Here is a 57,671-nt window from a genome sequence, read left to right as displayed (position 1 = left end):
ATCGATTAAGGAAGTGCATGATCCGGCTTTTAGCGAACCGGCCGCCGCTTCTTTTTCGGAACTCGCCCGCTTGAGCGGCAATAAACTGATCTATTCGGAGAACGTTGACGGTATTATGCCATCGATTGAAGTCATCCTGACGCCGAAGAAACACAAAAAACTCGATGTGGTGTTCGTCATCGATGCAACCGAAAGTATGAAAGATGATATACAAAAAGTCAGAGAGCTGCTTGCAGCTTCGTTGAAAAAAGTCCTACCCAAATATGATTCATACCGGATAGGACTTGTCCTTTATAAAGACTACTATGATGATTTTTTGACTAAAACTGCAACCGATTTTACCTCGGATATCGATCGTTTTTCCGCTGCTCTCAAGAGTTTTAGCGTATTCGGCGGACGTGATCTCCCTGAAGCGGTTTACGAAGGTATCGACGCAGGACTAGACCTTGAATGGCGTACCGATACGGACACCGACCGCAAACTGATCCTCATCGGTGATGCACCTCCCCATCCCCGCCCTCAAGGCTCAATTACGAAAGAGGGCGTTATCGAAGCGGCAAAAGCAAAGGATGTAAAACTGTTCCCGATTATACTGCCGCATAATAAAACCTACTAGACCTTTTGAAATAGACGGCATACCTGCGTTGTCACATCGTCAAAACTATACATCCGTGTATAGTTTTGACTGTGAGTTTCGGCGGTGCCGAAACATCGCTACTGTTTACGACGAGCGGCATCCGTGCCGCTTCTGCAATAAATGCTCGACGTATCAGAACCGCCATGGACGGCGGTGGTTCTACGCAGCAGCGTGTTTGCGCAGCAAACACGTAGGTAAAAAATGTACAGGACGTACATTTTTTACCGTGCCTGCGGGTGTTTTTTGTACGCTCCTAGCATTTTCAGAACGGACACGGATGTCCGTGGTTTTATACAGGAGCGAGATTTGTGTTATGCACAAATCTCGTCGTTAAGCAGTTGTACACGGATGTACAACTGCTTAACAGTCTATTTCAAAAGGCTTACGGAAACTATGTTGCTACTCCGTTAAAAACGCCGCTTCGTATTCGCCGTTAGTAATAGTGCTGATAGGTAAACTCTCATAGCGGATATCGTATACGTCATTCATATCTGTAGAATGAGTAATATGGTCATATTTTTCATATAAAAAACCGATCCGGTGATCCTGCTGTATCACCATTGTCGAATACCCGCTCTCTCCGGTAAATACTTGATATTTTTTCCACTTGGTACCGTCTGCCAATGCCGAAAGACCGATGTTCTCTTCTATTACGCGCCAGTAGATGCCTACATCCATACGGATGTTCGGTTCACCACTCTTAGGGTGCGGTTTTGAGGATAAGGGAATAGACTGCAATGCAAGATATACCGACGTTTTTGTATCGGCTTTACGGGCTTGTATAATACATATTTCACCGTTCGTACCGCGTTCCGTTCCGAGCTGTGCTTTTTGTCCGCTTTCCCAATGCCCGCTTGCAGTTACCTCATTTGTATAAGTGAAGATATTAAAAAGACGTCCGTTTTTTGTGCGGCTTGAAAGCAATACTCTACCGTCAGGAAGCTCTTCAACCTTGGCTTCATCACCGTTCGATATCGGCGACACAGCCGTATCGCCGAGAACCTGCCATGTTTCACCGAAATCGTCGGAGTACAACACGGCATTTCCGAAGAGAGCTTTTGATGTCTTTTTAACTAACAGTGCTGTATAAATACGATAATAATTATCTTTTTTTATCCTGCGAGACTGCATAATCTTCCCCGAACCGAAAAAAAGCGTTCCCCAACTACCGTTTAAACCGTAAATGGAAGTCGTAATTTCCTCAGGCGGTGTAAACGTTTTACCTCCATCTGAGGAACGGAGCCTGACGACTTTAAGCCGTGTATTTGCATTTTCTGCCTTATAATGTCCGTAGCGGGTATCCCCGTGGGCACAAATAATCAGTACATTATCCGACTCTCTATCCGCCACGATAGCGGCATCTCCATAACCGTATTGCACGGGATTATCCGGTGCATTTGTAATTTTTGTACTGCTGCTATCCCATGTCAAGCCGTTATCGGTAGAGCGTTTAATTATTACATCCACGCGATGGATATGGGAGGCTTGCCCCCATTCCCCATTAGGCCCGAACTTACCGATATCGGCAGTATGATTGTATCGTAAATCCGTAACGGCAATCAGCGTCCCGTCTTTTGTCTGTGCCAATGCCGGAATTCGAAAATAGTTTGTCGATCCTTCAGTTTTCTTACTTTCCCATAAATCCTGTTTTGAAAAAGTTTTAGGAGTCCATTTTGCATAAAGCGTTATATCTGCCGTAACGGTATCGGAGGCCGTACTCCATTGAGCATTGCAATTTTTATCTTTATACCAGCCGGAAAAATTCCATGTCCGGTGCGTAGGATTCGGTATATCAGTTGCAGGGATAGTATGATTTTTAATAACAGTTATCGGAGTGAGGGGTGATGTAAGATTGCGCGTGTTAAACGTTACCGTATACAACGGTTCAATTGGAGTAAGCGGCGAAGCATTACGCCACTTTGCATATAGCGTAATATCTTTGGTAACCGTATCGGTGGCATAGTTCCACGGCTGCGTACAAGAAGTGTCTTTAAACCAGCCGTCAAAGCTTTTATTTAAAGGGATGGCCGTAGGTGCCGGTGTCTGCGCTGCGGTCAGTTTACTTTCTTCCGCAACCGTAAGCATCGCCGGAGCAGTACCAATACCTTGCGTATTAAACGTTACCGTGTATAGCGGCGTCGAAGGTTCAATCGGTGTAAGCGGCAAAGCATTACGCCACTTTGCATAGAGCGTAATATCTTTGGTAACCGTATCGGCGGCATGGTTCCACGGCTGCGTACAAGAAGTGTCTTTAAACCAGCCGTCAAAGCTTTTATTTGTGGGGATAGCCGTAGGCGAAGGTATTTGCGCTGCGGTGAGCTTACTTCCTTCCGCAACCGTAAACGCTGCCGGCACCATACCGATACCCTGCGTATTAAACGTTACCGTATACGTCCTCAGAGAAGGATTGCGACAGCCGGCAATTATAAACACACCGGCAAGAATCAAAACAAGGGAAAAAAATCTTTTCACACGCGGCTCCTTTAAAATCGCTCTTTCTAACACTATCAATATGATTAAAAGTAAAATGCAGCCTACATACAAGGAATAAGATTATAAGAAGTTACAGAATTACATTATCTTGCATAGAATGAAAAATATGCGTACACTCCCTTAATATGGAGAGTTTACAAACCGAAGCGCTGCAGCGGGTTGCTGCGTTTAAAAAACAAATGGCTGTATCCGTTATCGGGCAGGAACGGCTCATTGATGATATTCTTGTTGCCTATATTGCAGGCGGACATGTGTTGCTGGAGGGTGCCCCCGGTCTTGCCAAAACCTTAACGGTACGGACTTTCGCGGAGCTTTCTCAATTAAGTTTTAAACGCATCCAGTTCACGCCCGACTTGTTGCCTGCCGATCTCACCGGAACACTGATCTTTGATTCCACCGCACATTGCTTTTCGGTACGCAGGGGGCCGCTTTTTGCACAGGTGGTTTTGGCAGATGAAATAAACCGCGCACCGGCAAAGGTTCAATCCGCATTGCTCGAAGCGATGGCGGAAGGACAGGTTACCATCGGAGAAACGAGCTATCCGCTCCCCACACCGTTTTTCGTACTTGCAACCCAGAATCCGATTGAACAGGAAGGCACCTACCCCCTTCCCGAAGCGGAGCTCGACCGCTTCCTGTTTAAACTTTTTGTCCCCTACCCTAAACCGGCGGATGAACTCGTCATCATGCTGAAAAGCGAGAACATCACCGCTTCGGTAAAAAAAATGCAAGCGCCCGAAACCGAAGCAATTCTTTCCGTCGATATGCTCCATACCATCCGTAGAGGCGCCGAAGCAGTCCGCTGCACCGAAGGTTTACACGAATACATTATTTCACTGGTTACGGCAACCCGTCCCATTATCGAAAAACGGGAAGAGTTGCCCCGCGGCAGTTATCTTAGCTATATCACCGTCGGAGCCTCTCCCCGTGCGAGCATCGCCCTTTATCGGTGTTCAAAAATACGGGCATTTTTGAACGGACGTGACTATGTCCTGCCCGAAGACATAAAAACTCTCGCCTACCCTATTCTGCGCCACCGCTTAAAACTTTCGTATGAAGCGAGCGCGGAAAATATCAGTGCAGATGAAATTATCGCCGAGCTGCTCGAACTTATTCCGCAGCCGTAACATATTGGAGGAACTATGAATAAAGAACTTGACGCCGTAGCGCTTTCGATACGGAGCCTTTCAATCGATGCAATCGAAAAAGCTAATTCCGGCCATCCCGGGCTTCCGCTCGGAGCCGCCGAACTCGCAGCGATGCTGTATGCAAAAATTTTACGGCATAATCCGAAAAATCCCCAATGGGTAGACCGCGACCGGTTCATCTTGTCGGCGGGGCATGGGTCTATGCTCCTGTATGCCGCGCTGCATCTTGCCGGTTACGATCTTTCGCTTGACGATATCCGCTCGTTCCGCCAGATCGGTTCCCGCTGCGCCGGGCATCCCGAATACGGACTCACCCCTGGCGTCGAAGCCACCACCGGGCCGCTCGGTCAGGGTATTTCTACCGCAGTCGGTATGGCGATTGCCGAAGCGATGCTTGCAGCACGGTTCAACACCGAAGAGTACCGCATTGTCGATCACTACACCTATGCGCTGGTGGGAGAAGGCTGTTTAATGGAAGGCGTTTCTTCCGAAGCATCGAGCCTCGCCGGTACGCTGAAACTCGGTAAGCTCATTGTATACTATGATAAAAACAATATTACGATAGACGGCTCCACCGATATCGCCTTTACCGAAGATGTTACAAAGCGGTACGAGGCTTACGGCTGGCAGGTGCTGCACGGTTCGATGTATTCCTACAGCGATATAGAAAAACTCACTGCGGAGGCAAAAAAAGATCCCCGCCCCTCGCTTATCATACTCGATTCGGTGATCGGAAAGGGAGCGCCCGCCGTTGAGGGAACCGCCGCCGCACACGGAGCGCCGCTCGGTCAAGAGAAGCTGGCGCAGGCAAAGAAGACGTTGGGGCTTGATCCTGCAAAACAGTTCTTTGTCGTCCCCGAAGCCTACCGTTATTTTGAAGAGCGGCAAAAGGAATGTGCTCAAGCGGAAGCGGACTGGAATAGTCGCTTTGCCGCATGGAGCGCCGCCTACCCCGAACGGCGCAAAGAATGGGATCGCAGCTTTGTACAAGGCGGTATCGACCAAGCCGTACTGGACGGCGTTGCCGATCCTGTCTTTAAAAAAGATGAAATGATTGCGACGCGGGCTGCTTCCAAAACCGCACTGAACGCTTTTGCAAAAGCATTCCCGAATCTCGTCGGCGGTTCGGCAGACTTGCAGGGGCCGAATGCGGTCGCCTTGCAGAATGCCCAATCGTTTACTGCCGCAACACCGCAGGGACGGTATATCCACTTCGGCATCAGAGAATTCGCGATGGCAACGATTACCAACGGTATTCAGCTGCACGGCGGTTTCCGCGCCTTCTGCGCAACCTTTGCCGTGTTCTCCGACTATCTGCGTCCGGCGCTCCGGCTTGCAGCGCTGATGCGCATCCCTTCTATTTTTGTATTGACCCACGACTCCATCTTTGTCGGCGAAGACGGCCCGACCCATCAGCCGGTGGAAACACTCGCAAGCCTCCGCGCCATTCCTAATCTACTGGTACTCCGCCCTGCCGATGCGGAAGAAACCGCCGTCGCATGGAGAATTGCGCTTGAGCAGAAAGACCGGCCGGTCTGTTTAATACTGAGCCGCCAGAATCTGCCCATACTGGAAAAAGCCGAACCTCAGTGGAAAGCTCTGATGAAAGCCGCCGGCAGCTATATCGTAAAAAATACGGACGGTACGCCCGATGTAACGATATTTGCGACCGGTTCCGAAGTCAGCCTTGCCTGCGAAGCCGCTCAGCTTGCCGCCCCGAAAAAAGTACGGGTAGTCTCCGTTCCGTCGAAAGAGCTTCTGGAAGCACAAACATCTTCATATAAAGAGCAGTTGGTGGGAAGCAGTGCCGTCCGTGTAATGGTTGCAGAAGCCGGAGTTAAACAGGGCTGGGAAGGCTGGGTACAGTCGCCGGAGAAAGATATTTTCTCGATAGAACGTTTCGGCGAGTCGGGTCCCGCAAAAAAAGTTGCGGAGCATCTCGGATTTACCGCCCAAGCGCTTGCCGCCCGTATCAAAGAATAGAAACAAAGGATTACTAAGGCTGCCCGCTTTATGCAGCCTTAGTAACCGTCGAATTTGCACAAATACAAAACAGAAGATTCCGAGTAAACCGGAAGTAATCCGAATATTTATCTATTAAACTAACATAAACTAAATAGGAGAAAATCTATGAAAACAATTTTGAAAACAGGTATTTTGCTTGCAGCAGCAGTGGTAATGATTGCCGCTTGTACGACAGCGCCGTCTTCAACACAAAAAACGGGAGCCGTAACCATTACTGTTCCCGAAGGCTCAACACTATCGGTTAGAATAAGAACGCAAGACGGCTCGGCGGTAAGGGTACAGGGCGCCGATAAAACAGAGATTCAGGGAACGGATGAGGTTCGTGAACTCAACGAAGACAAACCGATGCAGCTGCTGAAAGCTACGGGAACAACGATCGTATTTACCGGAGATATCCGCGAACTGGATATTAAAGATAACGGCACCGTAGAAAACATCGATGTTTCCCGCTGTCCCAATATGGAAATACTGTACTGCGCGGGTAATAACATTACACAGCTGCAATTATCCGCAAATAAGAACTTAAAACGGCTGCAATGTTATAATAACCGTTTAAGCGGATTGGACATTTCACAACAGACACAGCTTGAGCTTTTGTGGTGCGGTATCAATCAGTTATCGGTATTGGACGTATCAGGTTGTAAAAAACTCACACAGCTGCGGTGCTATATGAACGCCATCGAAACGGAAGCCATGGACGCTTTGCTGAAAAGCCTTCCCGCTGCAACAGAAAACAGCGCCGCAGTCCGCGAAGCACGCATTTTAGCGGTGGGAGATAAAATCAAAAACGGCAAGCCCTCTGCCGCCGCATTACAGCAAGCGAAGGCAAATGGATGGGCTATTCTCGATAGCGGAAATGCTCCGATAGAACCGTAAGCGCACGCAAGGCAGCTCGACATGGATACGCCGATTGATACAGCTATCTCATTTTAGCTAACGAACACATACCAAGGCTGCTCACCCTATGCAGTCTTGGTAAACTTTTTAAGGAGAGACACAATGAAACATATAAAAAAACTTATAGTGTTTTTAATCTTGAGTACATGCTTTGCCCCCGTTTTTTCCCAAACCATTCAAAACGGAGTACTTGATCTCCGCAATAAAAACTTCAATGACACTCAAAGTATCGTGATAAGCGGAAAGATGGGATTCTATAATCGCCAGTTACTTTCTTCACCAGAAGATGTGCGTAACCCTACGGTATTTATCGAATGTCCGAAAGAATGGAGTTCAACTGTTTTATCTGACGGAACAAAGATGTCTGCTTTCGGATACGGTACTTATACTCTACAGATTTTATTACCGGATCGGCATCCTGAATTGGCAATACAATTTTCTTCTCCGATTTCCGCATGGAGTTTTTATGTAAATGGAGAATTGCAAGCCCATTCAGGAAAAGTAGGAGCTTCACGAGAAACATCTGTCCGTGGCGAAGGAAACATTCTCTATTATATTCCAAAAGATATAACCGAAGTATGCCTTGCCATTCAAGTTTCAAACTTTTTTCATTCACGCGGAGGTATTTACCAAACAATTAAGTTTGCAACAAAGACAAAAGCCGAACGTGCCAATTTTGCATTCCTTTTTATTGAGATTTTTGTTTTTGGGTTTGGTGTCGCAATTATTCTGTATCACCTTGCGCTTTATCTATTTCAACCTGATAATAAAAGTATCCTATGGTTCGTATTTTTCAGTATTCTCGTCGTTCTCCGCAACATGGTAAAGGGACCTGTCTTTAGAATCCTTTTTCCTTCTTTATCTTGGAACATCGATACTAAAATCGACTATCTTACCTTTGCATTACTCAGTTTTTCCGTAGTCGGTTATTTTGCAGCGCTCTATCCTAAAGACACCCATAAAATTATCAATCGTATTATTATGATTGAGGCACTGGCATACACAGCTTTTATTTGTGTAACGCCGTCTTATATCTACGGGAAACTCATACAAGTTCATCAATTAGTGATTGTTATGATTATCGTTTATGTCATTTATTTGATCATCAAACTGCTCATCCGTAAACGGGAAGGTGCAATATTTATTGTTATCGGTATTATCATTTTGACGATTTTCACGTTAAACGATTTGTTTTACAGTATGATGCTTGTACCAACAGGGAATTTACTGCCGTTTGGTTTTTCCGCATTTTTATTAGCGCAGGCATTCGGTTTTGCATGGAAAACACATATTTATAATCGTCAAAGCGAGGAGATAAAAATACAGCTGTCGGATTCCGACAAACAGAAAACGCTTTTATTTAATGAAATCCGACATACCAGCGATAAACTACAACAGCAAGAAACGGTTTTGTCACAAAACATGGACGGAGCGGAACAGTCGATGCAGGCATTATCGATTCAAGTACAAACGTTAAAATCTGAAATGTCCGAACAAAGTAATCAGCTCCGCAGTACGCAAAATGCAACCGACAGCTTTAATGCTTTTTTGAATACTATGCGCCAAGGAATTGAACGGCAATCCGATGCGGCAGAAGAAACGGTAACGCAGATTAAACAGTTAAACGATGCTACTAACGGACTAACGGAAAAATTCAACGAAATAAATCATAACTTTTCGTACATCCGTGAAGCAAGCGATGCCGGTAAACATCATTTAATAACGGTTACAGATATTATCAATGCGATTTACGAAAGCTCGGAAAGCCTGCTGGAAACAAACCAAATTATTACCGCTATCGCAGAGCAAACAAATTTATTGGCAATGAATGCGGCGATAGAATCTGCCCATGCCGGAGAAGCGGGAAAAGGATTTGCGGTCGTTGCCGATGAGATACGGAAACTTGCAGAAAACTCCGCGTATGAAGCTGATAATACCGGTAAGATTTTAAAGCACATCAATAAAAGCATTAAAGACTCTGCGGAAGCTTCGGAAGTATTGCGAAAAAGCTTTGACAATATCAATACGCAGGTCAATAACTTCCAAACGATATTAGGAGATATTTCATCCTTCTTAAAAGACGTCGATGTACAAGCCAAAAAAATGAATAACGCTATGCAATCGCTCGCTGATCAATCCATTGATGTTCAAGAGGAACAAACCGAAGTTTCCGAACTCAGAAATAAAATCAATGAAAGCTTTACCAGCTTATTGCAAGCAACCGAAAAAGTACATACGGAAATCGAGGCTATGTTCACAAATATTAAAAGCTTAAATGATGCAGTTGAGACAACACGCGGAGTAGAAGCCGAAACGAGCGAATCGATCGGTACGCTCAATGCACTGATTACGCACACTGATCATCTGCAAAATATAAAAACCAATGAATAAATAGCTGAAACGAATAAAGGCATCTCTTAAAACTATATCTGAGTTTCTAGAGATGCCCATGTTCTACCACGTAAACGTCCCTTAAAATTGAACAACTGAACAAAGTGTCAATTTTGGAAGTTGTTCAATTAGTGCGCGATAGCGCACATATAATCTACGATGTTTGCCGAATGGCAAACTCGCAGTGTTTTTCAGCCGCGCTATTTCAGCGGCTGAAAATAAACGTCCCCTTAAAATGCAACAGTTGAGAGAATATCAATTCTCGAAGACTGTTGCATTCGTGCGCGGAACGCGCATACGTCAATCATCGAGTTTGCGGTTAGCAAACTCGCAGTGTTTTTCAGCCGCGCCATTTTAGTGGCTGAAAATAAACGTGCCTTTCAGCCATATAGCGCTTATTTTGTGTAAGGCTGCAAAGTCGCCCTTGCCGTCGTAGCCTTTGGTGTACACATCCCCGCCGAGTGCAAAATTGATATTATCGGTGAGGGCATAGCTAACCGAATAGGTGCTGGATGTACTACCGTAGTTTATATCGATAACGCCGCTTGCCGAAAGTTTCAGCGTATCGCGCAAGAATGTTTTACTTACACTGAGGCTGACAAAGCCCTTGTGCATCGGCCGCTCTATATCGTTTTTATGATTGAGGATGAGATCTTCAAAATACTGAGCGCTCAGCGTCCACGAACTCTTAATCCAGTCAATGCCGGCAAGCATCAGCAGCTGGTGTTTTTTCATCGCTTGATTAAACTGGACGTGCATTGTTCGATCTGTAAATGTAATCCCTTTTATCAAATTTGCTTGTTTTGGTTCAAATTTACGGTCACCTACCCACGCCGTTTCCAAACGTATTGTTACATCCCCTGCAGGAATCGCAGCATCAAAGCCTGCCATCCAGATACGGTTATAGCAAGCGTCAAGAATCAGCTCCGCTTTTTCCTTTGCAGGGATAAACTTATTCAAAATAGGATGAAAAGGCAGAGAAGGATTAGTTAATTGCCCTTCCCATTCACCCCGTTTCATAAACTCAGGCGTCTTATCCCAACCGTAGAAGCCGGAAACCGAAAAATCGATACCGGGTAAAAAGAAGGAGAACCGGGCGGCGGCTTCCGTGTCGGTAAACATCTTGGGCTTTGCGCTTTCCTTTTTTGTGTAATGAACGGGAATGGAACCGAACGGCGTATTAAAAGTATCCGGTGTGCCGATGTAGTACAGCCCGTCTTTGGCGCCCGGCTCAAACCCGAAGCGCGGCAGCTTGTTCGGTGTAAAAAACGGTACGGCGACCGCTTCAAACGTAAAAAGATCGTGGAAAAAACGCAGGCGGATGCTGTCCGACGGGAGCCGCGCTTCATCTCCGCTAAAGGAGATAAACTCCGAGCTGTCCCGTGCGCTTAATACATCGGTGAGCTTAAACCCATCCGCCTGCCCCCACGCAATAACCTGCCGTCCGACACTGATATCCCATATCTCACCCGAATAGCGGTAATACGCTTCGTTCAACCGGAAGCCAGTGCGTGCGGGGTTGCGGTAATTGTATTCAGCTGCGGCGGACATAACCGCATAAGAAGAGCCGGCAGAGACCTCGCCTTTTATCTGTGCGATAGAACGGGATGCTCCGTATTCGAGATTTTTTTTAACATCATTCCAGCGGACTCCGTGCAGCGTTTCAATTTTGCCGCTTACCGTAAAGATCGGTTTTGCGCCGTCATCTTCCGAATCGGTAGAAAATTCGTCATCTCCTAAATCATCATTTACTTGAGATGCAGCTTCACTACCGGAGGACGCATCAGCTGCTTGAGCTGTTTCTACCTTTCCGTCTACGCCCGCAGCATCCTGCGCACTACAGGGAAGCGTCAATACAAAAAACAGTAAACAAATAATAGCCCTTGACAAAAATAATTGTCCATACTTCTGTATTGTTTTCATATTGTCTCCTTACTTTTCGATAGCAGTATCCTATTAATTTACCGGTTGTCCGTATTCCCGCTTCATAGCTTCCGCAGAAATAACCCACTGTTTACCATATTTGCAGGCATCGATTCCGTTGACAAGCTTACCATAAGCAATCGCCTTTCTCAGTGTACTTTCATGTAAGCCTTAGAAGGAAAACAAAAATTGTATGAGCATTACAATACCTGTTTGAACTAAAGAAAAAAGCGGAACCGTTATAAACGGCCACAATAAAAAATGTTCCGGTATTCCGATAACCTTCATCCAATTTTTTGTTTGATAGATTGGGTGATCTTCCGTTCCCGGAATGACAATTAGCTTCGTCCACTTTTGGAATAAAAGACAATCCAACAAGAAAAAATCACCGAAATTCACAATAATCCAATGAATATATGCAGTCCAAAACAATGCCTTAAACGTATGAATTCCGCCATGCAATACGCTTATTACTCCATAAAGCCAGCACGCTCCCATTACTATCACCGTAAATATTTTATTTACCCGTTTTTCTTTCTTATTCATTGGCTCAGGAGCAGCTTTTTGAATTCCCTTAGGATATGAATCCATCAAATATCTCGGGTTTGCTATTACAAGAGCCGCCGCCGAACCGTTAAATATGGCAGCCATCGCTATGCCGTCCAATACTGCCCTGATTATATCCATTGCCAACCCCTTTTTGCTCCCTCTCCGTCAGCCTTTTGAAATAGCCTGTTGAACAGTGTACATCCTTGTACGCTGTTCAACGACGAGTTTGCACGGCAAACACACTACTGCTTATAACCACCGCCATCCTCGCCCAAAAACGTACATCCGTGTACATTTTTGAGCTGCAAGTTTGCAAGCAAACTTGTTACTGCATAGAACCAGCGGCGTCCGTGCCGCTTCTGATACATTGAACATTTTCAGTAGCAGCATATAAAAAATAACCCTTTCCGTAAGCCTTTTGAAAATAGACGGTGTAGATCCGAGGCGCGAGAAAAAATTAACCGCAGGCACGGTAAAAAATGTACATCCCTGTACATTTTTTACCTACGTGTTTGCAAGGCAAACACGTTACTGATTAGAACCACCGCCATCCGTGGCGGTACTGATACGTTGAGGATTTTCAGTAGCGACACACGGTACATAGCTTTTCCGTCAGCCTTTTGAAATAGGCGGTGCAGATGCTAGGAGCGTACAAAAAACACCCGCAGGCGTACTTTTTGTACGTCGAGGACTGTTTTTTGTTAAGCGACAACGCAGATGCCCCGCATATTTCAAAAGGATTACCTGATTTTGCCTTCTTCTAATGAATTCACCCTAAAATACGAGTCCGAAATGTTTTTGTTGAACTCGTGCTTGAGCGTTTCGATAACGGTGCTATGCTTTTTTTGCAGGTTGTTCATTTCCATTTTGCCCGCAGTCCAAAAACCGTCTTTTTTCTCGATGCCGCTTACCGTAAGCACTTTCAACAGCGAACCTTGCTCATCGTAAAATTCCGCCTTTACCTGCACCAGTGATTCCTTATCAATCCACGAAATATATTTTGAATACATCGATTTTTGTACCGGAACCGATTCAACTTTCCAGCAGTTTTTTCCGTCCACCGTTTCTTCTGCAAGCAGTGTGTATGTGTAATCATCGATCTTGTGCCCGCTTATATCATCGTAGGTAAAATCGGTGCCCATAAAATAGTCCTGACTTGAAGATCCGGAAATGCGTTTCGCCTTTTTAAGCGCAGGCATATAGAGCCAGCGGTCATCGTTTTTCGACGCATCATCATACGAGAAAGAAAGATATCCGACGCCTTTCACATCAGCGGGCAGCATAAACACCATCACCGTTTTTTTCTCGCTGCCGTAATCCTTCGAATATGCTATAACTTGGCGTACCCGCTTTTTACCGCCGGAATTGATGAGCGTCATCCGCATCGTAAATGAATCGGTTGCAGCTTTTTCGCGTTTATCAACCTTTTGCATAATCTCTTTACCCGTCAACTCTTGTGTAAAGGCAAGACTCACCGCCACTGCTGCAAACACAATCAGCGCAATTACGTGTTTTATCATTTTCATACATGCTCCTCTTTTAATTGGTAATTTGTAATGCGTAATTGGTAATTACTGCTGCACGTAAATCGCTTTAATTACCAATTATCAATTACGCACTACCCATTAGTTTCCTCTTTCCCAAATGGTTTACTTATGTAAATCAGTACTGGGGTCATAAAATAGTCTGCGGCGAGCGCAGACAAAAGACCGACCGCAGCCAATACACCGAGACGCAAAATCGCATCAATCTTACACGTAAGATACACTAAAAATGTTGCAGACAAAATAATCGTTGTCATCGCAAGTGTCTTTCCGATCGAGTAAAAGGTTCCGAATAATGCGTCCGTATATGATTTATCTTTTTCAAAAAGATACTTTGCGTGGTTGGTAAAGTGGATAGTGTCATCAACCGCAATACCCAGAATCATCGGCATAATTGCCATCGTCATAAGATCCAGTGAAATATCGAGATAACCCATAATTGCACCGATGACAAGAACGGGGAAGATGTTCGGGATAAGTCCGATCAATCCCATTTTCACACTGCTGAATACAAGCATCATCAAAATTGCAATTGCAACAAGCGATGTCAAAAATGAGTACAGCTCACCGAATACGATTTTATTGTTCAATTCCGCAAATTGCACGGCTCTTCCGATTAAATGACAGTCCGTCTGCGGAAATAGTTCCGCACATGTTTGCTCGATAGTTTTCAGATTTGCCGCAAGCTCGTTCGCATCATACGAGGCAACATCAATCGACATACGAAGCGTACGGAACTCTTCGTCAACCCAACGCGATGTTTGCCCGCCTGAAATTTCGTACAAGAACAGCAGCTGCGCGAGCAAATCTTCATCATCGGGAATCGTGTAAAACGCAGGATCATCGGAGTGCATCGTTTGATTCATCTCTTTGACAATATCCAAAATCGAGAATATCTTCGGCACTCCGTTATTCAATTTTGTTAATCTGAACGTCCCGATGAGTGTGCTCAGCTCATCAAGTTTTTTAAGCACATCGGGATTTTTGACTGCATCATCTTCATCAAAGGTGAGCATAATGTTGTAGTTAAAATAGGAGCCGAGCTGCGACTGCGTAATTTCATAAAGACGTTTAATATACGGAATACGCAATCCCATAAATTTAAAGCTGTCCATATTGACATCTATTCTGAACAAGGCCGGAATACACGCCGCAGTGATGAGCGTAAATGCAACGATGATCGCTTTGCGTCTTTTGATAACGGAATGTCCGAACCGTTCAAACCATTTATCCAATTTTTGCGCACGTACAGCTCTTTTTGTATGAGCATTTGCCGAATCTTTACCGGCTTCAATATCTTTTCCGAAGCTCATCAGAATGGGAATGAGAACGCTGACATAGACATACACGGCAAACACCATCGCGGCGCTTGCGGCCCCCATCCAGCGCATCGGCTTAAGGTCAGTCGTTAAAAACGACAGCACCGAAACAACGGTAGTAACGACAGTAAAAAAGAGCGGCCAACCGGTATTTTCAATCGAAGCGATAACAGCCTCTTTCCGTTTGCCGAGTTCATAAAAGCTTGTTTTAAATGAATTGACGAGGTGAATTGAGTAACCGACCGAAAGAGCCATCGCAAGCACAATCGGAACCGACATCATCTCCGACTTTCCCGAAATATGCAAAAAGCCCATAATACCGAGTACCGTGGTAATGCCGAAGAAAGTCGCGAACAATGGCACAATCGTTCCTCGGAGCGACCGAGTAAATACAATGAGCAGAATAATCATACAGAGAAAGCTCAACCCGACGCTTTTTGTGGTCTCCTGTCCCATCACAACTTTTTCTTCCGTTTCGGTATAGGGAAGCCCCGCAGGTTTTATGGTATAGGCAGTGCTGTGATATTTAGGGTCGGTAACAATGTCGATTGCCGCTTCTCCGATAACGTACATCGGAGCCTTTGTCGAAGTTTTACTCCAGACTTCTTCAGGCGGTGTCGCCTTGAGCGACAGTACCAGCCATGTTTCCGTCGCATCCTGTGTTACGAGCTTATTCACAATCGACTTACGCGAAAGGATAAAGTCTTTGGCAGCTTTTAATGCGGCAGGATCGGAAGGAATACCGTCCCTAAACGGATTGGTGATTTCTATACCTTCGTCCGTACCGACGGTAATATCCGTATCGGTAATCGAAGTGATGGAATCCGAATATGGTACTTTTTCCAAAAGTTCGGCGCCGATTTCTTTAATTGCTTGGAGCACCTCCGGCTTAAATACATCGTCTGATTCAAATAGCAGCACGATCGAATCGTTACTGCCGAACAATTCCTTAAACCGCGCATCATTTTTTTTTGTGCTTTCTTTTACGGTTAAAAACTCGTCTTCATCAGCCGAGCCGACCTTAAAACTTTTTACGCCTATAAGCCCCGCAACCGTTACAGTCGCAAGCAGAACCAAACAGAGCCAGCGGTATTTTAATTGAAATTCCGCAATTTTTTTAAAAAAGAAATGTATCCCTTCAAGTTTCATCTAAGAAGCCTCTTATTGATAACTAAAATAGTAAACAATGTTTACTATTTTAGTATAGAATTCTTCTAAAAATTGTCAATAGGTTCGATTGTATTCCTCGCGTGAATGATGCAGTTGCATTCTTTCTATGTGAAATTTTACCTAAAATTTCACATAATTTATTTTAGCAGAAGAGCGATTGCGTCAGAAGTGTAAATCAAATATCGCAGAATCAAGAGGTTGTGAGCCCATTTTAACCGCGAAGAGGTTCAATTCTGGTTGAGCAACCTCTGATTCTGCTGGGGGGCTAAAAAGGCAGCTGGTGTGATTGTCCTGATTGTGTTTCCGGCTGCATAATTTTATTCCAGCAGAAATACATGACATCGGTTAATATATCGATAAATCCTTGAGCTTTTTCATAAGAATATTCATGGGTTATAATCTCAAAAAACGGCGTTAAGGCAGTGCTGTAAATCAAATGAAGCTGGTCGTCGCTTAAAGGACGGATATTGATTCCATGTTTTTTTAAATCGTCGATGAATTTTTTACATGCTGCAACATCCGCCATTACAAATTCATGGCGGATATTTTCGTATTTTGTTCCTGTAGCACGATTAAACAACAGCTTAAATTCGTCAAAGCGGCTATAAACAAGATTATATAAATTCCATATCGATGTGCGTATAACCTCTTTTATCGCCGTGTTATTTTCTGCCTTGAATAGATCAATCACGATTTCGGAAAAATCGGTACCGATACTTAATGTTTGCGCAATAAGCGGCTGCACCAGTGCTTCAAAGATTGCAGCCTTTGACGGAAAGTGTTTATACAAAGCGCCGGCGGTTATTCCCGTCATTGATGCGATGGATCGCATAGACGCTTTCTCAAAACCTTTTCGCAAAAATTCCATTTTTGCATTTTTGAGAATTTCAGTATAAGTATTGCGCCTTTTTTTCGATTCTTTCATTACTGATAGTATAGATTGCCGTTTGCAAATTGTTAAGAGGGCAACTTCATTAACCTCAATTCTCAGTCAGCGTTTTATGCTGCAACAACTGCATCGTCCGGCGGTTAAGCCATGAAAGGGAACCGTCATAATTCACACTGACAATGTATGTATCCGTCATCAGCGCTTTACGAGAAAGAGCATAATCCCGCGGAAGTTGCCGAATTACTCTCCGCTTTTTATCGTAATAACTCAGCTGATTTTTTCCGAGGTTGGTAAGCACTGCGTATCCGTCATCGTAGAGCGAGGCTTGTAAGTTTTCATCTCCATAAGACAGCGCCGCGGTAAAACTACTGCGGGCAGGATGTGTTGTATCGATTTTCATCGTCATTAAATCAGTTTGCGTGGTCTTTTCCGTTTTTAACCGGAAGCAGGAAAACGTATTCTTTACTTTATTATTTGCCTGTGCGGAAAAGGCAATATCTCCTTCCATATTAAGCGGGATGGTTTCGCCTGTCCTTATATCGATAAGAAGGAGCGGCTGACGGATAATACCTCCTGTACTTTTGGTGATAAGCACGAATGTGTCATCAACCTGTACTGCATCTTGTAATCCGGCTGCTTGATACGTAAATAACTGCTTTCCGCTTTTACCGTCCAATAGAACAAGACCGCTAAACGCCCGTACCGCGGCAATAGTATCTTTATAAACCGAAACCGAATTGAGCCGTTCCCGCGGACGGTAAAGAATAGTCGGTGTTTGTCCTTCCTCTGCATAATACAGCGGTGCATTTTTTTCCGCAGACCAAAATAAAAAGCCGTTCCCGTATACAGTACACCGTTCGCCTGAAACGGAGTGGATAACGGGTTCCGGCTCATCCGTCGGAGAAGCGGCGGCATACAGCGTCGAACCGCTCAACATATAGATTTTAGAATCTTTCGTACATATATCACTAACTTGAATTGAAGTATCGATGTTCAACTCCGTTAGCGAAATTGTCGCATCACTATTTTGCTTTAAACGGTATAGTCTACCGTCATCGGTTCCAATTACAACCGTTGCATCGACATGCCTTGCTGCCGTGATAACTGCGGGATGCGGAAGAGTAAAAGCGGGGGATTTTTTATCGCCTTGACACAAATGCCATGTTCGCCGCGCGTCCCCTTTTTCAATCCATACCGGCAGGCTATCCGTAATCTTCCCTGCAAACAGCGCCGAACGAGCAGGATAATTTTCCAATACCTCACCAGAAGCAGCCTTTACCACCACAACATTTCCGCTTTTATACCCGATAATCTGGGTATAATTCTTAATAAGCTCAGGATTTTCCAACCGATCTTCTGTTTCGTACTGTGTCAGAATGGATTTTTTCGCAATATCGGCATACACAAGCCTGCCGGTTTCTCCGTATGTTACGATGCTTTTTTCGCTCGGGCCGGTCGCGGCAAGCAGCACAATTCCCGGCGGACGCGGATACACTTTTTTAATCTTTCCGCTTGCATCAAGGATAGTAATGCCTTCCGTCGATGCGGTTCCGATAAAGAGATATGTCCCCTGTGCCGACCACGATAGTGAAAGAACAGAGCTGGTAAAGCGTTTTGCGTACAGCTGTTTTTTTGTTTGCCAATCCCAGAGGGAAATAGTATGAATGCTGAAACCGTCCGTTTCATAGACGGCGACAAACGTTTTTTTAGGATGGACGGCAATGCGCTTAATCGGCATAGTCGATACCTGCCACGTTTCGGGCTTCATCGTTCTATATGAAAAACGGGTAATAAAGCCGTCTTTCCCTGCAGCAAAAAAAGAATGCGTAATGGAAGAGTCGGCGATAGCGGTAACCCCGCCTTCAAATTGATGAGAAATACGTGCCCGTTCCAGACTGTTTTTTACAGAAGGGTCTTGTCCCCCTACACCATTTTTTTGCATCGCCGTATCGGCAAGATTTTCATCAAGCTCAGATTCTGTCGCAGATTCTGCATTGGCATCGGTATTCTCCGATACCCCCTTGCCATTCTGCTCTCCGGCAGCACTTTCTCCCGTTCCTTTCGGAACAGAATCTTCCATGCGAGGTGGTTCATCGGAAGCAGATACAACTCCGGTTTTGTCTGATTTCTCCGGTATTTTTTTCGATGTATCCTGTGCAGTAGTACATGATTGCTCTCCGGCATCGGTAGGGTTATCGGATTTGGATTGCTGTTGTGCACCCGAATCGTCATTGTTATCCAATGTATCCGTTTGCAAGTATTCATCAGTAGCAGTTTGTTCGATTGCCGGTACCGCCGGTTTGGTTGACGCAGCTGTTGAGCCGGTGTGACCGGTGGTCTGTGCCTGTATACTTGTAAACGCACATAAAAATAAAAACAAAAGTAGGATGCATCTAAACCGCCGGCTCATGGTCGTCTCCTTCGGCATGAATATTCTTATAGGAAAGATAGGCACCGAGCCATAAGGCTTGAAAGACTTCTTTTTGTTTTTTCGCTTTGCGATCCGCTTCAATCGAACGATAAAGATTCAGCGGGATACGCATCACTGCAACTTCTTTTTCCCGTAATCCATGCACATGAAATTCAATTGCGTCATCATTGAGTTTTTCAAATAGGATTTGAATTTGCTTACCCTTAATATTCTTTCCGTTATCCAGCAAAAAGAATTTTACCGCTTCCACAATTTCCGGGTCTAAGCCGGAATCAAGGACGGCAATCCGATCTGCAAGTTCAGGATAACCGATAACAGGTATTTGTCCTTTCTTCAGAAACTCAGTCTTTAACTTTTTATTATTTTCCGCATCAATTCGGACAGCGCCTGCGCAAAAGGCGAGGCATTCCATACGCTTTTTTTCGGGTACAAACAGCAGTGTTGTCTTTTTCGATTTCCACACAAATTCCGTTTCAAGCTCGATATTGACTTTTGAATGGCAGGAAGGACATATAAAAGACAAAAAAGACCCTTTTTTTATATCTTCTTTGATTGCAGGGCGAGCATCAAGATCGATTGTTTTTTCATATTCCACATCAAACGAACAGTCACATTTACAGGTAATTTTTTGCATAATTTCTCCTAAAAAAACGCTGAACTTGCTTCACAAGCGAATAGTTCTAAAGGGTATCTCTAAAAACTCGGTTAGATTTTTAGAAGATACCTCATCAGCATAGCTGATAACGAGTTTCTGTTTAAGTCTTTATATTGTAATGACTTAAACAGAAACATCGCAAATTAAATCTAAGGAAAACCTCTAAAAACTTCAGTTTTTAGAGGTTCCCTAAAGCTTTCTCACTTCATAATATATAAGATATCCGCCCATAATGCAAAGAAAAAAAGCACGGCGATAAAGGCGACTCCTACAAACTGTAGGTAATATAACACACGAGGAGGTATTTGCCGACGGACAATACATTCGATAAAGGCGGTAAAGATCAATCCGCCGTCCAAAATAGGAATGGGCAAAAGATTCATTAAAAAGAGAGAGACACATATTATCGCAACAATTTCTGCGATATTCACAAAGCCCGCCCGTACATTCTCACTAAAGCCGTCTGCTGCAAGACCGCCAATCATCGAACTGATTCGTACCGGCCCTGCAACCGCTTCGGTCATACTTACGCCTTTAAACAAAAGACCGAGGCTTTTCAGCGTAACAACCGTCAGTTCTCCGGTTTGCACCATCCCTTGGCGCAAACTGGCAATAAAACCGGTTCCTTCTTCATTTACAGTGATATATTCCCAATTCAAACCGAGATCGACGCTGCCATTTTCCGTGCGGACAAGGTTTACCGGCAGCTCAATCCGCTCACCGGCACGGATAAGCTCAAAGAGTGCGGTCTTTTGCGTATAGTCGCGGAAAAAGTATATCAGCGCCATCTGGTTATCGAGCGCCGTGCCGTCAATACCGATAATACGATCACCTATTTTTATTCCCGCTAAATCGGCAGCGGAATCTTTCCGCACAGAGGCAATTTCGAGCGGCACATAACGGTAAATACCGACCTGCCCCGCACCGGTCTTTTTATTCAAATCAGGGCGTATCGTCATGCTGAGCTGCTCGCTGCCTCGTTCAATAATCATTGTAAGCGATTCTTCCGGGTGTAGCGCGATAATCTGCTGAATATCGGCAAAGTTCGCTATTTTTTCGCCATTGATTTGGAGAATACGATCGCCTATCTGTAAACCGGCTGTCCGCGCAGGCGATTGGTCGCTCGGATCGAGGCAGTACACCGGCACGATGCGGTTATCAGTGGTATAGTATGTCCTGCCAAGCCCGCTTATCATAGCAAGCGCAACGGCGGCAAGCAAGAGGTTGGCAAATGGCCCCGCAAATGCTATCAGTATCCGCTTAAAGGGATGTGCGGCAAACAAGCTCCCCTCTTCCTTGGGGACACTCGACAGTTTTTTCTCATAAGCTTCTCTAAATGCGTGTTCGCCCTTCATGCCACAGTAACCGCCAAGGGGAATCGCCGACAGCCGGTAGTCGGTTGTACCAAACTTTTTATGCAGCAGTACCGGCCCCCAGCCAATGGAAAAGCTTTCTACCGACACTCCGCAGAGCTTAGCGGCAATGAAGTGCCCCAGCTCATGGATAAATACGACAATGCCGAGTACCGGCAACCCGATCAAAAATTTTATCATCTATATAGTCCTTCGCAGGGTAACCGCATCAGGTTATTTTTTTTACACCCCGCAAAATAAATAGGGTTGTTCAACCTTCCCTTTTGAAAATATGCATACCGCCTACTTCGTTGCTACACAAAAATAAATGCTCAACGTACAACAAGTACGCTTGCGCTTTATTTTTGTTCGCGCCTTGTATCCGGTACCACTATTTTCAAAAGGCTAACGAAAAAGTTTGTTTTACCAGACATAAACTCACTTCTTCTGCGATTCTTATTTATTTATCTGATTCGTTTTCCCTTCTCTTCTAAAATAAACTGTATCAAGGAGTCTGCGCGGCGGCGGGCGGATTCGTCAATGCGCATAACATCCGTTATATCCTTCGGCGCGGCGCTCCAATCTTCCTGCATCACCTGTGCGGTAATCTCCGCTAAATGCACAAACAGGATTTGATTGCGCAAAAACGCCGCAACCGCCTGTTCATTGGCGGCGTTGAATGCGATCGGGTACCCGGCCTTTTTACGGGCGGCGGTAAAGCCGAGCAATAACATCGGGAAATCTTCCATCCGCGGCGGCTCGAAGTGCAGGTCTAAAGGGTTGGTAAAATCGAGCGGCGCAAGATAGGGCGGCGGCTCTTCAGGATAACTGAGCGCAGCAAAAATAGGGTTTCGCATATCGGGCGGAGAAAGCTGCGCATAAACTTCACCGCCGGTAAGCTGCACCATTGAATGTACGACACTCGACGGATGCACCGCAACGGTAATACGGTCGGCATCCATATCAAAAAGATGTACCGCTTCGATTACTTCCAAAGCCTTATTGGCAAGGGATGCGGAATCGATCGTAATTTTAGCGCCCATCGTCCACGTTGGGTGTTTAAGCGCGTCCTGTAAGGTGGCCTCTTGAATACGTTCCTTTGTCCACGTCCTAAAGGGACCGCCTGAAGCGGTAATGATCAGGCGTTCAATAGCCTCCCGTCCATGAGCCTGTATTAAGCTGTAAATGGCTGAATGCTCGGAATCGACCGGAATAATCATAGAATGATACTTTTCGGCTTCTTTCTGTAAAAGAAGCCCCGCCATCACAATGCTTTCCTTATTTGCAAGCGCGAGTATTCGATGAGTCCGAACCGCAATGAGGGATGCCGGTAATCCAGCGGCACCCGCAATACCGTTCACGACAATATCGGCGGGAGTTTCCATGAGAAATCTTTCAAGGCTGCGATGCTTTGCATCATATCCTGCGGCTGCGGCGGAATCCGTTACCGCAAAATCATTGAAATGGAACTCGGCACGTAAGGCATCTAACACATCGGTCTTCGTGTGGACGGAAACACCGACAAGTTCAAAACGGTCTGAAAACCGGCGTATAATATCGATAGTATTTTGTCCGATCGTTCCGCTCGCCCCGAGCACGATTATCTTTTTCATTATTCCACTCTCTATAATGAAGCCTCTAAAAACACATGGTTAACTTTCTGAAATACTCGAGTTTTCGAGACACTCGACGAGTATTATATTCCAATGAAAAATCGATAGCAAAGATAAAATACAGGAGCGGCAAGTAGAATAGAATCAATACTATCGAGAATACCGCCACGTCCAAGTATGAGTGCTCCTGAATCTTTTACTTCAGCGGAACGTTTAAAAATAGATTCGATAAGATCTCCGATGATGGCTGCCAAACCGGTACAAAAACCCGTTACTAAAGAGCCGCTTAAGCTCTTTCCAAAGTCGGCAGGAAACAATTTAAAAGCAAAAAAGCCGACAACAGTTGCAGCGGTAAGTCCACCGACAAATCCTACAATGCTTTTATTCGGACTCGCCGGTACAAAACCGCGGTTTCCTTTCCCGAACAACACACCGAAAAGCCATGCAAGTGAATCACACGAAAAAACCATCAGTAAAAATATTACGATAATATTCGAAGCGGATGGCCAGCGAGTCATAGCGGAAAGAAATACGATCAAAAACCCCGGGTAAAAAATGATAAATACTGCAGAACAAACACGTTGGATACTTTTTTCAAAAGGTTTTGAAAACGAATAAAAGGCTTCAACAAAGAATATAAAATAGAGCGCACCGATACCGATCAAGACCATCCCGATACGAGAAAAAAGTCCACACATAAACAGATATGCAGCCACTGGGATAATCATACCGGCAAATAAGACAACTGGTGTAGAATAGACGGCAATTTTTCGGGAAAACATGGTGCGAATTTCTATAATTGAAAAAGCAGTAACAGCAAATATTTCGAGATGCAATACCAAAAAATGTTGATACGGTAAAAAATATACCGAACTGATTACAAGAGGCAAGCCAACGACAAACATTATTATCCGTTCAACAATCTTTTTCATACGATCCTTCCGAAGCGCCGTGTGCGTTTACCGTAAGCGTCTAATGCTTCTATCAGATGAGCAGGCGTAAAATCCGGCCACAAGACATCCGTACCGTAAAATTCAGCATACGCGGTTTGCCATAATAAGAAATTGCTTAACCGCTTTTCTCCACCGGTACGGATAACAAGATCAACGGGCGGAGTTCCTGCCGTATCGAGCAACTGCTCAAAGGTATCTTCTGTAAGCATTTCAAGCTGTCCATCGTTCAGCTTTTTTATTGCACGGATAATTTCATCCTTCCCGCCATAGTTAATGGCAAGCTGCATAGTTGTACCCGTGTAGTGTTCCGTTTTTTTCATTATATCGGCAATATCCGTTTGAATTGCACGCGGCAATGCCGCCGCGTTACCGATATGCCTCACTTTAATATTATTGGCAGCATAAAAGGCGAACTCCGCACGGAGATGTTGTTGAATGAGTCCCATCAAAAAACCGACTTCTTCCTCCGTGCGTTTCCAATTTTCCGTCGAAAACACATACAGAGTAATATACGGTATATGTAAATCGGCAACAGCCTTCACAATCCGTTTAGCTGCTTCCAATCCTTCTCGATGTCCTTTTGTACGAGCTAACCCCCGTTGCTGAGCCCATCGCCCGTTGCCGTCCATAATGACGGCAATATGCTGCACTGTCATTAACCTTCCATAATCTCTTTTTCTTTTTCAGCAAGGAGCTTATTGATATCGTTGATATGAGCATCCGTTGCTTTTTGGAACTTTTCTTCGGCTGTTTTCAACGCATCCTCGCTCAACAAACCTTCTTTTTGCTGTTTCTTTGCATCATCAATTCCATCGCGCCGAATATTGCGGATTGCAACGCGGCACTGTTCGGCAAAGTTTTTCGCTTGTTTTGCCAGCTCCTTCCGGCGTTCCTCGGTAAGCGGCGGAATTGCGATACGGATAAGTTTACCGTCATTAGCAGGATTGAGTGAAAGCTCCGATTTAAGGATGGCTTTTTCGATTTCTCCTAACAGCGACTTATCCCACGGCTGAATAACCACTAAGCGGGCTTCCGGAATAGAAATAGTCGCCACTTGATTGAGCGGCGTCGGCTGCCCATAGCTATCAACCCGTATTTTATCAAACAAAGAAGCAGAAGCGCGACCTGTCCGAAGTCCGTTAAAATCATCCTTCAACGCCGCAATCGACTTCTTCATTTTTTCTTCATAGACACTATGAATATCGCTCATATCCGCCCTCTATTGACCCAGCTGCCACAGTACAAGCTTTGAAAGACTGATATTCGCACCGAGCTGCTTTCCTACTTCTTTCATTTTTGCCGCTACGGACAGTTTATCATCCTTAACAAAGGCTTGTTCGAGAAAGCAGATTTCAGCTAAATGCTTATTGAGCTTTCCTTTTACGATTCCTTCTTTTACATTGTCAGGCTTCTGCAATTCGGCAACCTGTCCACGGAATACTTCAAGCTGTTCGTCGATATACGCCGCATCGACATCTTCTTTCTTTACATAGAGCGGAGTAAATGCCGCTGCATGCAAACAGCAGTCATAAGCAAATTCCTGAAACGCTTTGTCGGCAAATACATCAGACTTATCGGATTTCAATACGACGATAACGCCGGTTTTTTTGTCGGAATGGACGTAATGCGAAATGTATTCATCGCTGCCCGCTTGTACGGCAGTTAAGCGCCGCAAACCCATATTCTCGCGTACACGAGTCGCAAGGTCGAGTACCATATCGCTCAGTTCTTGTTGAACATCAGTATAGCCTTTTGCAAGGGCAGTTTCTGCAATCTTATCACCCACTGCGATAAAATCAGCATTTTTCGCGACAAAGTCGGTTTCGCAGGTTAATTCCGCCATTACTGCTTTAGAATCGGCAGTTTTAACGACGATGATACCTTCGCTGGTCGCACGGCTCGCACGCTTTTCAACAGCCGCAAGGCCTTTTTCTTTTAAGAATTTTTCCGCTTCTTTTGCATCGCCGTTGCATTCCTGCAGGGCTTTTTTACATTCCATCATACCGGCGCCGGTTTTTTCACGCAACGCCTTTACGTCAGATGCTTTTATTTCCATAATAAATTTCTCCTTAAATTAAATAATTAAATTAGGTGAGGGAGACAAAAGTATATGGCAGCCGCAAAAGCTTTTCCATCTTTTAGCAGCTGACCGTACTTTTTAACGATCGCCGTACAGCTCATCCTCATCGATTAAAGAGCTGCTGCTGTCATCCGCATCCTCATTTGTCTCTTGCTTTTCGGAGGGAGTATAGTTGGAATAATCCGTAATTTCCTCATCTTCACGGTCTTGATATGGGTCGATATTGGAATCGCTGAATCCCTCGTCGCCGTCCTGAAGATTTTCGATAATCTTGAGTCCGCTTTCGTTATCAGCTTCGATAACGGCATTTGCAATAATTTGAGTGAACAAAGAAATCGAGCGAATAGCATCGTCGTTACCCGGAATCGGATAGTCAATCCCTTCAGGGTTACAGTTTGTATCAACTACTGCAACAATCGGAATTCCCATACGGCGGGCTTCGCTGATTGCGATAGTTTCTTTCCGTGTATCGATGATAAAGATGATACCCGGCAGGTCTTTCATCTCTTTGATACCGCCAAGGTTCTTTTCGAGCTTAGCTTTTTCTTTCTGCAGCACTGCGACTTCTTTTTTGGTAAGGCTGTCAAAGGTGCCGTCATTTTCCATTTTTTCGATTTTCTTGAGACGAGCGAGGCTTTTCTTAATGGTAGAAAAGTTTGTCAACATTCCGCCGAGCCAGCGGTTGTTAACATAGAACATTCCGCAGCGTTCAGCTTCTTTTGCAATGGTTTGCTGTACTTGTTTTTTAGTTCCGACAAATAAGACCGATTTTCCTGCTGCGGTTGTCTTCCGTACCGCCTCATAAGCTTCGCGGATTGCAGTGATAGTTTTCTGCAAATCGATAATGTGGATACCGTTCCGTTCCGCAAAAATGTATTTCTTCATCCGCGGATCCCAGCGTTTTACCTGATGTCCGAAGTGAACACCGGATTCAAGCAGGTTTTTCATGGTTACTACTGCCATGGTTACTCCTTCACGAGCTTTTCAAAGCCCATCCTTCTCTATTTCTCTAAAAATGCACTCCGGATGTTTCTAAAAACATAGTAAGATTTTAGAGGATCCTCTCTGCATTTTAGGATATTTACACAGCTATATTTTTCAAGTAAAATTATAGCCGTGTTCTGTCAAAATATCATATAACTCATAAATAGGCAAGCCTACAATTCCGCTGTATGACCCCTCTATTTTTGTAATAAAACAAGCCGCAGTTCCCTGTATGCGATAGCCTCCGGCAGCGCCCTGCCATTCTCCGGTACTTAGATACCAGTCAATTTCAGCTTCCGACAACGCCTTAAAAAACACTGCCGAACTGCTGATTCGAGTTGAAATATGTTGTAATTTTTCGTCGTAGCAACAAATTGCCGTTATAACCTTATGCGCCGTATTGGAATACGATTGCAGCATCTTGCGGGCATCATCAATATCGGCAGGCTTTCCCATCGGTGTACCATTAGAAAAAATGAGCGTATCGGCGGCGATAATCCACGGTGTATTGATTTTCAGCGGAGAGCGAAGTACCGCATCTGCTTTTCGCAATGCAATCTGCTCTACCGCTTTTTCAGGAGGAAGATCGGAGGCGACAACTTCATCGACCTCCGACGGAATGCTGATGAACGGTATATTCAAACGTTTTAAAATATCCTGCCGCTGAGGCGACTTGGATGCAAGAATAATGGGTTCCATTCATTACAGTATACGAGAGGAACACCAAAAAAGCAAGCAGAATAGGAAACCCACGTATCGAAAAGAAATCCAAATCAAGTGCACAAACACAATGCGGCAAATATATTGCCCAAGGGATCTCTACAGCTTAAAAGCGATCCCTAACCGCGCGGTAACATTGTTTGCCAAAAGCCCGGATGTCATCTTTTTAATATCCTTAACACCATTCTGTAAGTAAAAAAGGGCGCCGGCCTTTGTATAATATTGCTGGTTAGACACCTGTATGAACGAAAGATTATCCGTAACGCCCGCAAAAATACCTACATGCGGCAGAAAGTAAAAGCTTACCCCGACATTAAGGCCGAGCCCCAATAAAGCAATGAGACGCTCTTCTTGCCATTCAGCCAAAGCTAATGCTGTTGCCGGAATATCTCTCGTTGTTCTGATGATATCAAATCCTATACCGCCACCAACAAATAAATTGACAGGAGACTCTTTAAAGAAAGTCGCCCCATAGCCAAGCTGCCCGTTAAAAATAAACGAGTTGTTATTTAATGTTCCCCCAAAATCTTTTATATCATCGATACTAATTTTACGGGGAAGCCCCACATTCAGTGTAAGATACGCACCGCTTATTCTGAAATCCACTCCTAAGGTATACATATTATAGCCGTCGTGAAAGAACTTATTATAGTCTTTAAATAGTTTTTTCACTGTTTCTGATGCCTTGGCGATCGTATCTTTATCATATTTTGTCCATACGTTAAAATTCATAAATCCGACAGGACTCACTTGTGCCGAAAAATCGACTCCATCAGAAAACACGAGCGGTGCCATAAGCGTTAAACCGATAAACATACATAAAATCTTCTTTTTCATAATACAATCCTCCTTAGAGTTTCATGATCACTACAATGTGGTAGCCTCTTACCTCCAATTTGTTTAGATATGAGAGACACCCCATGCCTACTACTTTAATTCACGCTGCACACGTTGTACAACATAATCAATAACTCCCTCAAGCGGCATATTCATCGACTCTTCATCCGAGCGGAACTTAAATTCAATGTTGGGCAGTTTCTTATCGCTGATAACAAGTCGAATAGGCAAGCCGATTAAATCCATATCCTTGAACTTAACACCCGGACGTTCTACCCTGTCATCCAGCAATACCTCAACCCCGCGAGCCGTGAGTTCATCGTGCAGCCGGTCAGCAGTAGCCTTCATAGCTCCTTCATATTGTATCGGTACAATACCGACATGATATGGAGCAACGCTCATCGGCCAGATAATTCCGTTATCGTCGTGATGCTCTTCGATAATTGATGCCAGAGCACGGTCGATACCGATACCGTAGCAACCCATTAAAGGATACTGCTGTTGACCGCTCTCGTCAAGGTAAGTCATATTCATACTCTTGGTGTATTTTGTACCGAGTTTGAAGATGTGTCCAAGCTCATTGCCTTTTTTGCTGTAAAACGGAGTTTTGCACAAGGGGCAAAGATCGCCCGCCTTTACGATACGGACATCGCACACCATAATGGGAGTAAAATCCCGTTTCGGTTCGACATGAATATAGTGCATATCTTTTTCCAACGCACCTGCAACGGCATCATGCATCAGCATAACACTTTCGTCAGCTAATACGGGCGCTTTTGTTAAACCGACAGGACCGGCAAACCCAACTACGGTACCCGTAATATCTTCCACATCCGCATTGGAGGCAAGTTCAACTTCTGCAGCTTTGAGTACCGCCGTCAACTTTGCTTCGTTTACTTCTAAATCGCCGCGGATACACACTGCGACAAATTCGGAATCGATGACCTCGGAATCCTTTACTTGATAAATTAAAGTTTTGATGAATGCTTTCGGCGAAGTGTGTAGGAAAGCAACTAATTCCTCTATTGTACGAGCATCGGGCGTCGGCAGCTTCGTACATTTTTCCGCTGTTTCGGGAAGTTCGGTGTAAGGATCGGGTGCACAGGCGGCTTTTTCTTCGTTTGCAGAATAGCGGCACTGCGGACAAAGGATGAGTGTGTCGTCCCCGATGGCAGATTCAATCATGAATTCTTCGGATCCGCTGCCTCCCATAGAACCGGAATCTGCCCGAACCCGTATAATACTTAAACCGAAGCGACGGAATATCTTTTCGTATGCTTCACCGAATGCACGGTAGGTTTTATCAAGACAGTCGGCATTTGTATGGAAAGAATAGGCATCTTTCATCGTAAACTCACGGGCACGCATTAATCCGTAACGGGGACGAATTTCATCACGGTACTTTGTATTGATATGATACACCGAAAGCGGATAATCCTTGTACGAACCGAGCTCATACCGCATAAGGGCGGTAAACGATTCTTCATTTGTCGGACTGACAACGAGGTCTTGACCGAGGCGATTCTTCATCCTTAAAAGCCCGTCTCCCATCGTGTACCAACGCTTAGATTCTTGCCAAATTTCTCCCGGAGCGACAACCGACGCCTTACACTCCAAACATCCGGTAGCATCGATTTCCTCTCGTACGATATTTTCAACCTTTCTGAACACCCGTAAACCGAGCGGCAGATAATTAAACAGCCCGTTCCCCAATCTGCGGATCATTCCGGCGCGTAATAATAATTGATGACTGATAACAACTGCTTCTGCAGGTGTTTCCCGTAATGTGGGAATAAACGTTTGAGATCTTTTCACACTATGCCTCACTCAGGGTAATCGCACCAGACTCTTTTTACAACCCCGCAGAATAATGGAGACCATTCTACTAGAACTGCCAAGGATGGCATCGCTAAAAAATGTACATCCGTGTACATTTTTTAGCTTCGAGTTTTTCTAATGAAAAAACTCGATACTGTTTGTAGCCACTGACTTCCTGTCAGTACAACGATGTTTTGTGCATACACAAAACTCGCCTTCAACTGTTGTACACGGATGTACAACAGTTGAAGATGGCTCAAATGGTCGCCCAGCCTATATTATTCTGCGATTTTTATGTATATGCCTGATGTGATTACCCTTCTTCTAAAATAAACTGTGCGAAATTTTAGAAAAATTTCGCACAATAAGGAATGCAACCGCTTGAAATATCTCCGATACGGTTGCCCTGATACCTCACTGTCTTAAACTAAACCGAAAGCATATAGAATTTTTTTTTTTATGTAAAGAGAGTATCTATCTGCTGTCAAACGTATCCTCAGAAGTATTACCCTCGATATGCAGGAAAACTCTGTTAGGCATACAGGCATTCCAATCTCCTGTTTTTTTGAGCGCTGCGGCATTCACACAGGTCTTATTGGGACACGGAGAATCGGAAATAAAAGCAGTATTATTTTCTATCCGGATGGTCGTATTACCGATTGCGCCGGGTACAACTACCGTACGCGTTTCGGTAAGTGGATATATCCATTTGCCGCTCGGAGTTTCAATCACCAGCCGCTGTGCGCGATTCTCTCCGGTATAGAGGAAAAACCCCGCCCATAAAGAAAGAGTGATAATGGAAGCAAAAATAAAATAATCAAGAACACGCAAGCGGCGAAAAATAGGAATCATACGCTGTACTCTTTTTTTGTTTTTCGAGTTAAAAGCGCCCGTTGTATCTTACCGTTAATACCCTCTGCGAAAAAAGCTTGCAGCAAATCTTTGTTATCCATTGTTTTTTGATACCCAAACGCAATCTGTTTTTTAGGGTCTGAAAAATCACGGGAAGACCGAGTACTTGTCAAATTGATAAACGCAGTAGGGTACTCATTCGGCTGCAACGCAATATGAGCAGTAGTACAGGCAAGTGTCCTCATCAGTACCGCAACCGAAGTGTCCAATTCTGAGGCGGCAACCGGTTCAAAGGCGCCAAAGGTAAGCGCAAGAATATTTTTATACCCCTGCTCGCGGGCAATCCAAACAGGAGTATTGTCCATCACACAAGCATCTATCAGCATTTCATTCTGCCGTTTAACAGGAGTAAAAAGTCCGGGATAAGAAGAGCTTGCCCTCATTGCATCCGCTAACAGTCCTGAATTGAAGACAACTTCTTTTCCGCTACAAAGGTCAAAGGCATTGCAAAAAAAAGGAATGGTACAGTCATCAAAAGATTTGCAGCCGGAAAGTTCCATAAAAAATTTGTGCGCTTTTTCTCCTGAATCAGCCCCCGTTCCGGAAAGCATACGGGTAATCAACGTACCATAGTGAATAATCTGGTTAAGTGCATGTTTTAAAAGCGGGATATGCACACCGCTGCCGCCGACATATCGGTTAATATCGAAGGATTCTTCAAAAACGGCTTCCATTTCCCGTACCGATTTTCCGCTTGCGTATAAACCACCGATAATCGACCCCATCGAACAGCCGACAATACAGTCCGGCTTGGGGAGATTCAATTCTTCAAGTGCCTTAAAAAAGCCGATATAAGCAAGCCCTGCGGCTCCGCCTCCTGATAACACAAGTGCCCATTTCATAGTAACTGATAGTATACAAAAAAACACAGTATACGCCTATAGTGCGTTTATCCTGAGATGACAGCATGCTTGAAGAAAGTTATAAATTATAGTATCTTTGAAGTACGTTCGGCGTTATCAATTTTAGCGGAGGATAGATATGGCGATTACTGACGCGCAGTTTCAACTGGTTACCTTTCAGCTCGGCGAAGAGCTTTACGGTGTCGATATAATGGATGTAAAAGAGATTGTAAAGATTCAAGATGTTCGGCAGATTCCGAATGCACCGTATTACGTCGAAGGTTTTTTCCATTTGCGAAATGAAATTATACCGATTATCAGTTTGCATAAGCGGTTCCATCTCAAAAAAGCGGATTTGGACGGTGACGATGAATATTTGGGAGGATTTATCATCCTCAAAATCGGAAAATATAAAATCGGTATTGTAATTGACCGCATCGCACGTGTTGTTATGGTACGGCAAGAGGATGTTCAGCCGCCGCCTCAGATGATTACCGGTATCGGCACCGAATATATCAACGGGGTTATCCGCCAAGACTCAGGGTATCTCATCCTTTTGGATATCCGTAGATTGTTTAATCCGAAAGAATTACAGAAACTCACTTCTTTCTAGCATGTCGATACCTGTTTATAGCTCTACCATCCGCCGCTCGGAAATGGATGCCGTACTCACCTGCATGGTTGAAGAAAAAATCGGCCCGGGCGAGATGAATCAAAAACTCATTAAATTGGTACGCGAACTCTACGGAGCCGAAGGTGCTATTGCGCTACGCAGTCCGGCGATGGCCTTGGTCTATGCGCTGAAGATGTTCGACCTCCCTGAAAAAGCGGGGATATTATTATCGGCGCTCGCCCCTTCGTGGCAGTATACTGAAGTAGTGCGCAATGGATTGACACCGATTGTTTTGGATGTTGATCCGTTAACCGGCTTGGTTACGCTCGAAGCGGTTGAGGAAGGGATTAAGCAAGGCGGCAGAGTGCTGGTACTACACGAAACACTCGGCAATGTACCCGATATGGATGCGTTTGCCGCTCTTTCAATTCCGATTATCGAAGATATTTCCCAAAGCGCCGGCGCCCTGTACGGAGAAAAACGGGTTGGAACGTTCGGTTCGTTTGCAATACTGGGACTTGAAGAGAGGGATATTTTAACGGGCGGCGGCGGCGGTATCTTGATTGCCGTAGAACGGCGTAATGCCTCCGTACTAAAAAATATGGCGGAAACTATTCCGATAACCGATTTTTTGCCGGATATCAATGCATCCCTCGCCTTTGTGCAGCTTAAAAATATGGAAAAAAATCTCCTGCTTCGTGACGAAATGCGGGAGTTGTATCTCCGTGCGCTTTTACAGACAAGGCATAAGCCGCTCGTATTCTCCGAAAGGGTAAAAAATCCTGTTTATTCCTTTCCGGTGATACTGGAAAGCGGCTTTAAAGATGTAAAACAGTACGTTAACCGTAAAGATATCGAAATAGAGCTCGCCTTTACCAATTCCATTGCGGACTTTTTAAAAGAAGAAAATAAAAGCATCAATGCGGCGTCGCTTTTACTGCGAACTGTGCTCTTTCCGCTCTATCCTCGGCTTGGCATCAATAATGCGGCAAAAATTGCAAAAGTATTGGGGACACTGCCGTAACGGATACGTATGCAAAAGAACGCCATTATCATCTTAACAACCTACAAACCGCACGCAGCGGAGATATCCAAGGAGCTGCCGGAGTTTTTGCAAGAAAACGGGATTCAAACTGACATTTATGAATATGACGGATTGTCTCCTGCCAAGCCGATACGGAAACGGTATGATTTTGCTGTCAGCCTTGGGGGGGACGGTACGGTGCTGTTTGCAGCGCGGTACTGTGCGCCTAAAAAAATACCGGTATTTCCTATTAACCTCGGTGAATTTGGCTTTATTGCCGGAGTTGAACCGGCACACTGGAAACAAGCGCTTGGAGAATACCTCGCAGGAAATGCGGAACACCACGAACGGCTGATGCTTTCCACCGCCGTGTATCGTAACGGCGAATGCGTCGGCTCCTTCGATGCGCTCAACGATGTTGTTGTTTCAGGCGGCGGCATTGCAAAGCTGATCAACCTCGCGCTTTCGTTTAACGGCATCTCTTTCGGCGTATATCGGGCGGACGGCGTTATCGTGTCGAGCCCGACCGGTTCTACTGCATATTCGGCAGCCTCCGGCGGCCCGATTATGGATCCGACGGTTGCCGCCTTTGTTCTTACACCCATCTCGGCATTTTCCCTGTCAAACCGGCCGGTCGTGCTACCTGCTTCCGGTACGATGCGTATTGAGGTTTTGCATAATCGCCAAAAAGATGTTATTGTATCTATAGACGGACAGGAGTTGTTTCCACTCTGCGAAGGCGACAAAATTGAGATTAAGATGTCGCGCCACCGATTAAAACTCATCGGGTGTTCACCGGAGGCATTTTACACGGCGCTCCGGTCAAAATTAGCGTGGTCGGGAAGTCCGTTGCAGGAATAACACTGCAGCGCGGAGGTTGATGTGCTCGAAACCATTTCGGTAAAAAATATTGCGCTTATCGATGAGCTTTCTCTCGATTTTAACGCTCATTTGAATGTACTGTCGGGAGAAACCGGCGCGGGTAAATCCATTTTAATCGGAGCGCTCAGCTTTTTGCTCGGAGGAAAGGTTACCGCGGATATTATTCGCACTGGCGCTGCCGAAGCGGCGGTATCCGGTACATTCTACCTTGCAAACACTCATCCAGAAGCCGCCGCATGGCTTGACGAGCGAGGCATAGAACCGGAAAACAACCGGATATTGTTACGACGCACACTGAAAGAAAACGGTCGCGGCGGTATTTGGATTCAAGACACGCAAGTTTCTCGCGCCGAGCTTGAAGCATTCACCTCCTTTTTAGTTGATATCCACGGTCAGCATGACCATCAATCTCTTTTTAAAACAGCGGAACACCGCCGTTTTTTAGATTCCTACGCAGGCATCCTTGATGAGGTACGGGCATTCAGCCTCCTTTATACCCGCCTCGCCGAAATAAAAGCAAAACTGGAAACGATAGGCCATTCCGAAAAAGAGCGTACCGAACGGGTAGACTATCTCGCATTCGTCATCGAAGAAATCGACAACGCCCGCTTACAGCCGGACGAAGACGAGGCGCTTGAGGCGGAAGAAACAAAGCTCTGCCAGTACGAAAAACTGTACGAGCAGGTCGAGACGCTGCAAACCCTCTGTACGCAGGAACAGGGCATTGTGCCGCAGCTCAAAAAACTACAGCATATCTCCGACAGCGTTGCGGCTATCGATCCCGCCGTTCAGGAATATGCCGAGCGGATAGAAAATGCCTACTACGAAATGCAGGATATCGGTGAATTTTTCAGCTCCTATCTTTCAAAACTGGTATTTGATCCCGACCGGCTGGAACAGGTGCAGGAGCGAATTTCCCTTATCAATAAGCTCAAGAAAAAATACGGCGCAACCATCAAGGATGTCCTCGCCTATCGGGAGGCCGCACAATCAGAGCTGGATTCCCTCGGCGAAAGCGAGCAGGATAAAACCGCTCTGGAAAAAGAAGTCCCCGCGCTTGAAGCAAAACTGTTTGCAGCCGGTACCGCCCTTTCTCAAAAGCGGAAAGCTGCCGCAGCGGAGCTTCAACAGAAAATTCAAACTACCCTCACCCGCCTCGGCATGCCCAAGGTGGTATTTACCGTGCAGGTTACGGCAGCCGAACCGAACGGAAACAAGCAGACTGCCGGTCTCTACGGGTTTGATTCGGTGGAATTTTTAATCAGCACTAATCCGGGAGAACCGGTCAAACCACTCAACAAAATAGCGTCGGGAGGCGAACTTTCGCGAGTTATGCTGGCGCTCAAAACCGTCCTGACTGCCGCCGACGAAGCGGATACCCTTGTATTCGACGAAATAGATACAGGTATCGGCGGTGAGGTTGCCCGCACCGTTGCGGAACACCTGAAAGAATTGGCCGGTAATAAGCAAATACTCTGTATTACGCACCTTGCAGTTATTGCCGCTGCTGCCGATACTCATATTAAGATACTGAAGATACAATCCGAACATACAAGCCGCACATCTGCCAAAACAATAAACGGAGAAACTCGTATTGAAGAAATTGCACGGATGCTTGCAGGCGATGAGGTGAGCGCCGCTTCACGTATTCACGCAAAAGAGTTATTATCGAAGACGCATAGGATAATATGATATGGATAATCCACAACAAGGTACAAACATATACGAAGAACAGCTCCGTTACTATCAGGAGGAAATCAATCAAATACTCAAGCAGGAAAAAGCGATGGCAGAGCTTATCGCAAAAGATCCTGAAGGCGGCATGTATAAAAAAATCATGCTCGTTGATGAACTGATATACATGGTGACGCTCTATTTGGCCCAATACCAAATAGCAGTCTCTTTTTTAAATCGGAAAAATGAAACACTACTCAATGAAGCACGAAAAGCGGTATATAAGGTTATTATCAATCTTGAAGAAATTGTTTCAAACTTTATCGACGCCCCTTTTTCCGACTATGAAGAGAAAGTACGTAAGATCGAACACGTACCGCAAAAACAACGATTTTATTTAATTCGGAAATTAGGGCTAGTGATAGACCTTGTGATCCGCGCATATAGCGATAATACGAAATGGAAGTGGTCGTTTGTAGAAATTCAAGGACGGTACGCAACGGTTGCTAAAAATATCCTTGATTTAAAGGATACTGCAGAAACAGGCTTTGATCCACGTTCACCGGACTATGAAAGCACGATGTTCCATCTTAAACTGGTAAAAAAGCTGTTACTGCAAGCAGCCGATCAATACCGTGCGCGCTACGAAACAGCAACTTCTAGTATAGAAGATTTCAGGCTTGCCATTCAATATTTAGAGGCAGCGCGGCCAGGGATTCCGCATTATAAGCTTTTGTAGATAAAATTCAGTGAAACCACTGCTATACGTAACAAAAAACCAAGTTTTTAATCGTAAAAAAGGCTTCATACCTTCAAGTGTAAAGACTTTTCTATGGTTTAGAACATAGATTTCATGTGTTTTTATTTATAATGCGGAATCCCTGGCAGCGCGGCGTATGCATATTTTGCTGAATGAGCGAAGCGCGGCGGAAGAAGTAAAACGGCAAATCGGTATATGGTCCGAGAAGATGGAAAAAGATTTACAGAAGCGAAAGAAAGTATAACACAGGCAAAAGAGAAATAAAATGTTTAACAAAGAAATCGTATGTAAACTTTTTGAAGCGTTTTCCATTCAGCGGTGGAATGATTTAGTCCGCCCCTTTGATATTGTCGAGATGGATAAGACGGCAGAAAAAATGTTCCTCAGTTTTATCATCGGTAAATATGAAGAAAAGAATGGACGGACGGTCAATTGGCTTACCATCATTAATCATTCGTTCTTTGAACTGCTCCGCCGAATTGCACTCTGTGATATGAAGTCGCCGGTACAGCGCATTATCCGCTCGGAATATCCCGAAGAATACAAAAAGCTCAACTGCTGGGTACTCGATAAATACAAGACAATTATCACCGATCCGCTTTTTCTTGATGAATTTGCAGCCTATCTCTTTGATCCGGTTGATCCTACGGATATAAGTTTTCGGGTACTGCGCGCTGCACATAAATATTCGGCAATGCGTGAAGTCGATATGATCCGCATGGTAAACGAACCCTTCCGGTTGACTGAAATCGACAAATGCTTGGAGACTGATATCGCTGATTTTATGGACTTAAAGGGCGTACAGCTTTTGACAACGCGGCAACAGCCATACTATTTTATTACCGAAATTGAAAAACTGCGGTTTCAAACCCGTTGGAATCAAACGCCGCGGGTACCGGCAACGACGGTACTCGGACATTCGTACTTTGTTGCCGCACTGGTTTTCTTAATGAGCCGTACACTCAAGCTGGCGCCGCATCGGCTTTCGATTAACTTTTTTGCAGCGTTGTTCCACGACTTACCGGAAGCGGTTACCCGCGATATTATTTCTCCGGTAAAGCAAGCAACCGATCGTCTGCCCGAAGTGGTTAAGCATATTGAAGATGAAATCGTTGCAAAGGAATTGCTCCCGCTGATGGACGACTTTTACCGCGAAGAGGTGCTGTACTTTATTCAGAATGAATTTGAAAACCGCATTACATTGAACGGAGAAATCCGCTGCGTAACAAGCGAAGAATTGAATACAACATACGCGGCGCCTGAGTTCTGCGGGATTGACGGTAAACTGATCCGTGCAGCAGATCACATCGCAGCCTTCGTGGAAGCCGACAGTTCCATCAACTTCGGCATCCGGTCGGAACAGCTGGAAGAAGGCAGAGCCAACATCCTGCACCACTACGGCAAAAACACCGTCATCAACGGCTTTTCCCTAGAAAGCTTTTTCGAATCATACCGCTAAAAGGCGTGTACATAAGAGGTGGGTAACAGGGCAACCGCACCGAAAATAATTAAAGCGGTTGCCTTCCTTCTGCACAAAATTTTGAATAAAATTTTGTGCAGTTTATTTTAAATGAGAAGGGTAATCGATCCAGACGAATAAATAAGAATCGCAGAATAAATAGGCTGTGAGACCATTTGAACCATCTTCAACTGTTGTACATCCATGTACAACAGTTGAAGGCGAGTTTTGTGCGTGCACAAAACATCGCTGCTGCATGGAACCACCGCCATCCGTGGCGGTTCTGCAGTGTAAGCCTTTTGAAAATAGATGGTGTAGATACCTCATCAACAAATGTACATCCGTATACATTTGTTGATGGCGAGTTTTTGCAATGCAAAAACATCGCTGCTGCGCGGAACCACGGACATCCTGTCCGCTCTGATACGTTGATGATTTTCAGAAGCGGCACGGATGCCGCTAGCTTAAACAGAAGCGATGTTTCGGCTCTGACCGAAACTCGCCGTCAAAAGCGTACACGGAAGTACGCTTTTGACAGTGCGACGCAGTAGATGCGCCGTATATTTTCAAAAGTGTCTGATGTAATTACCCTATGGAGTAGAGAAGATGAATATTGTAGAAATCCCGTTACCGCTGTTGCGGAATGAATTATCAGCCGTATCTTTTTTATCCTGCATCGACGAGGAAGAACTTGAGGCACTTGCACAGTTTTCCCAACTTTGCGCATTTGACGAAGGTGAGGTGCTGATTGCGGAAGGTACTATAAACGCCGATTTGTATATTTTAATGAGCGGCTCTCTTGACGTGATAAAGCAGGGAAAATGGAATAAGCAGGTACACGTTGCAACGCTAAAAGATCACGCTTCGGTTGGTGAATCGGCGCTTCTGGAGGATGAACTCAGTACCGCAACGGTACGCGCTGCCGAAGATACCGTCGTACTAATCCTTTCCCGCAGTCAGTTCAAAAAATATATTAACGCTTATCCCAAGGCGGGATTAGTAATGATGACATATATCGTTTTCAGTCTTTTGCAAAAGCTGCGCAGCGCAAACGAAGAGCTTGCCGATGAACGCAGTATGGAATTTGCACAGGAATATTTAACCGCAATGGTCGATATGTTCCAAGAGACTGAACAAGACGACAGCTCCGGCTCAAACGATGAGGCGCGATAATTCCGCGATTAAATCTTTACCGTCCCAAATAGTGTCCATCTCCATCGCCTGCCCCAACGCGACGATTCGGTCAATACCTGCCGAACGTCGCTGCGCAAAAAAGTGCGCAAGTTCTTCCCGCCGATAGCCTTCCGCGCAGAGCGTCTGCACCTTGAACGAAAGCAGCGGCAGTAGTTCCTCTTTATTGCGGATTTCGGTTTCAAAGAAAAAGCCGAATGTTCCGCGCAGCGTCTCCACCGCATTGGCGGGCAGCGCTGTAAGACTTGCGACATATAAAAGGTTACCCGCATACTGTTTGACAGAAACATCCGCCGGCAAGGTCATCGCAGAAAGGCACAACTGCTCGTATTTCCGCGCCGCTTGATAAGCGCCGAACCGGTACGCCGCTTGAGCCTCCGCCGCAACTTTTTCCCACCAGCGGAAGCGGACTTCGGGGTTACCGCCATCGTTTTCCCACACGACAAGGTGCGGGGCGGAACAGGCATTTTGATCCATCAAATACGTATCGTTGTAAAACCGGTGCACCCATGCGGCGAGCGTTTCTTCATCCGCTTGGGAAAACGCCGCTTGACTGAACAGCGCAAACGACCAGCGGTCGGGGAATACCAGTTCAACTGCATGAGGCGGAAGCGGCAGTGCACGTATGCGGCGTATTGTTTCGTCCCCGCCCCACACTACCCGCGCATCGCACTCTGCCATATACGCAGCGGTTACAGCGTCATCCCTGCCATAGCTGATAAACGATGTCCGCCGTTTTATTGGTTCAAACTCAGGGCGATCCAGCACTCGGCCGATGCAGGCGCAGAGCATTGTAGCGATTTCGCCGCCCCGTTCCGACAGCCGTACGATGTTTGCGTTCCCTGCAAGCAGCCCGATTGTATATGAATAGGCAAACATCGTCGGTACGTTTGAAGGCGCAATGTGGAATGCCAGCCCCCGACCGAGACGCGGAAAAGGCGAAGCATGGCGTTTAGCCAAGGCTTCAAGATGCGCCCTGCGGCACCAGAAGCCGAATGCAGCAATCTCCGGTATGGAATGCAGTTCCGATGCGCCGATTTCAGCCGATACCGCAGCAAGGAACTCCATTGCCTCAGGTGAAAACACGGGATATGGTTCTCTTTCCGGCTGCAAAACACCTGCCAACAATGTTACGGCGGCTTTTTTATCACTGCTTGGATCAGTAATTTGCCTGCTTATTACGGCGCTTTGCGGCGATATGATAACTTCATCGGTTTTCGTTTGCATGGGCATCATCCTTCATACGTGTCGCTGCATCCCCTTATTTCCGCGCGCGGGATACGTCCGGTAATGGAAAAATACTTACCGAGCCGCCCGCAGGGACAGTCATCCTCTCCCAACAGCACACCGGTATCCTCAGTCAACAGTGAATGTCCCGGGAACGATCCGGGCAGCGGCGACAGCACCTGCACAATCCCCTGCTCCCCGACACCGCACACGCTGAAATCCTTTGCTCGCCTAAAAAGCACGTCAGACCAAATGCTTGCGTGCAAATGCCCCTCAGGGCATTCCATATAAATACAACCGGTCTGTTCCGCCATACCGTAATAGTTGCTGATACGCGCAATGCCGGTCGCAGCGGTTATTCGCGCTTTAAACTCTTCCGGAGAAACAGCCTCGTTAATGAGGTTCTTCCAGCCGCCGCCGTGTATCAGTATCCCATTCGGAATATCGAAGCGTATTTTTTTTTCTTCAAGAACACGGATTACGTGTTTATAGATGATAAAGGTAAAACCGAAGGCGAGCACCGGCTCATTCGCATGTTCGGCAAGAAAGTTTTGAACAGCCGGAATATCCAGCTCCATATTTTCATCAAGCGCGTAACAGGTACGGGAAGCCAGCAAAGAGAAGCCCAAGATACCGGCTCCCCGTGCCGAAAACATCTTCCTGTCCCGCAGCGTTTTTTTCGTATCGAATACCAAATAGGGAATTCTATTTTCACCGGCAAAATCGGCAATAATCCGGTACAGCACCTGCTGCTGATTCGCCGCCGTTTCCGCATCCAAATAAATCTGCGAAACACGCTGACCGGTCGTTCCCGATGAGGTGAGCGTTTTAAAAATCGCTTCTTCGGGAACACTCTTGAGTGGAAGCTCCTTAAAAACCGATACCGGCAGCATCGGCGCCGTCTCCGTAGAAAAAACAGCGTTCTCCGGAATTCCTAAGGCCTTTAACAGCCGTCCATACGGCTCGCAATGGCTACGGTGAAACGCCGTCCGTTTCGTCAGCAGTTCGGTGTACGCCGCCGCTTTTTCTTGATGCGTCAATGAATACGGTTTCAGCTGTATAAATTTATCTATGGTCATGATAGTTATAATCCTTGCCGTGGCCGGGATAAATATGAATACCGACAGGTAATGTTGCTAAGAAAGGTTCTGTGATTTCGTGATAGTCTTTTTCACTGCCGCCGGGAAGCCGCAAAATCACTTCCCTGCCCGGCAACAAATAATCGCCCGAAAAAAAAATATCGTCATCAAGAAAAATACCGACACTGCCTGCGGTATGCCCGGGCAACGGCACAAAGCGGAACGTATGCCCGCGCCAGCCCAACATACAGGCTTCGTTATATGTTTTATCCGCAGGGCGGCACACAAACGGGGTATAAGACACGCCCGACTTGCCGAAAAAAGTGAGATACACTTCCATCATCCGCGACATATTAAGCCGCGCATTCTGCATCCCGATATTGCACTGCTCACTCGCCATCACCTGTGCATCAGGAAAGCGCTCCCTCATCGGCTCCAAACCGGCCGTATGGTCGCAGTGCTCATGCGTTAAAAGTATCCATTCAGGCCGCAAGCCTTTTTGCTCCAACACCGAAAGCGGCCCCGAAGGATCGTTCGGATCAATCACCACGCAGGGAGCAACCTCGTTCCCGTGTCTTTCTTTATGTTCGTATATAATATAGCAGTTGCTTTCGGCCAGAGGCTCCGTCCACACCGAAATCGCTACGGCAGACACTTAAATCTCTACACCGTATTTCGCCAGAATCGTTTTGCCTTTCTCGTAAGTTGAAAATTCCAAAACATCCAGCGTACTTAAATTAATTCCGAACGTTTCTTCAATAAGACCCACCAAATCCATGTGCCCAACCGAATCCCATTCTTTCAAACCGCGGTACTTTAATCCGGGTAAATCCTCTTGTTTCACCGGAAAATTTTGTAAAAAAATGCGGTCATATTTTTCAAGATTTGTCATTTCCATCTCCGCCAAGGGGATGTCTCAAAAGTCGGTTACTTTTTTCGCCATCCCCGACGAGTTTTAAATTAAGTTCTTGTATATCAATGACTTAATTTAAAACATCGCATCTAAATCTAAGGAAACTGTTCAAAAACTGTTTCGCAATCCGCTTTAGCGGATATAATGAATAATTTCCTTACAGAAAAAGCCGATAGGCTTTCAGTTTTTAAACAGCCTGTAATTTTTAATTATATTGGGCGTTCCGGTCGGTCAAAATATCCTCATCCGAAACATTTTGACTGACCGTCGGGCTTTTCGGGGATTGCACTAAACCTGTTCGGAAACTTCCGTTTCTGAACAGGTTACCTTAAAATGCGATGTTCTAAATCGTGCTATTTGTGCGATTTAGAACTCGGCGACCTATTCGACAACGCAGTTATCGAATAGGTCTAGTATAAAACGGCTCCAATGAGCCGTTTTATGTACCGCCGTTATAGTTTTGAAAAATTACAACGGCGCCCCTTCAATCCCTAACGCGAATAACGCTCTCAGGAAAAACGCATCAGGTTGTTTCTTCCATATCCGCCACGGATGGCGGCGATACTAATCAGCAGCAAGTTTTTCGCTAGAAAAACTTGACACGAACATTGTACAAGGAAGTACAATGTTCGTGTTTCCCGCAGAATAATTGAGGCCATTCAACCAGAGTTGAACCGTTGGTTCAAATGGTCTCACAGCCTCAATTATTCTGCGCTTTTTTATCTACTCTGCCTGATGCGTTTGCCCTCCAGCCGGAAAAAACGTACGAAATTTTATTTAAAATTTCGTACAGAAGGAAAGCAGCCGCTTAAAATATATCCGATGCGGCTGCCATAAGAATATATTCCAGCGTTATATTCCGTTTTAATATTTGCAGTTAAAGCGCTTTTCGAATTCAGCTTTTAATTCTTCGCGGAAATCGGGATGCGCAATTGCAATCAGATTATGCGCACGCTGCTTTAATGTCAAGCCTTTCAGCGCGGCAATGCCGTATTCGGTAACGACATAGTCCACATCATTGCGGCTCGTGGTAACGGCAGCGCCTTCATCCAACAGCGGAACGATCTTCGAAATCTTGCCCTTTACCGTTGCCGGCATTGCCATAATCGAAACACCGCCCTTGCTTGCGGATGCGCCGCGCACAAAGTCAACCTGTCCGCCGACGCCGGAGAACTGCTTAAGCCCGATGGTTTCGGAAGCGACCTGTCCCATCAAATCTACCTGTACGCAGGAGTTAATCGAAATCAAATAATCGTTCTGTGCAACGATGAACGGGTTATTCACATAGTCGACCGGACGCATATCGACATCGGGGTTATGATTGACAAAATCATACAGTCTTTTGGTACCCATCAAGAAGTTGACGATAAACTTCCCGGGATGCAGCGTCTTTTTCTTGTTGGTAATAACACCCGCTTCTGCAAGTTCGACTACGCCGTCCGAGAACATTTCGGAGTGGATACCCAAATCTTTTTTACCTTTAAGGAACAACAGAACGGCGTCGGGAATAGCGCCGATACCGAGCTGGAGAGTTGCTCCGTCGGGAATAAGCGAGGCGCAATGCTCTCCGATTGCTCTTTCTATATCGCCGATCTTAGGCGGCGGCAATTCAATTAACGGTTCATCATACTCGACAATAAAGTCGAGGTCTTGTACCGAAACGAGACTGTTCGGGCCTGTCCACGGCATTTCCTTATTGACCTGCGCGATAACGGTTTTTGCCTGTTTTACCGCTTCCTGTGTGTAATCGACGGATACGCCGAGTGAGCACATACCGTTCTCATCGGGCGGGCTGACGGTTACCATTGCCACATCGACCGGTAAGGTTGTTCTGAACAGCCGGGGAATTTCAAAAAAGAAGCACGGCGTATAATCCGCACGTCCTGCAGCAACCGCTTCGCGTGTGCTTCCGCCGACAAACAGCGCATTGTGCCGAAAGTTTTCGGCATATTCAGGCTGGCAATACTTACCGCCGCCCATTGCAACCATGTGAACGATTTCGACATTTTTATATGCCGCAGCGTTATCCACCATCGCATTCACCAAGTGAGCAGGTTCACCGCAGGCATGGCCGATCACAACGCGGTTTCCCGACTTAATGTGCTTGACAGCCTCTGCAGCAGTTGTCAAATGCTCCTGATAATACTTCTTCCAATCAGACATACGATACTCCTTTCCATACATTTTTTATGTTTTGAAATACGTTCGTGCGCTACACAAACGTATTTCAAAACCCGTTAAGAGTGCTCGGAAACTGCGATTCCCGAGTATTTCTTTAAAAACATCCGTTCCCTTACCGCATGGCAAGGGTTACTTCGGCATCGGCGGCTAAATCACCGTCCGAAAAGATTTGGCCGCGGCAGCTCACCCAGCCTAATTCCACCCGCTCTTCCAAAAGTGTACTGTAGATTTCGAGCGTATCGCCCAAAAGAATTTTTTTACGGAAGTTCGCTTTTTTAATTCCCATAAAGAGCGGGGTTTTACCGGCATACCGATCGAGCGTTAACAGCAAAATGTCCGCCGCCTGAGCAATCGCTTCAACGGCGCACACTCCCGGAAATATCGGATTATCGGGAAAGTGTCCTTTTAACAAACTCAATTCAGGCGTAACGGAAAAGGATGCCTTAACTTCCTTACCGGGAACAAGCGTAGAGACCGTGTCGATAAACAGCATCGGCGGCCGCTGCGGCAGTATTTCCAACACTTGCTCATGGGTTAACGAACGCTCCTCTTGTTTCGCACACGCTTCCGCACAAACTTCTTTAATAAAATCCCTCGCCGGTAAAAGGTCTTCCCAGCCGCCGATTTTAAACAAGCGACCTGCCGGTACGGAAATATCATCGCGCTTTGCACAATCGGTCGGACAGCCTGCAACGATAAGCGCGGCCGGATAGGGAGTCCCCGGCTGTACCGTTACGAACTCAACCTCCGGCACAAGCGTTTCAAGGCGGCGAATAACGGCAACACGGTCGTACCGGTTGTTACATCCGCCGCAATAGCGCACACCGATCGGAATCTTATCCGCCATGGCGCTGTTTCAAAATAGACCGAGCTTCATCCAATAAACTCTGGCTCACTTCATGTATGAGAACAGCTCGTTTTACTTCAGGCATGTGTTCCATCAGCTCTGATTGGATAAGATTCTCCGTCGTAAAATCGGCAGCAGGACAGCCGGCACAATGCCCATGCAATTTGAATTTAACTACACCGTCCGTAAAATCCACTACCTGCATATCGCCGCCATGTGTCCGCAGCAACGGACGTACATAGGTGTCCAATGTTTTTTCCAACTCTTCGTACATGCCGTTCCTCCTTTTGCCAATCGATTTTTTACAAAGCGCCGATTACTTCATTCGATTTATCTCGAATAGGGAATTAATCGGCTGCATAGAGGCTGTCCCAAAAGTCAGTTATTTTCAAGACAGCCTCGTACTATTTATTCATACGGAGAGCTTAATGCCCGCCGTTTCCCGACAACGCTCTACGTTGGGGGCGATAATTAGTTTTCCGCCTTTTCGGCCTAGTTTGCAGCCTCTTTTTTATTCGAATCATAAAGCAGTGCAAAAAGAACAAGACCGACAACAAGTCCCCATGCAGCGCCGCGCATTGCTAAAACAGCGCCCATAACACCGCAAATACCGCGTTCAATATTGGTTTTGCACATATTCATCGCAAGCTGCGTACAAATATATCCTTGTACGATCAGCGTTAAAGACAGGGCAAGCGGCAAAGACGGCTGCAAAAGCGAAGAAATAGGCAGCAATGCAACGGCTACGAATGTCGAAAGACGGAACGTACCGAAACCGCTGTAAATTGATTCCATCGCTTTCGGACTTTCCTTATAACGCTGAGAAACTGCTGCGGTAACAGCTGCCCACAGCGGGCCGCACATTTGCGTATATGGACAGGTCATTGACATTGCCACGTTACGAATACCGCTGACGAGGTTCGAACGGTTTGCGTTAAAGTCGATCTTTTCATCCTGCCGAACTTCATCGGCTTCTCTGATGAGCGCTTCCGAAGTAACAAAGTCACCGAATGCAATAATATAGGTAACAATTGCTACAGGCACTGCTGCAGCCCAAACTTTCATACTCGGCCATCCGATTGCGAATGGAGACAGCTGATTCCAAATATCCGCAAAATCCGGCACTTTAATAAGCGGCCACCATTGTACATGGGGAATGGCAAATTCGCCGGCGAGCGGCCCCACTACGACACCAATTAAAATTGCAGGCAGCATTCCGAATTTACCGATTGAATCGATAAGTTTATTCTTCCTACGCATATCCGCCCAGATCGGGCTGAATAAACAAAAATACGCCACGATAATTCCGATAGTGATGGAAATAGGATATTTATCAAAACGGCCGGTAGTTTTAAATTCACCTAAAACAGCCGCAATACCACCACCCATCAAAACACCGGCTTTTACGGAATTCGGCACGACTTTAACCATCTTACCGCCCAAACCGGTGATGCCGAATACCAAAAAGATAAGCCCGAGACACATCTGAACGGCAATCAATGCCTGAGTCCGCTCCGGTCCCATTACATAGCCGTTTGTTAAGAAGGCCGTAATCAGCGGAATTGCAGGTGTAACCCATCCCGGAACAACAGGGTCGCCAAGTAACACATGAAACGTGTAAAAGAAGCCGTTGATGATAACCATCGATAACGCTACTTCATAGCTTACGCCCAAGACTTCGGTTAATACCGGAATAGCCCCCAAACAGGTCGCGCACATAAAGAGTGCTTGAAACATCTCCGGAAAAGACCATGCATAGTGAATGAAAGGCAACCGAATTTTAAACGGTCCCGCCGGCCAATACGCTTGCTCACCGCCATACTCACGATAGCGGCTTTTAAACTGCATCTGCGCATCTGTCATAAAAAATTCCCCCTTAAAGCCTTTTCTTAAATCAAGACTTTATCATTTACCCCGAAGGTCATTCGACACTACGGGTTATAGTTATATATAAGCAATATCTATGCCAACCTCTAAAATATCAGGGTAAGCGTATCAGACTATTATTTAACAGCCCCCAGAATAAGTGGAGGTTGTTAAACCAGAATTGAACCTCTTCGCGGTTCAAATGGTCTCACAACCTCCATTATTCTGCGCTTTTGTCTATTTTGCCTGATACGCTTACCCTTCTTCTAAAACAAACCGCATGAAATTTTTTTCAAAATTTCATGCAAAAGGAATGCAACCGTTTGGAATATTTTTAATACGGTTGCCATATATACTTCTAAACCTTCCCAACCCTGTCATTCAAAGACTTCGCCGTAAAGTAGGAAAAACAATACCACATTTTACTATATTTTATATCGATAATTATCTTATTTTAAAAAAAGCTGCTTTTTAGCATTTCCATAGGGGCATCAGCAGTAATACAAACAGTTTAAATGTAAACTATATCTAACTTTAGCAAGTGCCTTTCATGCAGCAGATTGGTTCATTTTTAAACCATTTACCCTAATCGATTCATAAATGAACCAACATCCGGGTATTCCGACGTAAACCATCAGGGTTTACAGAGGGGCGGAGCATCACACTCAGTACATAGATAATCGAAAAAAAACGATAGCTACAAGAGTGCTTATTTTTCCTTACTGTGCGAAATTTCAAATCAACAACCCCGACGCTTGCGTCGGGGTATTAAACCCTCCGCACGAATAAAATTTCGCACAGTTTTCCGGTAAAAGAACAAATATATCAGGCAGATGATGATATAGATAAAAATCCTAGAATAAGAGACTGTGATTTTGGAAGCAGTTTTTCCGTTAGCCTTTTAAAAATAGGCGAGATAGATATGAGGCATGAACAAAAATTATCCACAGGCGTGCTTTTGCACGTCGAGGATTAATTTTTATGAAATAACGAAGTAGATACTCGCATATTTTTAAAAGGACAGGTTGAACAGCCCATAATTATTCTGCGGGGATTAAAAAAATGCCTGATACGTTTGTTTTGCATATATTGGCATAGAAATTGCTTTACTATTAGTAAGGCGTCTATCCTGATAGACAAATAAACAAAGTAAGGAGTATGCACATGGCACTTATGACAGGCGAACAGTATGTTGAGAGTATGCGTAAACTGAATTTGCAGGTTTACATGTTCGGAAAAAAAGTTGACAATGTTGTTGACAATCCGATTCTTCGACCGTCCCTGAACTCGGTGAAGGCTACTTATGATCTGGCTCAGATGCCGGAATATGAAGATTTAATGACCGTTAAATCTTCCTTGACCGGAAAGAAGATCAACCGATTTACACACATTCATCAGAGTACTGAGGATCTGATTAAAAAGGTAAAGATGCAGCGGCTTTGCGGACAAAAAACCGCGGCTTGCTTCCAGCGCTGCGTCGGTATGGATGCGTTTAATGCCGTTTTCAGCACAACGTATGAGCTCGATGAAAAATACGGAACGCATTATCATGAAAACTTCAAAAAGTTTATTCAGCATGTTCAGGATGAAGACCTGACCGTAGACGGTGCAATGACCGACCCGAAAGGAGATCGCTCTTTGGCGCCCCACGCTCAGACCGATCCCGACTTATACCTCCATGTCGTGGAACGGAGAGCCGACGGTATCGTCGTTCGTGGTGCAAAAGCGCACCAAACCGGTTTTATCAACTCGCACGAAGTTATCGTTATGCCGACTATCGCAATGGGCGAAGATGATAAAGACTATGCAGTAGCCTTTGCCTGCCCGACCGATGCGAAAGGTATCTTCATGATTGTCGGACGCCAGAGCTGCGACACCAGAAAGCTGGAAGGTTCCGAAATCGATGTCGGTAACTCCACCTACGGCGGAACCGAAGCTTTGGTTATCTTCGATAACGTATTTATTCCGAACGACCACATCTTCCTGAACGGCGAATTTGAATTTGCCGGTATGCTGGTTGAACGCTTTGCAGGATATCACCGCCAGTCTTACGGCGGATGCAAGGTCGGCGTCGGCGATGTTCTTATCGGTGCGGCGGCAGTTGCAGCAGACTATAACGGCGCTCAAAAAGCTTCTCACGTTAAAGATAAGCTGATTGAAATGACCCACCTGAACGAAACGCTGTACTGCTGCGGTATCGCATGTTCGGCTGAAGGCACCAAGACCAAGTCCGGTAACTACCTTATCGACTTGTTGCTTGCCAACGTCTGTAAGCAGAACGTTACGCGCTTCCCGTATGAAATTGCACGTCTTGCAGAAGATATCGCAGGCGGCTTGATGGTAACCGCTCCGGCAGAATCCGATCTGCGCGATCCCAAACTCGGACCGTACGTTGTCAAATACTTACAGGGTGTTGCCTCCGTTTCTACCGAGAACCGCTTACGCATTCTCCGCTTGATCGAAAACCTGACCCTCGGCAGCGCTGCAGTCGGTTACCGCACGGAGTCCATGCACGGCGCCGGTTCTCCACAGGCACAGCGTATCATGATCTCTCGCCAAGGTAACCTTGCAATGAAGAAAAAGCTTGCAAAGGATATCGCGAAGATTAAGGAGTAATTATTCTTCCTTAATTCTTAATTTAAGGAATGGATAGTACGAGATAAGGCAGGGCCAATAACCCTGCCTTTTTTTAAAAATGCTTTACCAAACTGTTATCCATATACAACAGTTTTGCTCTAAAAACTCGGTATTCTTTTAGAAGCTACCGAAATAACTGAAGGAGGAAATATATGAGTGACCAACTCGCAACTGCAAAGATGCCGGAGCACTTCAATGAAGGAAAATTTCCTTTAAAGAAGAGAGAATTCGGCGGCGTACAGCCGTACATTCCGCTCGGCCCATTCAATTTACGTATTCCGCTGATCCATCACGAATGGTCGTGGACGGAAATGCTCGCGGCATTCTTTCTCGGCGTCGCCTGTCTCGGTGCAGGAACCGCTACCACAATGACAACTTTCGGGTTCGACAATCCGGAAAACATCGCGGCACTGGGAATGACGGAAAACAGCGTCTTTTTAATGTCGCTAACATTCGGCGTACTGAACGCTATCTGTTATTATCTGCCGTCATTATTGGGCGACCCCGTCGTCCCCGGCTGGATTACCCCCGCACTCCCGCTTACCTTAAAGTATTTGGCACAATGGGAACTGCCTAACTACGCAACAGGAAATGTCGATCGCGTCTATGCAATGATCGCCTTGCAAATGGTTGTAGCGCTTTTCTTTTTAATCATGGGTGTAACCGGTATCGGACGTAAACTGGTCGATACGGTACCGCGATCCATTAAGGCGGGTATCGTATTGGGCGCCGGCGTTACCGCAGGTATCAACGTATTCCAATCCCGTATGCCCAAAGCACCGATTACCGTTGTTATCGCCGTATTAATGTCCTATTTCTTCTTATTTAACTCGACCTTTGCAAAGGCCGCTGCAAAGAACAAAACATTAGAGACGATCCGCAACCAAGGCGTTGTTCCGGCACAAGTGTTTGCCATCGTGTTGGCGCCGTTCCTTATCAAAGAAATAGCCGTGCCGAATATTCAATGGGGCTTTACACCACTTTCTTTTGGTTTTGTGCTTGAACACTTCACCATTTTTGGCTTAGGAATGCCGGCTACAAAATTCTTCTTGGCGGCATTGCCGATGGCGCTTACTGTCTATATTATTGCATTCTCCGACTTTGTTCTTGCAAAAGAAATTGTTACCGAAGCAACTGCTACTCGCGATGATGAAACCGTTATCTTCGATGCCGGACGATCAAATCTCGTGTCATTCCTCCGTAACGGCATCATGTCGCTCTTTGCACCGTGGGTTCCCATGTGCGGTCCACTGTGGGCATCAGGCTTACTGACCATTACGGAACGATACAAGAGAGGATACAAAACCTTACACAGCTACTGGGACGGCGTCTGTACGTTCCGTGCTGCAACCGTTATTGCCGTTTTAATTCTTCCGCTCGTTACGCTTATCCGTCCGGCTTTCGCCATATTCTTCGGCATTACGATGGGTGTTCAGGCTTTTGCCTGCGGTAACGTCGGTATGACAATGTGTACCAACCGTAACGAAAGAGGTATCGCCTGCGTTATCGCTTCGGCGCTCTGCTTCTACACTCCCGGATGGGCACTGCTTATCGGCATTATCCTGTGGGCTGTTATCGAAGGTACCGAACTTTTTACTAAAAAGTCCGGCGACCAAACAGCCGCATAACACCGGTCAAATCAGTATGAAAGGTTCGGTATGATATGATGACATTACAAGAAGCGCCCTGCGCCGTTTATACCGTCAAAAAAATAAACGGCTCGCGCGATCTTAAAAGGCGGATGGAAAACATGGGGATTGCAGCCGGCGCGGATGTAGAAGTGATCGAACATACCGAAACCGTATGCCGGATTAAAACCGTTAAACGAGAAATAGAACTATCCATTGAAGAGGCTGCTTGTATCGGCGTTGGAGAGCAGTTCAAACGAAATGGAGACCCTGTTTTGTTCAGTTGCTGCTCTTACGGTCGCGCAGGCGACCTCTGGGATAGGGCAAACGAAATTAATGAAAACGTACAACAAAAAGGAGATGAAAAGCAATGAAGCAACTTGCGGTAAAACCCGAAATTTACAAGTTTGAAACGGCGAAAGAATTTGCGGAAGCGTTCAAGCTCGGAAAAGACGATCTTGTTATCACAAACGAGTATATCTATAAACCGTTTTTCGGCGCATTGAACCTACCCTGCGCGACGCTTTTTCAAGAAAAATACGGTGCGGGAGAACCTTCCGACGATATGGTCGAAGCAATGTACAAAGATGTACACGGCAGCTATAAGCGTATTATCGCAATCGGCGGCGGTACCGTCATCGACATTTCAAAGTTTTTCTCCTTAAAGCACACCTCGCCGGTGTTAGACTTATACGACGGAAAACAAGAAATCGTAAAGGACAAAGAGCTGATTATCGTACCGACTACCTGCGGCACCGGATCGGAGGTAACCAATATCGCCGTACTCTCGCTGAATGCACGCGGTACGAAAAAAGGCCTCGCACACGATGAAATGTACGGCGACTACGCGGTGTTGATTCCCGAACTGCTGAAAGACTTGCCGTTCAAATTTTTTGCAACAAGCTCCATCGATGCATTGGTACATGCCGTTGAATCATCGCTTTCGCCCAAGGCAACGGAAAGCACAAAGCTGTTCGGATACAAAGCTATCGAGATGATTTTAAAGGGCTACAAAGAAATTGAGAAAAACGGTCATGATGCACGGCTTCCGCTGTTAAGCGATTTCTTGCTTGCATCTAACTATGCAGGTATTGCATTCAGCATTGCAGGATGCGCAGCAGTTCACGCGATGAGCTATCCGGTCGGCGCGACCTTCCATGTCGCTCACGGTGAATCAAACTATGCGATGTTTACCGGCGTCTTGAAAAATTACCTTGAAATTAAAAAAGACGGCGAGATTGAAAAGCTTAACCGGTTTATGGCCGATATCCTCGGCTGCGACACGGCACATGTCTATGATGCATTGGAAAAGCTGCTCAACTGTCTGCTCAAAAAGAAACCGCTGCACGAATATGGCATGAAAAAAGAGCAGATTGCCGAATTTGCCGACAGCGTCATTGCAAATCAGCAGCGCCTTATGGCAAATAACTTTGTGTTCCTTGACAGAGACCGGCTGATTAAAATCTATACCGAATTATTTTAAAGTACGGGGAACCTCTAAAAACACTGATTCGCAATCCGCGCTAGCGGATACGATAAATCATTTCCTTTCAGAACAAGCCGATAGGCTTGCGGTTTTTAGAAGTTCTCCTTCGAGTACTTTTGCCTTCATTAGCCGACATTACCTCCCTGTTCATTGACTAATGAAGGCGCGTTTTCATTGCAATCTCAACTCAATATTTTATCACTTAAAAAAAAAGACATCTCTAAAAACTCCATTAGTTTTTTAGAAGCTTCCAATAAGAATCTAACCATGGAGCACCTATCATTGACATTTCAAGCGGAATAATCGAAAATATCTTCACGAGGTACTATGATACTACAAAAAAATACTGACCAACACCGTTGGAATTTTTCACGCTTCGGCGGTGTTACGCAGGTCATTTTGAAAAATGCAGATGATATTACTCATTTGGGTGAACTTGACCAGAAATTATGGACGGTGTTGGCAATGCCGACTCAGGGGATATTTTTTGATCCTAAGACAATTTCACTGCTTGACTATGATGGCGATGGCTTCATCCGCCCACCTGAAATTCTCGCTACTGTGGATTGGCTCGGTACACAGCTTTCCGATCTTTCTTTATTACTGGAAGAAGGAGATTCAGTGCCGCTTGCATCGATTAATGATGAGACCCTTCGTGCCAGCGCCCGTTGGTTACTGGATCATATCCAAAAGAATGATACGCAGGAAATTTCGATAGTAGATATAGAAACGCAAAAAAAATTCTTTGATGCACATACACCGGATTGTAATGCACCGATACCAGCCGACGGTTCCGATGATGATAAACTAAAACAGATCATCAATAGAGCCGTTGCCTCCTGTATCGAAAACGGTACACTTGCAGACGGAATTCAACAATGCATTCTGCAAGATTTGATGACCGATGCACAAGCGTTTTTAGCATGGCAAACATCTTTGGCAGAAGAAGGAATCTTACCGCTTGATCAGGAACACACTCAAAAAGCCGTAGTAGCGCTTTCCGCTATAAAAGAAAAAGCAGAGGATTATTTTTTACGCTGCACATTAACCGAGTATGCACCAGACAAGGCAGCCGCCTTATCAGCAGATGAACAGGTATTCCAACAACTTGCAACCGAAAGTATTCATTACAATAATGAAGCGCTGTATGCATTACCGCTCGCCGCAGCAGCCGCTGATAAGCCATTGCCCCTGACAAAAGGAATCAATCCTGCATGGAAAGCAAAGCTGCAAACCTTTGCAGAAGATACCGTTGCACCGCTGCTCGGGCACAAGGAATGCATTACACAGGATGAGTTTGCCCTCATAGTGCAGAAACTGACACCGTATCAAGAACGTTTGAGCGGGAAACCTACTACACCGGCAGCTTTGCTCAGTGTTCCGTTCTTACAAGCGCTTATCAACGGCGAAAAACAAGGAGAAGTATCCTCGTTAATTCGATATGCATTAACAATAGAAAAAGAACGCGGAAATGTATCTAATTTGGAAAAGCTCGTACTCCTGCGCCGCGATTTTGTTACATTATTGAGAAACTATATCAGCTTCAGCGATTTTTATGAGGGCAAAGGTTCTGTTTTTCAAGCGGGGGTATTGTATTTTGATACACGTGCAGCAGATTTATGCTTTGAACTCAACGGCGATGCCCGCCATGCGACCTTGGATACGCTTTCCGGCGCCTATTTGGTATACTGCGATATAAGCCGCAAAGGAGAAACAACTAAAAAAATCGTTGCTTTGTTTACAAATGGCGATAGCGACAATATCGTGATTGGTCGGAACGGCATTTTTTACGACCGCGTCGGCAAGGATTGGAACGCAGTTGTTACAAAAGTCATTGCCAATCCGATCAGTGTTCGGCAGGCGTTTTTTATGCCGTATAAGCAACTCGCTGCCATGATTGAAACCCAAATTGCGGCACGGGCTGCGGCAGGCGAAGCGAAATCGGCCGATTTGCTTTCTAAGACGGCATCAACCGTCACAACCGCTGATAAGCAAGCAACAGCTACAGCTCCGGCAGTTGCTGCACCCATAGCCACCAAAAAACTCGACTTAGGAACCATTGCCTTGATAGGTACTGCATTAGGCGGTATTTCAGCCTTAATCGGCAGTATTTTGCAAGCACTATTCGGATTAGGTTTTTGGGTTCCGCTCGGCCTTATCGGAATTTTACTTTGTATTTCCGGCCCGTCGATGATTTTAGCCTCGATGAAGCTGCGTAAACGCAGTATTGCTCCGATTCTTGAAGCAAACGGCTGGGCGGTCAATATCCGTACGAGAATCAACATTCCGTTCGGAACTCAGCTTACCAAGCTTTCAACCATTCCATTCGGCAGTATTGTCGTTCCCATCGACCCCTTTGCCGATAAGAAAAACGGACGGAAAGCTGTGTTTATCATACTCGGTATTCTGATCGTCGGAACTGCCGCTTTCTGCTACTTAAAATTCGGTTTGCATTTCCGTTTTTCTGAAATACCGACTTATTTGAAAAATCTAAGGAATAAATAAAAAATCAGTATCTCCCGATGCTCTGCGTCGGGGGATAAACCTGTGTACGAGCTTATGCACATTCGCTTGCGGAACAGGACATAAAATAATAAGCCGTATCTTTGTTCGGAATGCATCAGGAATATCAATACTGCATACCAATTGTTCGATTAGACATTATGCGGTGGGATATGGGCAATGCTGGAATCGAACCAGCGACCCCAAGCGTGTCATGCTTGTACTCTAACCAACTGAGCTAATTGCCCGCTTGTGATAAACAACAAAAAGAGTTTATCTTATTTTACTATTTACGTCAAGCCCCAAAACAGGTATACTGTTTCCCATCTATGAATCTTGAAGCGTTTATCTTGGGCTGCGGAGGCATGATGCCTTTACCGTACCGTCATCTTACTTCAGTGCTGCTTCGCCGTGAAGGCGATTTATTTCTTTTTGATGCGGGAGAAGGCACACAAGTTTCCCTGCGCCGCCTAAATCTCCGATGGAAAAAAATCAATACCATCTTTATCAGCCATACCCATGCGGATCACGTAACGGGGTTGCCGGGAATTTTGATGCTATCGGCGCAGGTTGACCGTGATGAGCCGCTCTACATTATCGGCCCCCCGAAAATTAAAGAATATGTCGAAACAAGTCGGCAAGTTCTCGATATGTATATCAATTACGAAATTATCATTCAAGAAGTTTCCGAACCCGGCATTGTATATAAAACCGATGAGTTTCAAGTGCGAGCGTTCTGGCTTGAACATACCAAGCCTTGTCTCGGCTACGTATTTGAGGAATTCCCACGGCCGGGAGCATTCGATCCCGAAGCGGCGCGCAGACTTAATGTCCCCTGCGGACCACTCTGGTCAAAGCTACAGGCAGGAATGGCAGTAGAAGCGGCAGACGGTACTGTTGTAGAAAGCAGCCAAGTACTCGGTCCGCCTCGGAGCGGCAGAAAATTCAGCTTTGTAACCGATACAAAATATCTTCCGAGCATCGCGCCGGAGGTTGCCGGCTCCGACTTCTTAGTCTGCGAATCTATGTTTGCAAAAGGTATGGAACAGGATGCTGCCGAAAAAAAGCACATGACCTGTACACAGGCTGCTCAAATTGCACGGGACGCCGCAGTCAAAAAGATGGCGCTGATTCACTACAGTCCCCGTTATACGGACTATGACTTAAAGCAGCTGCTTAAAGACGCACAAGAGATATTCCCCAATACGGTTCTATCAAAAGATCGAATGGTAGAACCAATCGAATATCAGGATTAAGAGAAAACTTATAAAAACTTCCGACTTTTGCAGAGTGTAACGGTTTTTTAGAACTCCCATCCTATACCTAACTGAGGCTGGATGATATATTTCGGGAAGCCGTTTCCCCTCCGAATAGGAATAACATGGTCAACATTGATTTCCACGTATAGCTTTTTATATACATACACATACAAAGCCGTACCGATATTAAAAGTTAATCCCCAATACCATGCCTTATCGCTTGTTATCTTTTCTGTCGCATTGTAGATAAACTGGGTATTC

Annotated in this window: 50 protein-coding genes and 1 tRNA gene (2 of these 51 running past the window's edge); 20 read left to right on the top strand and 31 right to left on the bottom strand. The window is 45.6% G+C overall.

The features are described 5' to 3' along the window. Together DWB79_RS09595 and DWB79_RS09590 are read left to right on the top strand one after the other, a co-directional pair. Positions 1–616, top strand: partial view of a vWA domain-containing protein gene (locus DWB79_RS09595; protein WP_016523841.1) — the 3' portion only. Its footprint begins 524 nt before the window's first position; only the last 616 of its 1,140 coding nucleotides appear in the window; its start codon lies beyond the left edge, outside the window; it ends in the stop codon at positions 614–616. Between the two features lie 71 nt (positions 617–687). After that, entirely contained in the window at positions 688–831 is a 144-nt protein-coding gene (locus DWB79_RS09590; RefSeq protein WP_206181113.1) for a hypothetical protein, read from the top strand. 205 nt (positions 832–1,036) lie between these two features. Here DWB79_RS09590 and DWB79_RS09585 read toward each other — a convergent pair whose 3' ends face one another. Continuing rightward, positions 1,037–3,109 (bottom strand): InlB B-repeat-containing protein, encoded by a 2,073-nt coding sequence (locus DWB79_RS09585; protein ID WP_016523840.1) that lies wholly within the window; start codon positions 3,107–3,109, stop codon positions 1,037–1,039. A gap of 146 nt (positions 3,110–3,255) precedes the next feature. Between DWB79_RS09585 and DWB79_RS09570 the strand changes: the two genes are divergently transcribed. The 4 genes from DWB79_RS09570 (at position 3,256) to DWB79_RS09555 (ending at position 9,591) form a co-directional block, all read left to right on the top strand. Continuing rightward, a complete protein-coding gene (locus DWB79_RS09570) occupies positions 3,256–4,257 on the top strand; it encodes an AAA family ATPase (RefSeq protein WP_016523839.1) in 1,002 nt (333 codons plus the stop codon). 15 nt (positions 4,258–4,272) lie between these two features. Further along, on the top strand, positions 4,273–6,261 hold the full coding sequence (tkt, locus tag DWB79_RS09565; protein WP_016523838.1) for a transketolase: 1,989 nt from the start codon (positions 4,273–4,275) through the stop codon (positions 6,259–6,261). Between the two features lie 147 nt (positions 6,262–6,408). Continuing rightward, positions 6,409–7,179, top strand: a complete 771-nt coding sequence (locus DWB79_RS09560) for a leucine-rich repeat domain-containing protein (RefSeq protein WP_016523837.1) — start codon at positions 6,409–6,411, stop codon at positions 7,177–7,179. Between the two features lie 123 nt (positions 7,180–7,302). Next, positions 7,303–9,591 (top strand): methyl-accepting chemotaxis protein, encoded by a 2,289-nt coding sequence (locus DWB79_RS09555; RefSeq protein ID WP_016523836.1) that lies wholly within the window; start codon positions 7,303–7,305, stop codon positions 9,589–9,591. A 354-nt stretch (positions 9,592–9,945) separates the two neighbouring features. Here DWB79_RS09555 and DWB79_RS09550 read toward each other — a convergent pair whose 3' ends face one another. The 20 genes from DWB79_RS09550 to DWB79_RS09460 all read right to left on the bottom strand — a co-directional run bounded on the left by DWB79_RS09550 (position 9,946) and on the right by DWB79_RS09460 (position 32,182). Continuing rightward, positions 9,946–11,514 carry a DUF1302 domain-containing protein gene (locus DWB79_RS09550; RefSeq protein ID WP_016523835.1) on the bottom strand — a complete coding sequence of 523 codons (1,569 nt, stop codon included), beginning with the start codon at positions 11,512–11,514 and terminating at the stop codon, positions 9,946–9,948. A gap of 171 nt (positions 11,515–11,685) precedes the next feature. Continuing rightward, complete coding sequence (locus tag DWB79_RS09545; protein WP_016523834.1) at positions 11,686–12,201, bottom strand: hypothetical protein; 516 nt, start codon at positions 12,199–12,201, stop codon at positions 11,686–11,688. A 104-nt stretch (positions 12,202–12,305) separates the two neighbouring features. After that, the gene (locus DWB79_RS12200) at positions 12,306–12,431 is read right to left on the bottom strand and encodes a hypothetical protein (RefSeq protein WP_276588724.1); all 126 of its coding nucleotides are present in this window, start codon (positions 12,429–12,431) and stop codon (positions 12,306–12,308) included. Between the two features lie 372 nt (positions 12,432–12,803). After that, positions 12,804–13,589 carry an outer membrane lipoprotein-sorting protein gene (locus DWB79_RS09540; RefSeq protein ID WP_016523833.1) on the bottom strand — a complete coding sequence of 262 codons (786 nt, stop codon included), beginning with the start codon at positions 13,587–13,589 and terminating at the stop codon, positions 12,804–12,806. Positions 13,590–13,681: 92 nt separating this feature from the next. After that, positions 13,682–16,075 (bottom strand): efflux RND transporter permease subunit, encoded by a 2,394-nt coding sequence (locus DWB79_RS09535; RefSeq protein WP_016523832.1) that lies wholly within the window; start codon positions 16,073–16,075, stop codon positions 13,682–13,684. Positions 16,076–16,361: 286 nt separating this feature from the next. Then, entirely contained in the window at positions 16,362–17,021 is a 660-nt protein-coding gene (locus DWB79_RS09530) for a TetR/AcrR family transcriptional regulator (protein ID WP_016523831.1), read from the bottom strand. A 55-nt stretch (positions 17,022–17,076) separates the two neighbouring features. Next, positions 17,077–19,395, bottom strand: a complete 2,319-nt coding sequence (locus tag DWB79_RS09525; protein ID WP_016523830.1) for a WD40 repeat domain-containing protein — start codon at positions 19,393–19,395, stop codon at positions 17,077–17,079. Next, complete coding sequence (locus tag DWB79_RS09520) at positions 19,379–20,050, bottom strand: CpXC domain-containing protein (protein ID WP_016523829.1); 672 nt, start codon at positions 20,048–20,050, stop codon at positions 19,379–19,381. The genes DWB79_RS09525 and DWB79_RS09520 overlap by 17 nt, the downstream gene beginning before the upstream one ends. Positions 20,051–20,271: 221 nt before the next feature. Next, positions 20,272–21,624, bottom strand: a complete 1,353-nt coding sequence (gene rseP / locus DWB79_RS09515) for an RIP metalloprotease RseP (protein ID WP_016523828.1) — start codon at positions 21,622–21,624, stop codon at positions 20,272–20,274. 263 nt (positions 21,625–21,887) lie between these two features. Continuing rightward, entirely contained in the window at positions 21,888–23,036 is a 1,149-nt protein-coding gene (dxr, locus tag DWB79_RS09510; RefSeq protein ID WP_016523827.1) for a 1-deoxy-D-xylulose-5-phosphate reductoisomerase, read from the bottom strand. Positions 23,037–23,119: 83 nt separating this feature from the next. After that, entirely contained in the window at positions 23,120–23,968 is an 849-nt protein-coding gene (locus DWB79_RS09505) for a phosphatidate cytidylyltransferase (RefSeq protein ID WP_016523826.1), read from the bottom strand. Next, complete coding sequence (uppS, locus tag DWB79_RS09500) at positions 23,965–24,645, bottom strand: polyprenyl diphosphate synthase (RefSeq protein ID WP_016523825.1); 681 nt, start codon at positions 24,643–24,645, stop codon at positions 23,965–23,967. The genes DWB79_RS09505 and uppS overlap by 4 nt, the downstream gene beginning before the upstream one ends. Beyond that, positions 24,645–25,199, bottom strand: coding sequence for a ribosome recycling factor (frr, locus tag DWB79_RS09495; RefSeq protein ID WP_016523824.1), 555 nt, complete (start codon positions 25,197–25,199; stop codon positions 24,645–24,647). Before frr ends, uppS begins: the two co-directional genes overlap by 1 nt. Positions 25,200–25,208: 9 nt before the next feature. Continuing rightward, on the bottom strand, positions 25,209–26,045 hold the full coding sequence (gene tsf, locus DWB79_RS09490; protein WP_016523823.1) for a translation elongation factor Ts: 837 nt from the start codon (positions 26,043–26,045) through the stop codon (positions 25,209–25,211). A gap of 102 nt (positions 26,046–26,147) precedes the next feature. Further along, on the bottom strand, positions 26,148–27,032 hold the full coding sequence (gene rpsB / locus DWB79_RS09485) for a 30S ribosomal protein S2 (protein ID WP_016523822.1): 885 nt from the start codon (positions 27,030–27,032) through the stop codon (positions 26,148–26,150). A gap of 135 nt (positions 27,033–27,167) precedes the next feature. Next, the gene (locus DWB79_RS09480) at positions 27,168–27,752 is read right to left on the bottom strand and encodes a Maf family protein (protein WP_016523821.1); all 585 of its coding nucleotides are present in this window, start codon (positions 27,750–27,752) and stop codon (positions 27,168–27,170) included. 120 nt (positions 27,753–27,872) lie between these two features. Next, entirely contained in the window at positions 27,873–28,610 is a 738-nt protein-coding gene (locus DWB79_RS09475; protein WP_016523820.1) for a DUF2715 domain-containing protein, read from the bottom strand. A 90-nt stretch (positions 28,611–28,700) separates the two neighbouring features. Further along, positions 28,701–30,425, bottom strand: a complete 1,725-nt coding sequence (locus DWB79_RS09470; protein ID WP_016523819.1) for a proline--tRNA ligase — start codon at positions 30,423–30,425, stop codon at positions 28,701–28,703. 477 nt (positions 30,426–30,902) lie between these two features. Further along, entirely contained in the window at positions 30,903–31,280 is a 378-nt protein-coding gene (locus DWB79_RS09465) for a NusG domain II-containing protein (protein ID WP_016523818.1), read from the bottom strand. Further along, a complete protein-coding gene (locus DWB79_RS09460) occupies positions 31,277–32,182 on the bottom strand; it encodes a patatin-like phospholipase family protein (RefSeq protein WP_016523817.1) in 906 nt (301 codons plus the stop codon). The genes DWB79_RS09465 and DWB79_RS09460 overlap by 4 nt, the downstream gene beginning before the upstream one ends. Positions 32,183–32,321: 139 nt before the next feature. On the opposite strand from DWB79_RS09460, the gene DWB79_RS09455 reads away from it, so the two are divergent. The 8 genes from DWB79_RS09455 (at position 32,322) to DWB79_RS09420 (ending at position 39,767) form a co-directional block, all read left to right on the top strand. Then, positions 32,322–32,795: a chemotaxis protein CheW gene (locus tag DWB79_RS09455; RefSeq protein WP_016523816.1), complete on the top strand. Its 474-nt coding sequence runs from the start codon at positions 32,322–32,324 to the stop codon at positions 32,793–32,795. Position 32,796: 1 nt separating this feature from the next. Continuing rightward, positions 32,797–33,819, top strand: a complete 1,023-nt coding sequence (locus DWB79_RS09450) for a DegT/DnrJ/EryC1/StrS family aminotransferase (RefSeq protein WP_016523815.1) — start codon at positions 32,797–32,799, stop codon at positions 33,817–33,819. A 9-nt stretch (positions 33,820–33,828) separates the two neighbouring features. After that, positions 33,829–34,680: an NAD(+)/NADH kinase gene (locus tag DWB79_RS09445; protein WP_016523814.1), complete on the top strand. Its 852-nt coding sequence runs from the start codon at positions 33,829–33,831 to the stop codon at positions 34,678–34,680. A gap of 21 nt (positions 34,681–34,701) precedes the next feature. After that, a complete protein-coding gene (recN, locus tag DWB79_RS09440) occupies positions 34,702–36,393 on the top strand; it encodes a DNA repair protein RecN (RefSeq protein ID WP_016523813.1) in 1,692 nt (563 codons plus the stop codon). Position 36,394: 1 nt separating this feature from the next. Beyond that, positions 36,395–37,114: a hypothetical protein gene (locus tag DWB79_RS09435; protein ID WP_016523812.1), complete on the top strand. Its 720-nt coding sequence runs from the start codon at positions 36,395–36,397 to the stop codon at positions 37,112–37,114. 286 nt (positions 37,115–37,400) lie between these two features. After that, positions 37,401–38,594, top strand: a complete 1,194-nt coding sequence (locus DWB79_RS09430) for an HD domain-containing protein (protein WP_016523811.1) — start codon at positions 37,401–37,403, stop codon at positions 38,592–38,594. Between the two features lie 230 nt (positions 38,595–38,824). Beyond that, the gene (locus DWB79_RS09425; RefSeq protein WP_040859193.1) at positions 38,825–39,145 is read left to right on the top strand and encodes a hypothetical protein; all 321 of its coding nucleotides are present in this window, start codon (positions 38,825–38,827) and stop codon (positions 39,143–39,145) included. A 55-nt stretch (positions 39,146–39,200) separates the two neighbouring features. Next, positions 39,201–39,767, top strand: coding sequence for a cyclic nucleotide-binding domain-containing protein (locus tag DWB79_RS09420; protein WP_016523810.1), 567 nt, complete (start codon positions 39,201–39,203; stop codon positions 39,765–39,767). Here the strand turns inward: DWB79_RS09420 and DWB79_RS09415 are convergent. The 8 genes from DWB79_RS09415 to DWB79_RS09380 form a co-directional block, all read right to left on the bottom strand. Beyond that, on the bottom strand, positions 39,747–41,012 hold the full coding sequence (locus tag DWB79_RS09415; RefSeq protein ID WP_016523809.1) for an acyl-CoA reductase: 1,266 nt from the start codon (positions 41,010–41,012) through the stop codon (positions 39,747–39,749). The two genes, DWB79_RS09420 and DWB79_RS09415, sit on opposite strands and share 21 nt — an antisense overlap. A 5-nt stretch (positions 41,013–41,017) precedes the next feature. Then, positions 41,018–42,091 carry a LuxE/PaaK family acyltransferase gene (locus DWB79_RS09410; protein WP_016523808.1) on the bottom strand — a complete coding sequence of 358 codons (1,074 nt, stop codon included), beginning with the start codon at positions 42,089–42,091 and terminating at the stop codon, positions 41,018–41,020. Then, a complete protein-coding gene (locus tag DWB79_RS09405; protein ID WP_016523807.1) occupies positions 42,078–42,746 on the bottom strand; it encodes an MBL fold metallo-hydrolase in 669 nt (222 codons plus the stop codon). The genes DWB79_RS09410 and DWB79_RS09405 overlap by 14 nt, the downstream gene beginning before the upstream one ends. Further along, positions 42,747–42,983, bottom strand: coding sequence for an acyl carrier protein (locus tag DWB79_RS09400; protein WP_016523806.1), 237 nt, complete (start codon positions 42,981–42,983; stop codon positions 42,747–42,749). 885 nt (positions 42,984–43,868) lie between these two features. Further along, positions 43,869–45,167, bottom strand: coding sequence for an acetyl-CoA hydrolase/transferase family protein (locus DWB79_RS09395; protein WP_016523805.1), 1,299 nt, complete (start codon positions 45,165–45,167; stop codon positions 43,869–43,871). 130 nt (positions 45,168–45,297) lie between these two features. Beyond that, positions 45,298–46,032, bottom strand: coding sequence for a 3-hydroxyacyl-ACP dehydratase FabZ family protein (locus DWB79_RS09390; RefSeq protein ID WP_016523804.1), 735 nt, complete (start codon positions 46,030–46,032; stop codon positions 45,298–45,300). Then, positions 46,022–46,306 carry a NifU family protein gene (locus DWB79_RS09385; protein WP_016523803.1) on the bottom strand — a complete coding sequence of 95 codons (285 nt, stop codon included), beginning with the start codon at positions 46,304–46,306 and terminating at the stop codon, positions 46,022–46,024. Before DWB79_RS09385 ends, DWB79_RS09390 begins: the two co-directional genes overlap by 11 nt. Before the next feature lie 218 nt (positions 46,307–46,524). Next, positions 46,525–47,895, bottom strand: coding sequence for a hypothetical protein (locus DWB79_RS09380; RefSeq protein ID WP_016523802.1), 1,371 nt, complete (start codon positions 47,893–47,895; stop codon positions 46,525–46,527). A gap of 1,167 nt (positions 47,896–49,062) precedes the next feature. Here DWB79_RS09380 and DWB79_RS09375 point away from each other — a divergent pair. The 5 genes from DWB79_RS09375 (at position 49,063) to DWB79_RS09355 (ending at position 56,154) form a co-directional block, all read left to right on the top strand. Further along, the gene (locus DWB79_RS09375) at positions 49,063–50,514 is read left to right on the top strand and encodes a 4-hydroxyphenylacetate 3-hydroxylase family protein (protein WP_016523801.1); all 1,452 of its coding nucleotides are present in this window, start codon (positions 49,063–49,065) and stop codon (positions 50,512–50,514) included. Between the two features lie 173 nt (positions 50,515–50,687). Continuing rightward, positions 50,688–52,163, top strand: coding sequence for a hypothetical protein (locus tag DWB79_RS09370; protein WP_016523800.1), 1,476 nt, complete (start codon positions 50,688–50,690; stop codon positions 52,161–52,163). Positions 52,164–52,198: 35 nt separating this feature from the next. Beyond that, positions 52,199–52,537 (top strand): ferrous iron transport protein A, encoded by a 339-nt coding sequence (locus DWB79_RS09365; protein WP_016523799.1) that lies wholly within the window; start codon positions 52,199–52,201, stop codon positions 52,535–52,537. Next, positions 52,534–53,646, top strand: a complete 1,113-nt coding sequence (locus DWB79_RS09360) for a 4-hydroxybutyrate dehydrogenase (RefSeq protein WP_016523798.1) — start codon at positions 52,534–52,536, stop codon at positions 53,644–53,646. The genes DWB79_RS09365 and DWB79_RS09360 overlap by 4 nt, the downstream gene beginning before the upstream one ends. A 330-nt stretch (positions 53,647–53,976) precedes the next feature. Continuing rightward, positions 53,977–56,154 (top strand): hypothetical protein, encoded by a 2,178-nt coding sequence (locus DWB79_RS09355; protein ID WP_016523797.1) that lies wholly within the window; start codon positions 53,977–53,979, stop codon positions 56,152–56,154. Between the two features lie 171 nt (positions 56,155–56,325). Here the strand turns inward: DWB79_RS09355 and DWB79_RS09350 are convergent. Next, a tRNA-Val gene (locus tag DWB79_RS09350) sits at positions 56,326–56,399 on the bottom strand. Between the two features lie 81 nt (positions 56,400–56,480). On the opposite strand from DWB79_RS09350, the gene DWB79_RS09345 reads away from it, so the two are divergent. Next, positions 56,481–57,407, top strand: coding sequence for a ribonuclease Z (locus DWB79_RS09345; RefSeq protein ID WP_040859641.1), 927 nt, complete (start codon positions 56,481–56,483; stop codon positions 57,405–57,407). A 47-nt stretch (positions 57,408–57,454) separates the two neighbouring features. Here DWB79_RS09345 and DWB79_RS09340 read toward each other — a convergent pair whose 3' ends face one another. After that, on the bottom strand, positions 57,455–57,671 hold the final stretch of the coding sequence (locus DWB79_RS09340) for a fibronectin type III domain-containing protein (protein ID WP_016523795.1). It continues 1,007 nt past the right edge of the window; 217 of the gene's 1,224 nt are visible here — the last part of the coding sequence; its start codon lies beyond the right edge, outside the window — the gene reads right to left on this strand; its stop codon occupies positions 57,455–57,457.

Source organism: Treponema medium, assembly GCF_017161265.1.
Taxonomy (GTDB): Bacteria; Spirochaetota; Spirochaetia; order Treponematales; family Treponemataceae; genus Treponema; species Treponema medium.
The sequence above is the reverse complement of the archived record's forward strand: the minus strand, read 5'-3'. Positions and strand labels throughout refer to the sequence as shown.

Coding starts and splice junctions, on each gene's coding strand:
- DWB79_RS09570 (WP_016523839.1), top strand. CDS start 3,256: ATGGAGAGTTTACAAACCGAAGCGCTGCAGCGGGTTGCTGCGTTTAAA.
- tkt (WP_016523838.1), top strand. CDS start 4,273: ATGAATAAAGAACTTGACGCCGTAGCGCTTTCGATACGGAGCCTTTCA.
- DWB79_RS09560 (WP_016523837.1), top strand. CDS start 6,409: ATGAAAACAATTTTGAAAACAGGTATTTTGCTTGCAGCAGCAGTGGTA.
- DWB79_RS09555 (WP_016523836.1), top strand. CDS start 7,303: ATGAAACATATAAAAAAACTTATAGTGTTTTTAATCTTGAGTACATGC.
- DWB79_RS09550 (WP_016523835.1), bottom strand. CDS start 11,514: ATGAAAACAATACAGAAGTATGGACAATTATTTTTGTCAAGGGCTATT.
- DWB79_RS09545 (WP_016523834.1), bottom strand. CDS start 12,201: ATGGATATAATCAGGGCAGTATTGGACGGCATAGCGATGGCTGCCATA.
- DWB79_RS12200 (WP_276588724.1), bottom strand. CDS start 12,431: ATGTATCAGAAGCGGCACGGACGCCGCTGGTTCTATGCAGTAACAAGT.
- DWB79_RS09540 (WP_016523833.1), bottom strand. CDS start 13,589: ATGAAAATGATAAAACACGTAATTGCGCTGATTGTGTTTGCAGCAGTG.
- DWB79_RS09535 (WP_016523832.1), bottom strand. CDS start 16,075: ATGAAACTTGAAGGGATACATTTCTTTTTTAAAAAAATTGCGGAATTT.
- DWB79_RS09530 (WP_016523831.1), bottom strand. CDS start 17,021: ATGAAAGAATCGAAAAAAAGGCGCAATACTTATACTGAAATTCTCAAA.
- DWB79_RS09525 (WP_016523830.1), bottom strand. CDS start 19,395: ATGAGCCGGCGGTTTAGATGCATCCTACTTTTGTTTTTATTTTTATGT.
- DWB79_RS09520 (WP_016523829.1), bottom strand. CDS start 20,050: ATGCAAAAAATTACCTGTAAATGTGACTGTTCGTTTGATGTGGAATAT.
- rseP (WP_016523828.1), bottom strand. CDS start 21,624: ATGATAAAATTTTTGATCGGGTTGCCGGTACTCGGCATTGTCGTATTT.
- dxr (WP_016523827.1), bottom strand. CDS start 23,036: ATGAAAAAGATAATCGTGCTCGGGGCGAGCGGAACGATCGGACAAAAT.
- DWB79_RS09505 (WP_016523826.1), bottom strand. CDS start 23,968: ATGAAAAAGATTGTTGAACGGATAATAATGTTTGTCGTTGGCTTGCCT.
- uppS (WP_016523825.1), bottom strand. CDS start 24,645: ATGACAGTGCAGCATATTGCCGTCATTATGGACGGCAACGGGCGATGG.
- frr (WP_016523824.1), bottom strand. CDS start 25,199: ATGAGCGATATTCATAGTGTCTATGAAGAAAAAATGAAGAAGTCGATT.
- tsf (WP_016523823.1), bottom strand. CDS start 26,045: ATGGAAATAAAAGCATCTGACGTAAAGGCGTTGCGTGAAAAAACCGGC.
- rpsB (WP_016523822.1), bottom strand. CDS start 27,032: ATGGCAGTAGTAACCATGAAAAACCTGCTTGAATCCGGTGTTCACTTC.
- DWB79_RS09480 (WP_016523821.1), bottom strand. CDS start 27,752: ATGGAACCCATTATTCTTGCATCCAAGTCGCCTCAGCGGCAGGATATT.
- DWB79_RS09475 (WP_016523820.1), bottom strand. CDS start 28,610: ATGAAAAAGAAGATTTTATGTATGTTTATCGGTTTAACGCTTATGGCA.
- DWB79_RS09465 (WP_016523818.1), bottom strand. CDS start 31,280: ATGATTCCTATTTTTCGCCGCTTGCGTGTTCTTGATTATTTTATTTTT.
- DWB79_RS09460 (WP_016523817.1), bottom strand. CDS start 32,182: ATGAAATGGGCACTTGTGTTATCAGGAGGCGGAGCCGCAGGGCTTGCT.
- DWB79_RS09455 (WP_016523816.1), top strand. CDS start 32,322: ATGGCGATTACTGACGCGCAGTTTCAACTGGTTACCTTTCAGCTCGGC.
- DWB79_RS09450 (WP_016523815.1), top strand. CDS start 32,797: ATGTCGATACCTGTTTATAGCTCTACCATCCGCCGCTCGGAAATGGAT.
- DWB79_RS09445 (WP_016523814.1), top strand. CDS start 33,829: ATGCAAAAGAACGCCATTATCATCTTAACAACCTACAAACCGCACGCA.
- DWB79_RS09435 (WP_016523812.1), top strand. CDS start 36,395: ATGGATAATCCACAACAAGGTACAAACATATACGAAGAACAGCTCCGT.
- DWB79_RS09430 (WP_016523811.1), top strand. CDS start 37,401: ATGTTTAACAAAGAAATCGTATGTAAACTTTTTGAAGCGTTTTCCATT.
- DWB79_RS09420 (WP_016523810.1), top strand. CDS start 39,201: ATGAATATTGTAGAAATCCCGTTACCGCTGTTGCGGAATGAATTATCA.
- DWB79_RS09415 (WP_016523809.1), bottom strand. CDS start 41,012: ATGCAAACGAAAACCGATGAAGTTATCATATCGCCGCAAAGCGCCGTA.
- DWB79_RS09410 (WP_016523808.1), bottom strand. CDS start 42,091: ATGACCATAGATAAATTTATACAGCTGAAACCGTATTCATTGACGCAT.
- DWB79_RS09400 (WP_016523806.1), bottom strand. CDS start 42,983: ATGACAAATCTTGAAAAATATGACCGCATTTTTTTACAAAATTTTCCG.
- DWB79_RS09395 (WP_016523805.1), bottom strand. CDS start 45,167: ATGTCTGATTGGAAGAAGTATTATCAGGAGCATTTGACAACTGCTGCA.
- DWB79_RS09390 (WP_016523804.1), bottom strand. CDS start 46,032: ATGGCGGATAAGATTCCGATCGGTGTGCGCTATTGCGGCGGATGTAAC.
- DWB79_RS09385 (WP_016523803.1), bottom strand. CDS start 46,306: ATGTACGAAGAGTTGGAAAAAACATTGGACACCTATGTACGTCCGTTG.
- DWB79_RS09380 (WP_016523802.1), bottom strand. CDS start 47,895: ATGACAGATGCGCAGATGCAGTTTAAAAGCCGCTATCGTGAGTATGGC.
- DWB79_RS09375 (WP_016523801.1), top strand. CDS start 49,063: ATGGCACTTATGACAGGCGAACAGTATGTTGAGAGTATGCGTAAACTG.
- DWB79_RS09370 (WP_016523800.1), top strand. CDS start 50,688: ATGAGTGACCAACTCGCAACTGCAAAGATGCCGGAGCACTTCAATGAA.
- DWB79_RS09365 (WP_016523799.1), top strand. CDS start 52,199: ATGATGACATTACAAGAAGCGCCCTGCGCCGTTTATACCGTCAAAAAA.
- DWB79_RS09360 (WP_016523798.1), top strand. CDS start 52,534: ATGAAGCAACTTGCGGTAAAACCCGAAATTTACAAGTTTGAAACGGCG.
- DWB79_RS09355 (WP_016523797.1), top strand. CDS start 53,977: ATGATACTACAAAAAAATACTGACCAACACCGTTGGAATTTTTCACGC.
- DWB79_RS09345 (WP_040859641.1), top strand. CDS start 56,481: ATGAATCTTGAAGCGTTTATCTTGGGCTGCGGAGGCATGATGCCTTTA.